Below are 57,671 nucleotides of genomic sequence, written 5' to 3'. Positions count from 1 at the left end.
TTTAAGAGAAAGATGGAACGGATTTCATATGCAGAAAGATAGTAATGGCAACTATATTATACAAAAGGCGATATTTTATGAAGATAAAGGACAAGCAAGTGCAACATTTACCGTGTTTATAAAGGAAGATGGGAGGCTATATGATGGGTTTGAAGAGACATTTACCGAAGCTGCTTTTTATTCTGAAGATATAATTGATGCATTAAATAAAGCTGGTTTTACTGAAGTTAGTATTACAAATATGGAGTTTAAAATGTTAGACGAACCAGATGGAGAATATAGAAATGTATATGTATGCAAATAGAATTATAGGTACTTTATTGTTACTGTTTTTGTACTATTGTTATTATTAAAGAGAGATTGAACTTTTTGCATTACAAATGGATATATTAGCAAGTGGCTTTAAATCAAATTAAATAAAAGGTATTGTAGAAAACAAAGAGAACTTTAAGATAAGATCAAAGTAAACCAAGGTAAACTATATATAAGAGTAATAAATAAACGAGAGAAAGCACATAGTACTGTGTTTTTTAGAAAGGATGAGATAGATGTTTTCTGAATCAATATCTGAGAGAATAAGAAAGATAGATAGAGAAGAATTGGAAGCAATTGCATTAATGGGTAGTTATGCACGAGGAGAAGCTCGTAAATATAGTGACATTGATATAGTATGTTTTTTAAAAGAAGGAAATGAAAGTAGATTACCTGATATAGAGATAGTTGATAGTAAATATCTTGTAATAAGTTATGTTACTAGAGAAGAAACAGATAAATGGTTTTGCGATCCTGAAAAAGCAACAGAATGCATTTCTGGACTAAGACAGTCAAAGGTAATATGGGACCCTAATGGATATCTTAGTTCATTGAAGAAAAGAGCAGAAGAATTTAAGTGGGATAGTTCACTTCAGGAAAAGGCAAATAATTATGCTAGTAGAGAACTTGTTTCGTGGGTTGAGGAAGTACATAAAGCTCTTCAAGGTTTACTGTCTAATGATATAGGCAGGATGTTGAATGGTTTGTACGGGTTGACTTATGGACTATTTAAAGTTGTTCGAGTTCAAAAAGGTATATTATTAACAAGTGACAATTCTTTTTTTAAACAAGTTATCGACTATTTTGGAGAAGAATCTGAATTTGCTATTTTAAGTAAAGAAGCTTTTGGAATTGATAATACATTAGGAGTTCGGAAACGAGCAATATCAGGATTAAAACTATTTGATCTTATAACAGATATGCTTGTTGATATTTTGAATGATGATGCTAAAGAGGCAATTTTACTTGTAAAGGATGAAATCAGGAGAGAACTAGACAATAATCTAGAAAAATTAAAGAATCAGTAAACAAGATTTTTGGTGTTGTTAGAAACAATAATTTATCAGATAAATTACAAGAAAAAATGCAGTAATACCAACGCTTAAAATAAGCAGATTAATTTTAGATATTTTTGTGGGATTAATCTTTAATTGTATCGAAAAAAAGATGAAAGGTAAATTTTAGGTTGATGATAAATATATAAAATGTGGAGTATGTAAAGAAATTTGCCCAGCAAAGAATATAAAAAAATTGATAGCAGAGTTGAAATTTTGTATAAATGCTACTTATATTATTAAACAGAATCATTATCGTATATAAGTTTGTATTATGTAATACTGAATAATAAGGGTTAAATTAATGGGGTTGGGAATTAAATGAATTTGAAATTTTAAGATGATAAATAAGAAGGAGGAAGAGTAATGTTTAATGTATTTCCAAAGGAAATTTTGAATTTACCTGAAGCAGATATTCCTATAAAAGGTGTTAAAGCGTATTTATTTCAAGGAGACAGTTATCAGATATTATTTATGAAGTTTAGTGAAGATGTTGAATTACCAGAGCATTCACATGGAAGCCAGTGGGGAATAGTTTTAGAAGGTAAAATTGAATTAGATATAAATGGAGAAAGAAAAACGTATGTAAAAGGAGATAGATATTATATTCCTAGTGGAGTAAAGCATTCAGGGAAAATATATGCAGGATATGCTGATATTACTTTTTTCGGCGAGAAGGATAGGTATAAGAAAAAGTAGAGTAAGATTGAGACTAAAGTATAATGAGTTAGTTACAAAGTTTAGCGAGGTTATCTATTTTATATCTAATTGGTATAGCTAAAGCATTTATAAAAAGTAGTTTAGAAAGAAGATGATGGAATGATAGAAAAGTTTGAGAAAATATAATGGAGAAATATTGGATGTTACAAAGGTAACAATGGGTTAATTATTTTGAAAATGGAAAATATAATTTATCTGAAATTGATAAGGAAATATTTGATATAGTTAATTCATTTAACGGGAAGATACAACAATCAGATAGGAAAAGAGAAATAGCTTGCATTTTAATTAATCACGATTTAGTAGACAAAAATCCTTTAGTATCAAATTTAAGGAATCGAATAGATGATTTAAGTAACTATGATAAAGATATATTAGAAAAGATAAGTATCGATATAAACTAACTCTGTCTAAGAGGATGGGAGATGATGTTTTAAATTTGATGATTATGAGAAATAGAATAGCAAAAGAAATAGGTTTTTCTTCTTATAGAAGTATAGATCCAGTGTATATACAAAATTATGTCATTGGAGCAGTATTAGCAGAAAAGTTAATGGAATATTTTTATGATAAATATTCAAATAAATATAAAGAATGGGGCAATTTGTTATATAAGAATATATATTTGGATGGAAGAAAGAGGAGTTTTAAAGAAAAGGTTAAGGTGTTAGACAATTTTATTTAATATTTTATTCGTATACTCTGGTATTATTAATGGATTGATTATGCATATTTACAATTTGATAGTGAATGTGCTGTGTAATATAATTTGCAATTCAAAAATTCAGTGTTTAAAGGGGGATTATATGGATAGCAGAAAAAGAGAGTTAATGAAAATTTTAAAAATCCCAAAAGAAAGAAGATATACTGAATATGAAGTACTAGAAGAAAAAAAGTATGAAACTTATATCATAAGAAAAGTTAAGTATGAAGTATATGGTGAATATATTGAAGCATATATTTTAATTCCAAACAAAGAAGGTGTATTTCCTGGTATATTGGCAATACATCAAGATGGTGAAAGAAGGCCTTATGAGTTTGGGAAAAGCGAAGTTGCTGGATTAGGGGGAGACAAAGAATTAGCATATGGTTTAGAGCTCTGTTTGAGAGGGTATGTTGTAATTTGTCCTGATAGATTTGGATTTGAAAGTAGAAGCTTAGCCAATTCAAAATATGCTGACATGTTTGAATATATAAAATTAGTAATCAAGATAGATTACAACGGAAAAGAAAGAGAAATAGATTTATCAGAAGATTTATATAAGGGATATAGAGCAAACTATTATTTAACACGAGGTAAGACTCAAATGGGAGTAGAATTGACTGAGCTTATGATAGCAATAGATATTTTAACAGGAATGCCTGAGATAGATAGTGAAAGGATTGGAGTTATAGGTCATTCAGCAGGGGGGTTACTTGCAGCTTATTTAATGTATGTTGATGAAAGAGTTAAAGTAGGATGCTCTTCTTCGGGAATAGCTTCTATAAAAAAGGATTTTTATCCAGATGAAGGTTTAAGAGCACCACAAGGATTTGGTAGTATTGCAGTCATTCCTGATATATTAGAATGGGGTGATATTGAAGATATACTGGAAGGATTAGCACCTAGACCTTTTATTGAATTATCATCTGATGTAGATAAAAAAGAGTATTTTAATAAAGCAATAAAAAAATATGAAGAAATGGGATGTAAGGAGTGTTTAGAATATGATTGGTATAATGCTGGAGTACATATTTTTAGAAAAGATAAAAGAGAAAAGTGCTACAAATTTATTGATAAATGGTTAAAGCAACAATAATCTGGGGGGGGAGTGAAGTTTGAAAGCATTAATACTATATTTTAGTGCTACAGGTAATACATATTTTATTGCGAATCTAATATATGAGAAATTTAAAGCGAATGGTTTTGATGTTGAGTTAGAATCTATAGAAGTTTTTTCTCCAAACGATGTAGAAAAATGTGATATTCTTATTTTTGGCTTTCCTGTTTATGCTTTTGATATGCCATTATTTTTGCAGAGTTATATAAATAATCTTTCATTTCCAAAGACTCGAGGTGTGATTTTATTTTCTACGATGGGGTTATATGGAGGTAATTCTTCGAGGAAAACATCTAAAAGATTTATAAAAAAAGGTTTTGTTCCATTAGGTTGTGAAGAATTTAAAATGCCAGGATCAGATGGGTTGGCTTTCATGAAGAAAGATTCAAAATTTGTTAAAAAAGTATTATCAAAAAATTATTCTGAATCTAGAAAAATTAAAGAATCAATAAACAAGATTTTTGATATTGTTAATAGTAATAATTTATCAGATGAATCACAAGAAAGAAATGCAGTAATACCGAGACTTAAAATAAGTGGATTAATTTTAGATGTTTTTATGAGATTATTTTTCAATCATGTTGAAAAAAAGATGAAAGGTAAATTTTGGGTTGATGATAAATGCACAAAATGTGGACTATGCAAAGAAATTTGTCCAGCAAAGAACATAAAAATAAGTGATGGCAGAGTTGAATTTTTGGATAAATGTTACTTATGTATGAGATGTGTCCATCAATGCTCAACTGAGGCTATTCAGATTGGAAAATCGACAGTAGATAAATTCAGATGGAAAGGTCCAGATATGCAATATAATCCGTATAAAATATTAAATAAGTAAAATTTTAAATACTTTTTTCTATTTCCTAAACAATTTAAATTTAAAGTAGGAGGAAAATAATGTTTGAATTTAGAGAAATAGATGAAAAATTAAGGAAAAGGGTATATGATTTTATTGCAGAAAATTGGGGTTCACCAATTATAGTTTCTAGAGGTAAAAAACATTTTATTGACAAACTACCAGGATATCTAGTAATGAGAGAAAATGATATTATTGGACTTATTACTTACAATATAGTTGATGGTGAATGTGAAATTATTTCTTTAGATAGCAAACAAGAAAATTTGGGTATAGGAACTAAATTAATCAACTTAGTAATAGATAAAGCAAAAAAGAGCAATTGCAGACGAGTATGGTTAATTACAACAAATGATAATATTAAAGCGATAAGATTTTATCAAAAAAGAGGTTTTAACATGAAAGCACTTCATTTAAATGCGGTAGTTAAGTCAAGAAAAATAAAACCTGAAATACCATTGTATGGCTTTGATAATATACCAATACTACATGAAATTGAATTTGAAAAGATATTATAGTTGTTATTTAAACATAAAAAAGGCAGAATCGCGAAAAAAATTCTGCCTTTTTGACTCATTATACATTGAATCTAAATACTACTACATCTCCATCTTGCATTACATAGTCCTTACCTTCTAATCTTATTAAACCTTTTTCTCTAGCTTGGCTATATCCGCCTGCACTTATCAAATCATTATAACTTATAACTTCTGCTCTGATAAAGCCTCTTTCCATGTCAGAGTGTATTTTTCCTGCTGCTTGTGGAGCTTTAGTTCCTCTTTTAATAGTCCAAGCTCTAACTTCTTTTTCTCCTGCTGTTAAGAAAGAAATCAAACCTAAAAGTTTGTAACTTGCTTTAATAAGTTTGTCTAAGCCTGATTCTTTTAATCCAAGTTCTTGTAAGAATTCTATCTTTTCTTCATCATCTAGTTCTGAAATCTCTGCTTCGATTTTTCCACATATAGTTACTACTTCAGAATTTTCCTTTTTTGCATATTCTTTAACTTTTTTAACATATTCATTTTCATTTTCTGACGTGATCTCATCTTCTGAAATATTAGCTGCATATAATATAGGTTTATATGATAGCAAATTTAATCCTTTAACAAGCTTTTCTTCTTCTTCATCGAAGTCAAGTACTCTTACGGATTTTCCTTCTTCTAGAACTTTACGAATTCTGATTAAAATATCAAGTTCTTTTTGATAGGATTTATCACCTTTTAGTAATTTTTCTGTTTTAGCTATTCTTTTATTAATTAATTCAAGATCGGAAAGAATAAGCTCTAAATTGATAATTTCAATATCGCGTATAGGGTCTATATTTCCTTCAACATGAGTGATATTTTCATCTTCAAAACATCTTACTACATGAACAATAGCAGCTACTTCTCTTATATGAGATAGAAATTTATTTCCTAAACCTTCGCCTTTACTTGCACCTTTAACAAGTCCTGCAATGTCATAAAATTCAATTGCAGTTGGAGTTACTTTTTTAGGATTTATCATTTCTGCTAATTTTTCAAGTCTTTCGTCAGGCACAGCAACTACACCAACATTTGGTTCTATTGTGCAGAAAGGATAATTAGCTGATTCTGCTCCAGCAGCTGTAATTGCATTAAAAAGAGTACTTTTTCCCACATTTGGTAAACCTACTATTCCTAATTTCATTAATATCTTCCTTTCAATTGATAGTAATAAAATATAACTAATTTTAACAGACTAAATTATACAATAACTTTATGAATACATCAACTAAAAGGGAGGAAAAAGTATGAATAGAGATATACAAATAAGTTCAATTATTTCTTTTGTAGATAATAATAGAGAGTCAATGGCAAGTAGAATGGTTTGTGCTAAAGTATTAGGTCAAAAAAATGGGCGAATTAATGATGAAATTGTAAAAGAACTTCATGCTAGACTTCCTAGAGCTAAACAAGAAGTAATTGATGATTGTTTTGAAATAATTAAGTAAGTGATGTTTACTAATTAACAATTCTTTAACATTAATTTAACTTCATATCAACATATGCAGAAATTTATTTAGCTATAATTAAGACGTAATAAAAAACACAGAAAAAAGAGAAAGGAGCACTGATATGTTAAGCAGAAAAACTAAGAAAGTTTTAGCTCTAACTTTAAGTTTAGTAATAGTTATTTTTACATTTGTAGGATGTGGTAGTAAAACACAAAATCAAGGAACAAACGATCAGGGGAAAGATGCTACAGGTAATTTATCTGGAAAGATAGAAATAGATGGTTCCAGTACAGTTTTTCCTATAACTGAAGCTATGGCTGAGGAATTTCAAAAGATGCATAAAGATATTAAAATAACAGTAGGAGTATCAGGAACAGGTGGAGGATTTAAAAGATTTACAAAGGGAGAAACAGATATAAGTGATGCATCAAGACCTATAAAAGATAAAGAAGTGAAATTGGCCGAAGAAAATGGCATTAAATATAAGCAAGTTAAGGTTGCATATGATGGAATTTCAATATTAGTTAATCCACAAAATGATTGGGTTGATAATTTAACAGTTGAAGAGTTAAAGAAAATCTGGGAACCAAACAGCACAGTGAAAACATGGAAAGACGTAAGACCTGAATGGCCAGATAAGGAAATAAAACTTTATGGTCCAGGAACTGACTCGGGTACTTTTGATTATTTTACAGAAGAAATCATTGGAGAAAGTGGAAGGATTAGAACAGATTTTACAGCTTCAGAGGATGACAATGTATTAGTTCAAGGTATAGCAGGAGATAAGTACGCATTAGGCTATTTTGGATATGCTTATTATGTTGAAAATAAAGATGTATTAAAGGTTGTACCTATAAATGGTGTAGAACCTACAGCAGAGACTATAGAAAATGGTAAATATACACCACTTTCAAGACCATTATTCATATATGTATCACAGAATTCATTTAATAACAAAGAACAGGTTAGAGAATTTGTTAAGTACTACTTAGAAAATGCAAGAGATATCGTTCCAGAAACAGGTTATGTTCCATTAAAAAAAGAAGTTTATGACAAACAATTAAAAGAATTATTATCAGGACAGTAAAATTAGATAGTATTTTTAAAGAGGGCACTATAATGCTCTCTTTTTTTTACACAATTATATTATTTAACAAACACTTAACATTGGGTTAACACAAAATAAACTAAAGTATTAGATTCTTAAATTATAATTATTATGTGATTAGCAAAAGACTGGAGGTTTATTTATGAGTAAAATTGCTAGTAATGATAAAAATAATCCATTAAAAAAGGTATACATGGTGGAAAAAGTTATATCAAAGATTTTATTTATTTTTGTTATGGTTTCTATTGCAACTACAATTGGTATAGTATGGATATTATCTTATGAAACAGTTCAGTTTTTTCGTGAAGTATCAATAGTTGAATTCCTAACGGGTACAGAATGGACAGCTTTATTTAGTCCACCTAAATATGGGGTTTTACCTTTAGTAGGTGGAACGCTGATGATATCTTTCTTTTCGAGTTTGATATCAATACCTATAGGTTTAGGAAGTGCCATTTATTTAAGTGAATATGCTTCAAAGAAAACTAGAAAAATACTTAAACCAGTACTTGAAATACTTGCTGGTATTCCAACAATAGTTTATGGTTATTTTGCATTAACTTTTATAACACCTTTGGTTAGAAATATTTTTCCAGATGCTAATATTTTTAATGCTTTAAGTGCAAGTATAGCAGTTGGTATAATGATAATTCCTATGGTTTCATCATTAAGTGAAGATGCGATGAATGCAGTACCTAGTTCATTACGTGAAGGTGCTTATGCTTTAGGATGTACTAGGTTTGAAGTGGCAACTAAGGTGGTTATTCCTGCAGCATTATCTAGCATAATTGCTTCATTTGTTTTAGCTATATCGAGAGCTATTGGAGAAACTATGATTGTAACATTAGCTGCTGGTTCGACTCCGAAATTAACTTTAAATCCATTAGAAAGTATACAGACAATGACAGCTTTTATAGTACAGGTAGCTTCTGGTGATATAGTTTATGGTAGTGTGATGTATAAAACAATATTTGCTGTTGGTATGTTGCTTTTTATAATAACTCTATTAATGAATGTAGTGTCTAAAATTATCATTAAGAAATACAGGGAGGAGTATTAATGACTAATCTTACGAAAAGAAAGCTACAGGATAAGATTTTCCATATGCTTGTATTGTTAGCAACTTTATTTGGTTTAGTTGTTTTAGTAGTTTTATTAAAAGAAATATTAAGCGATGGATTAAAATGGATAAACATAGATTTTTTTAGGAATTTCGCCTCTAGATTTCCAAAAAAATCAGGCATTAAGGCTCCATTATTTGGGAGTTTATGGCTTATTACGTTGACTGCTCTATTTGCTTTTCCGATAGGTGTAGGTTCGGCTTTATATCTAGAAGAATACTTACCAAAGAATTGGTTAACTAATTTAATTCAAATAAATATATCAAACCTAGCAGGGGTTCCTTCTATAGTTTTCGGCATACTTGGATTAGGTATATTTGTAAACACTTTAGGTTTTGGGAGAAGTATTTTATCAGGTGCATTAACATTAGCATTATTGATATTACCTGTAATTATAGTTTCAGCTCAAGAAGCAATAAAAAGTGTACCTAAAGAACTTAAACATGGAGCTTATGCTTTAGGATGTACTAAGTGGCAGATGATTACTGGTGTATTATTGCCTTATGCCATGCCTGGAATTTTAACAGGTACTATTTTAGCGATTGCAAGAGCATTAGGGGAGACTGCACCATTGCTTATGGTAGGAGCGGTAACTTTTATTGCTTATACTCCTGAAGGGATATTTGATTCATTTACTACATTACCAATGCAAATATATAGTTGGACTTCAAAGCCAAAAGCTGATTTTCATTATATAGCAGCAGCAGCTATTATAGTATTACTAGTATTGTTATTGGGTATAAATTCACTGGCTATATATTTGCGTAATAAGTATCAAAACAGGGTGTCAATGTAATTTAAGGAGGGTTATAATGAATAAAAAAATTCAAGTGAAAAATTTGAACTTTTATTATGGAAATTTTCATGCGTTAAAGAATATAAATTTAGATATAGAAGAAAATAAGGTAACAGCATTAATAGGACCTTCAGGGTGTGGCAAATCTACATTTTTAAGAACGATAAATAGAATGAACGATTTAATTGAAGGTACTAGACACGATGGTGAAATAATATATGAAGGAAAGGATGTATATGATCCTGATGTTGATGTTGTAGAATTAAGAAGAAAAATAGGTATGGTATTTCAAAAACCTAATCCCTTTCCTAAATCAATTTATGAAAACATAGTGTTTGGACCAAAAAGACATGGAATAAAAAGTAAATCAAAACTAGATGAAATAGTAGAGAAGAGTTTAAAAGGTGCGGCACTTTGGGATGAAGTAAAAGATAGATTGAATAGTTCGGCTTGGTCTTTATCAGGTGGTCAACAACAAAGACTGTGTATTGCAAGAGCTTTAGCTATGGAACCTGATGTACTTTTAATGGATGAACCTACTTCTGCATTAGACCCTATAGCTACCTTAAGAATAGAAGAGTTGATAGAGGACCTTAAAAAGGAGTATACTATAGTTATAGTAACACATTCTATGCAACAGGCTGGTAGAATATCCGATAATACTGCATTTTTCTTAATGGGCGAGCTTATTGAATATGGTAGTACTAAGAAGATATTTACAAAGCCTGAAGATAAAAGAACAGAAGACTATATTACTGGTAGATTTGGTTAAGGAGTGGGATTATGAGAAAACATTTTGATCAGCAATTAAAAGAATTACATGACTCTCTTTTAAAAATGGGGACTATGGTAGAAAAAGCAATAGATATAGCAATTCAATCTCTAATAGAACAAGATATTGAGAAAGCAAAGAAGGTTATAGAAATTGATGATAAAATCGATGCTTTAGAAGTACAGATAGAAGAAAAATGTTTAGATTTAATAGCCCTTCAACAGCCAATTGCAAGAGATTTAAGAAAAATAAGTACTATTTTAAAAATTATAACGGATTTAGAGAGAATTGGTGACCATGCAGTAAATATTGCTGAAGTTGTAATAAAAATAGGTAAAGAAAAGTTTATAAAACCGTTAATAGATATTCCTAAAATGGCTGATATAGTGAAGGAAATGGTAAAGAATAGTTTAAACAGCTATATTAAAGAAGATTTAAAACTAGCTAAAGAAGTAGCTCAAAAGGATGAAATCGTAGATAATATCTATAAAGATATTTATATTGAACTGTTAGAGCTTTTAACTAAAAATAAGAAAAACATGCCTCAGACAATAAATTTATTGTTAATAGGTAGATATCTTGAAAGAGTAGCAGATCATACTACTAATATTTGTGAAAGAATTATATATATGATTACTGGAGAAAGAGTATCATATTAGTATTATATAATCTGGTGTTTATATAACGATTTTATCAGTGCGGCAGAAAATCTTACCTCTTTGAGGGTTAGGTTTTCTGCCGTTTAAAGTTTCAAAAGAATTTACTTATTAGCATTTGAATTTTATGTATGAATTTAGGAATTAAAGATTTTTTTCTTTTTTGTTTAAAATTTTTGTATATGTAAATCCTATATTTAGGAGGTGATAAAATGATAAGAAAAAATAAATTAATAATTATGTTATTTATATTTACTATGATTATAACAGTATTTACCTATGGCTGTAGAGGAGCTGAGAAACCTAATTTACCAAGACCTAAGCAAGAAGAAAGAAATATAATAGATAACGAAATCGAAAGAAAAGATTTAGAAGATATTAAAGAAGAATCAGGTAAGTCTTTATCTACAAGAGCAGAGAAAATTGCAGATAGTATTGTAGACTTGCCAGGTGTAGATGATGCAACTGTAGTAATAACTGGCAATACTGCATTAGTAGGAGTCGATATTGAGGAAGATTTAGAAGGGAAAGTTGTTACGGATTTGAAAAAACAAATAGTAACAAGGGTGAAGCAAATTGATAAAAATATTAAAAATGTAACTGTAACTGCTGATCCTGATTTATTTGAAAGAATAGATGATATTGCTCAGGAAATAAATAAAGGTAGAGGTATGAGTGAGTTTGCAGATGAAGTGAAAGAGATTATACGGAGAATAACACCTAGTATGTAATAATCCGGTCAATTGACCGGATTTTAGATTGTTATAAAATTTCTAGGGACTAAAAAGGTTAATGCTTTTATAATTTCTATTTTATTTCATAGGCTAAAGAGTTAAATATAGTGTCAATATATTTTAGATCTATTTTCTTATCTGTTATTTTATATTTATTGTAATTATGAATGGTTTTATAAATTGTAAGGCTTGGCTTTTTCTTTTCTTTTACAATGGTTTCAAGAGAAATTGTTAAAAACTCACTATTTAATATTCTAATGGTTAAACTTTCGTAAGTTTTACTGTTTTCAAGCCGAATGGTATAAGAAGTATCACTGTAATTATTAGGAATTCGTTTATTATAATTTAAAAGTTTAAAATTATCAAAATAAGCAATTATTTTATTTATTTTTTTTATGTCATTATCTTTTCTTATTGAAACTATACGATAACCAGATTCTTTCATTATTAATAATTTATCAAATTGTTTATCCGCGCAATTTTTCAATATTAAATTACTTAATACATTAGAATGTTTGTTTGGAAATAAATAATTTTTGTTAATAATAACTAAGATTGCAACAATCAAAAAAATTTCTAGCCAGATTATTTTTTTGCTCCTAGCTGGTTCCACATAATCACCTTCTTTAAAATGCTACAATTTTATTATACAAAAAATATGCAGACCTGTAAATTATTATAACTTTGCAGACTTTCAATTTTTATCAAATTTCATTTAAAAAAATTATCCAACTACAAAATTGTTCTATTTGATAAGATGTATTTTTGTTGACTTTAATTGTATTGCATTGGACTTAAAAGGCTTAGTTCTAAATAATATGAGAATATACATAAAATAGTTATAAATATATTTTAAATAAAGTAGGTGTCGTTATGTCAGGTATTAATAGTTTAAATAAATTACTATTTTACATTATTATGTTTATTTTTTTTATTGTATTATTTTTTGTATATGATAATACTTTAGAAAATATCTTTTTGCTTCTTTCATTTATTGGTTTTATTAATATATTAGAACAGAGAAAAATTCTTAGGTCAAAAAAGAATATTTTTTTACTTATCTGTGTAGTTTTAATAACTTATATCTTATCTTTAACATTCTTATTTACTCAAAAATATGATATGAAAATTGTTAGTTTAAATACTTATAGACGAAATGAGGATAAAGCTGTGCTATTAGTTGTTGAAGGCGAAAGTCCTATATATATACCTTCAAAAGCTATAACTAATGTTTTGCTAAATGAAAGTTTTTTAAGTAAAATAAGTATGCCTTTTCAATTGTACAATATTAAGAACAGTTACCATATGATAGGGAAAAGTGAGTATAAAAGAAATGTGCAAAAACTAGTTGCAAAATTGAAAGAAGAGCTTCCAGAAGAATATTATGTAAATATTGCTTACTTAAAAGACACAGAATATGTGGAAGAAAAAATTATTGACTCAGTTACTAAAGGGTATTATAAGATAATAATAGTACCTATAATTCTTTCTGAAGGGAGCCAATTTACAGGATTAAAAAAGAGAATTGAAAAACTAAGATTATATAATTACAATGTGCAGATTAGATGGACTGAGCCTTTATGGAATAGTGAATATTTAGCTATTTCATATTTAAACAAAATTTCAAATAAAGTAGATGCAAAAAAAATAAAAGATACGGGAATAGTATTAATAGGCCAGGGAGAGTCTAATAAGAGTAATTCGATTAAATCTATAAAACAACAAATAATGTTTTCTAAAAAAGTAAAAACATATCTAGTTGAAGAATTAGGGCTTGATGAATCTAAAATTAAAATAGCATGGTTTGATAAATTAAAACCAGATTATGTTCAAGTAGTTAAAGAAGTGCTAGAGTATGGAGTCGGTGAAGTACTTTGTGTATATTTAAAGCCTACAGCTACTAATATAGAGAATAATATTATAGCTAATAAAATAAAACAGAAAATAGATTTTCCAGAAGGCATTAAAATTAAAGTTATAGATGGTTTTTGTAATGATGATAATATTATTAAAGAAATAAGAAATAGGATTAGGTTAGCAGATATGAAAGTTTGGAACTAATAATGGATGGGAGGTTTGAATATTGTCACTAAAAAATATAAGAAAGAAAATCGATGAAGGAGTAAACTTAAATTTAATCACTACAGATAAATTCAAATCAAACCTAATCAGTGTTTATATCGTTAGGCCATTGTTACGTAGTGAAGTAACTAAAAATGCACTATTACCAATGGTTTTAAAAAGAGGTACAAAAAACTATAATACTTTTGTAGATATACAGAAAAAATTAGAAGATTTATTTGGTGCGAATTTAAGCATAGATGTTGCTAAGAAAGGAGAAAGACAAGTAATTAGATTTACTTTAGAAGGACCAAACGATAAATACGTTACAATTAACAATTTAATTGGAGAAATGATTAAAGTTTTAAATGAAATTATTAACAATCCGTTATTGGTAAACGGATGTTTCTTGGACGAATATGTAAATCAAGAAAAAGAGAATCTGAAAAAGAAAATTGAAAGTAGAATCAACGATAAAAAAACTTACTCAGTGGATAGATGTATTGAGGAAATGTGTAAAAATGAGAGATATAGTTTGTATAAACATGGTTATGTAGAAGATTTAAAAGATATAGACAGCCAGACGTTATATAAACATTATTTAACAGTTCTAAAGTCAAGCCCTATAGAGGTATGTGTTGTAGGAGACATAGATACGGATACAGTTACTGAAACTTTTATAGAAAATTTTGAAATAAAAAGAGATAAAGTTATTGACATACAGAGAGAAAGTGTAATAAAAGAGATTCATACTAAAAATTTAGTTCGAGAAGAAATGGACATTAATCAAGGAAAACTAACATTAGGTTTTAGAACCAATATACCATATGAAGATAGGTTGTATGAACCATTATTAGTAATGAGTAATATACTTGGTGGGGGTCCAAACTCAAAACTATTTATGAATGTTAGAGAAAAAGAAAGTTTAGCTTATTATATTTATTCAAGAGTATTAAAATATAAATCATTGCTTATAATATCCTCAGGTATAGAATTTGCTAATTATCAAAAAACATTAGATATAATAAAAGAGCAAGTAGAGGATATGAAATTAGGTAAATTCTCAGAATCTGAAATTGAGCAGTCAAAGAAATCTTTAACAACGTCGATAAAATCTGTAAAAGACAATAATTTTTCTCTTTCTGATTATTATTTAAGTAATATACTTGCAAATGATAATAGAGATATTGATGAAATAATTGAAATAATACAAAATGTATCTAAAGATGAAATAGTAGAAGCTGCTAAAAAACTTAAGTTAGATACAATATATTTCTTAACTAAAAGGGAAAAGTAGGGAGGAATACTTTTGAAAACAGAAGTATTTACACATGATAAATTAAATGAGAAGCTTAACTTTACAAAATTAGATAATGGTTTAAGTGTTTATCATATACCCAAAAAAGGTTATGTAGAGAAATATGCAATGTTTTCAACTAAATATGGTTCAAATGATAATAAGTTTATTCCTGTGGGTGAGACTCAACCTATAGAAGTACCAGAGGGAATAGCACATTTCTTAGAACATAAACTTTTTGAAGAACCTACAGGAAATATATTTACAAAGTTTTCAGAGCTAGGTTCATATGTAAATGCATTTACTAATTTCAATCAAACATCATATTTATTTACTTGTACAGATAAGTTTTATGAAAACTTAGAGCTTTTAGTAAAATTTGTACAGAATCCATATTTTACAGATGAAAATGTTGAAAAAGAAAAAGGAATTATTGAGCAAGAAATAAGGATGTATGATGATTCGCCTAATTGGAAAGTATTTTTTAATTGTTTAAGAGGTATGTATCATTATCATCCGATTAAGATAGACATTGCAGGAACCGTTCAAAGTATAAAGAAAATCAATAAGGAGTTTCTATATAAATGTTATAGTACGTTTTATAGTTTAGAGAATATGGTACTTGTTATGGTAGGTGATTTTGATTTTCAAAAAGCTTTAAAAGTAATAGAAAATGCTTTGAAGAATAATAGTTCAACAGAAGATTTAAATATTAAGAGATTTTATCCAGAAGAGCCTAAAAATATTAAGGAAAGTATTTTGGAAGAAACTTTACAGGTTGCATCACCACTATTTAATATTGGATTCAAGGATTTGGATTTAGGATATGATGGTGATATGCTGCTTAAAAAAGACATAGAAACTAATATATTATTAGACTTATTGTTTGGTAGAAGCTCTGAGTTATATCAAAAACTATATGAAGCTGGGTTAATAAATAATACTTTTGGTAGTCAGTATATTGGCTATAAGGATTATGGCCATTCTATAATAGGAGGGGAGTCTATTAATCCTAAAGAAGTTCTTAATATGGTACTTAAATACTTAGAAAAAATCAAAAAAAGTGGTTTTAATAAAACGGAATTTATTAGAATTAAGAAAAAATTCATAGGATATCACATAATGGATTTTGATTCAATAGAATTTATAGCTAATTCTTTTACATCTTATTATTTTAGAAATACATCTTTGTTTAAATATATGAATACACTTGAAAATATAAGTTTAGAAGATGTGCAGAAAAGATTAGATAAACATTTTAGGGAAGATAATTTTGTTATTTCAATAGTAAATCCTCAGTAATTTATTGACTAATTAGATTTATAAAAATATAATAGAAATGTATGTTAGCTACTAGATTGCTAGTAGCTTCAATTCTATTTGAGGGGTGGTTGTATGAATCCGATTGCTTTTGAGATTTTTGGAATATCAGTAAGATGGTATGGAATTTTAATTTCATTAGGAATGTTATTAGGTACTGTAATAGCAGTTAAAGAATGTAGAAGGATTGGTTTTGATGAAGAAAAACTCATAGATTTGCTTATTTTTGCTATACCACTGGCTGTGATTGGTGCAAGAATATATTATGTAATCTTCAATTGGCAGTACTATAAAGGTGATATATTAAAAATGATAAATATTAGAGGTGGAGGTTTAGCTATTCATGGAGCTATAATTGTATCTGTTATAGTTGCTTTAGTTTATTGTAAAGTCAGAAAAATAAGTTTTTGGGAAATAGCAGATATAGTAGCACCAAGTATTATTTTAGGCCAAGCTATTGGTAGATGGGGTAATTTTATTAACCAAGAAGCCTATGGAACTCCTACTGATTTACCGTGGGGAATTATTGTTAATGGACAAAAAGTTCATCCTACTTTTTTATATGAATCAATATGGGATTTCGCGGTATTTTTGTTTTTACTATGGTACAGAAAAAATAAAGTAAAAGTTAAAGGTGAAGTTTTTCTATTATATTTAATGTTATACTCATTTGCTAGGTTCTTTATAGAGGGATTACGAATTGATAGTTTAATGTTAGGACATTTCAGAGTAGCACAATTAATAAGTGTTGTAATTATAGCAGTTTCATTTATTTTGTTTTATAAAAGAAGGAAAGATATTTTGCACAAAATGTAAAATAATTGGAATTTATTCTAAAAAATATAGAAAATACACGGGAATAGATGATAAAAGTAGATAATTGATGTCTAAATTAAAATTTCTTTGTAATTTTGGATAAATTTGTATTGACATTTAGGCGAAGAATGTAATAAAATGACATTACCTAATATTTTCTTATGGTAGGAGTTGATATTATGACTTTAAAAGATCAGATTGCTCACTTAAGGGACAAGCTCAATAAATCGATAAATGAAGAACAAAATTATGAAATTGTATATGAACTGAGCGTTAAACTAGATAAATTGATAGCACTTTTTTACTTGAGTAAAGGAAATAATCTAAAAAACAACTAGAAATATTAATACTCCTACCACTTTAAACCACGTTCGCTTGAATTTGATATTTAAATTTAAATAATAACAAGTAAATAATCTAAGAATAACAATACGGCTTTTAGCCGTATTTTTTATTGTCTAAAAAATAACAATGTAAGTTTATTTAAATAGGTCCTGTGTACTAGCATATTTTCAAAAAAATTTCAAATTGATAGCAGGAATTCAAAAAATATTATAGAAGATATAAATGTGGTTTAAAGTGGTAGGAAGTGGGGGTTTGTTCCTAACAATGGGGTGTAATGTATGTTTATTGGAGAATATCAACATTCAATTGACAAAAAAGGCAGATTAATAATACCAGCTAAGTTCAGAGAGAACTTAGGAGAATCTTTTATTTTAACAAAAGGGTTAGACAACTGTCTTTTTGTGTACCCAAAAAGTGAGTGGAAGGTGTTGGAAGAAAAATTAAAATCACTACCACTAACTAGAAAGGATGCAAGAGCTTTTGTAAGGTTTTTCTTTGCAGGAGCAACAGAGTGTGAATTAGACAAACAAGGTAGAATTTTAATACCTAGCAATTTAAGAGAGCATTGTAAACTTGTAAAGGATGCTATAATAATAGGCGTTTCAAATAGAGTAGAAATTTGGAGTAAAGAAGAATGGATTTCATATAACGAAGATGAAGATTTAAGTTATGAAAATATTGCTGAAAAAATGGCTGAATTAGGTATTTAGTAAATATTAATTTTTTTCAAAACTAATACTAATTTTAGAAATTATTTTCTATTTACAAAAGAAAAAGAATAGTAACGAGGTGATTAAGTTGGACTTCAAACATGTTTCAGTTTTATTAAATGAGGTTATAGATGGACTTAATATTTGTGAGGATGGAATTTATATTGATGGTACTATAGGAGGAGCTGGACATTCAAAAGAAATTGTAAAGAGATTAAAAAATGGACATTTAATTGGAATTGATCAAGATACAAATGCTTTACAAAAAGCAGAAGAAGAATTAAAACAATATATTGAAAAAGTTACTTTAGTACATGATAATTTCAGCAATATTAGTAATATACTTAGTAGATTGAATATTAATGCAATAGATGGTGTACTATTAGATTTAGGTGTATCTTCACATCAATTAGATGTAGCCGAAAGAGGATTTTCATATAAAAAAGATGCTTTTTTAGATATGAGAATGGACAGAACTAAAGATCTTAATGCATGGGATGTTGTAAATAAATATCCTGAAGATAAACTTGCAAAAATAATAAGAGAATATGGCGAAGAAAGATGGGCTAGTAGAATTGCAAAATTTATAGTTGAACATAGAAAAAATAATAATATAAATACTACTGGGCAGTTAGTAGAAATTATTAAGAAAGCTATTCCAAAAGGAGCAAGAAAAGATGGGCCTCATCCGGCTAAGAGGACTTTTCAGGCAATAAGAATTGAAGTAAATAATGAATTAGGTATTTTGGAACAGACTATTAAGGATATAGTTAAGTTTTTAAATAAAGGTGGAAGAATTTGCATAATAACATTTCATTCATTAGAAGATAGAATTGTTAAAGAAACTTTTAAAGAGTTAAGTTTAGATTGTATTTGTCCACCAGAATTACCCGTGTGTATGTGTGATAAAAAGAGAGAGTTAAAGGTAATAACTAAGAAACCTATTTTACCTTCTAGTGAAGAACTTTCAGAAAACCCTAGAGCTAGGAGCGCTAAACTAAGAATAGCAGAGAAAGTTTAGTGTTCTAAACTGGAAAAGGGGTGAATAAATTTGTTAGTAGCAAAAAAAGAAAATAGCTTTGTAAAAAATGAAAATAGAATAAAAATAAATGAGAGAGAAAAAAGAAAATCAAAAAAATTAGTTTTAATGAAAATCAAAATGATTATGTTTTCTTTTTTGATTTTAGCTGTGGCTCTTGTTGTTTTATTAAGATATGCTCATATTACAAAAATGAGATACGATATAACTATGCTTGATAAGGAAATAGAAAAGCTAAGTAGTCAAAGACAATATTTACTTATAGAATTAGAAAAAATAAAAGAATCTAAATGGATAGAAAAAGAAGCACAGCAAAGACTAGGTTTGAAATATCCTACAAATGACCAAACAGTATATGTGACTGTTGATGATTTATTTAACAATGAAATTGATGTAGCTGAAAATAAAGGGAATAATAACTATATATTCCTTAATGCTTTTAGAAATGTTGTCAATAAAATGTTTGGATATTTTGAGTAATATAAGGGGGAAAAATTGTGTCATCACCCACTATTTCTACAAAAAAAAGACTTATTGCAATATTGTTATTAGTATCGATTGCCGCATTATCACTAACGATAAGACTAGGGTACTTGCAGATAGTTAAGGGTGAAGAACTGAAGAAGTTAGCTCTAGAACAGTGGACTAGAGATATACCAGTTAAAGCCAAAAGAGGAGTAATATTTGATAGAAAAGGGAAGAAACTGGCTATAAGTGTAAGTGCTGATACAGTTTGGTGTAGACCTGCAGATGTAAAAAATCCTAAAGAAACTGCAAAAATATTAGCAGAAGTACTCAATTTAGATGAAGAGAATGTTTATAAAAAGATTACAAGCAGACAAAGTGTTGTTAAGATAAAGATGTGGATATCTAAAGATGAAGCGGATATTTTGAGAAGTAAAAAGTTAAGTGGGATAGAAATTGTAGACGATAACAAAAGGTATTATCCGTATGGTAACTTTGCAGCATATATTCTTGGGTTTACTGATATTGATAATGTTGGTTTGTATGGCATTGAAAAGACATATAATAAATATTTAACAGGAACACCAGGAAGATGGATAAAAACAGCGGATGCAGTAGGAAGACAATTGCCATATGCAAATGAAAAATTATATGAACCTGAAGACGGTCTAAGTGTTGTTCTTACAATAGATGAGACCATTCAGCATTTTGCCGAAAAAGCTGCTTTAGAAGCTTTAGTAAAAAATAAGGCTAAAAGAGTATCAATAATAGTTATGGAACCTAAAACAGGTGATATATTGGCTATGGCTTCTAAACCAGACTATGACCCGAATAATCCTAGACAACCTCTAGATGAAGATGTAAAAAAACAATGGGAAGGATTATCTCAAAAAGAGTTGATAAAAAAATGGTATGATATGTGGCGAAACTTTTCTATAAATGATGTTTATGAACCGGGTTCTACATTCAAGATAATAACTGCTGCTGCAGGGTTAGAGGAAAATGTTGTTACTCCTAAGAGTCAATTCTATTGTGATGGTTTTATAACTAGTGTTGAAGGAGCTAGACTAAAGTGTTGGCGTTGGTACAATCCACATGGTAGTGAAACTTTTGTTGAAGGAGTTCAAAATTCATGTAATGAAGTTTTTGTAGCTGTTGGTCAAAGACTTGGCAAAGAAAGAATGTATAAATATATAAAAGCTTTTGGTTTTGGTGAAAAGACTGGAATTGAGTTAACTGGAGAACAATCTGGAATTATTCCTAGAGGCCCTGAATATATGAGAGAAGTTAATTTGGCAACTATTTCGTATGGACAGGGAATCGCTGTTACGCCAATACAGTTAATCACTGCTATATCTGCAGTTGCAAATGGTGGGAATTTGATGCAACCTAGAATAGTTAAAGAATTAGTGGATAGTAAAGGCAATGTAGTTCATGAATTTAAACCAATAATAAAGAGAAAAGTACTATCAAAAGATACTTCTAAAACTTTATTAAGTATATTAGAAACAGTTGTTTCATCAGGTACTGGTAAAAAAGCTTATGTTCCTGGTTATAGAGTAGGAGGAAAGACAGGTACAGCTCAAAAAGTAATAAATGGTAGATATGCTGAGGGTAAATATATAGCGTCTTTTGTTGCTGTTGCACCTGTAAATGATCCTAAGATTACAGTATTAGTTGTTATTGATGAACCTAGTAATGGCGAATACTATGGTGGTAGAATTGCTGCACCGGTAGCTGGTCAAGTAGTTAAGGATACTTTAAATTACTTAGATGTAGAACCACAATTTACTGAAGATGAGCAGAAAGATAATAGTAAAAAAATAGTGACAGTACCCGAAGTAAGAAATTTAACTATAAAAGAAGCTGCAAATAAACTAAGGAAGTTTGGTCTTGACTATAATACAGAAACTTTAGATGTTCAGAAAGATGCATTAGTAATAGACCAATTCCCATTGCCAGGTACAAAGGTAAAAAAGGGGTCAATGATAGATTTATATGTATATTCTCGAAGAAAAGAAGATAGTAAAATTGTAATACCTAATCTTAAAGGTAAAACAATGGAGGAAGTTACGGAGCTTCTTAACAATCTAAATTTAAGATTTAAGTTTAAAGGAAATGGTGTTGCAAAAAGTCAGTATCCCGCAGCAGGTACTATGGTAGAGTTTAATTCTTTGGTAGAAGTTGAGTTTGATAAAGTGAATTAATATATAACATGAGGCAACTTCAAACAATGCTGGCTTTGTTTGAAAGTTGCCTTTTAAGTAGACTAATAATATTTAAATGTGATATTATCAATAAGTAATGAGTTGACAATATAGTAGTGAGGTGCTAAAAATGAAATTGACTGATTTAATCGAAGGATTAGAAATTGTGAGATACAGTGGCAATTTAAATATAGAAATTTCTAAAATAGTATATGATTCAAGAAAGGCTGTAAAGGATTGTGTATTTGTAGCTATAGAAGGTTACAAAACTGATGGTCATAATTACGTAAGTCAAGCAATTAGTAACGGTGCAAAAGTAGTAATATTACAAAAAGATATAAATATTTCTGAGAATGTTGTTAAAATATTAGTTAAAGATACAAGATGTTCTTTAGCTAGAATTTCATCCAATTTTTATAAAAATCCATCAACAAAATTAGAGTTAATAGGGATTACTGGTACTAATGGAAAAACAACAACAACTTACTTAATAAAATCCATCATGGAAAAATCAGGCAAGAATGTTGGGGTAATAGGAACGATAGGAAATATGATAAACGGCAAAGTTATTAAAGCAAAGAACACTACGCCTGAATCCTTGGACTTACAAGAATTTTTTAACTCAATGGTGGAAGAAAATGTAGAGAGTTGTGTAATGGAGGTTTCATCGCATTCTCTTGAATTAAAAAGAGTTGAGTACTGTGATTTTAATGTAGGTATTTTTACTAATTTAACACCTGAACACTTAGATTTTCATAAGGATTTACAAAGCTATATGGAAGCAAAGGTTAAACTTTTTTATAAGACTAGAGATTTTAATATTATAAATATAGATGATGAATATGGGAGAAGAATTAAAGATACCATACAAGAATTTGAAACACCAATTTTAACATATGGAATAGAAAGCAAGGCTGATATAACAGCTCATAATATAGAGTTTTATGCAAGTGGAGTTAAGTTTGATTTAATAACACCTAGTGGAAATATAGATATAAGGTTTAATATTCCTGGTAAATTTAGTGTTTATAATGCTTTAGCAGCTGCAGCTTGTGGCATTGCATATAACATAAAGTTGGAAGATATAAAAAAAGGACTCGAAGCAGTACGAGGCGTAGATGGAAGGTTTGAAGTAGTACCAACAAAAACAGATTATTCAGTTATAATAGATTATGCACATACTCCTGATGGGTTTAAAAAAGTATTAAGTACGATTGATCAATTTGCAAAAGGAAGAAAAATAATTGTATTTGGTTGTGGTGGAGATAGAGATAAAACAAAGAGACCTAAAATGGGAGAAATTGCTTCTCATTATTGTGATATATGTATTATTACAAATGATAATCCTAGAACTGAAAATCCAATAGAAATAATTAATGACATTATAAAGGGGATTAATAATGAAGAGTGCGAATATGTAGTTATTGAGGATAGGAGAGAAGCGATACGTTATGCTTTAGAAATAGCTAAAAAAGATGACGTTATTTTATTAGCTGGTAAAGGTCATGAAACATATCAGATTATTGGTAATAAAGTATTACCGTTTGATGAAAAGAAAATCGTACTGGAATTACTTGGTGAAGAAGAATAAAATAGATTGAACATATGCTTAAGAGAGGAGTAGACAAATGATGGATTATAAAGTAATAATTAAGATCATTATTATTTCATTTGTAATTACTTTAATTTTAGGGCCAATCTTAATACCTATTTTGAAAAGATTAAAGGTTGGACAAAATGTTAGGGGGGAAGGGCCAAAAACACACCTTAAAAAGCAAGGTACCCCTACAATGGGTGGAATTATAATGTTAATTGCTTTGCTTATTACTACTTTGTCATCAGGATTAATAAATAGAGATATGATTGTACTTTTAGTGGCTACTTTAGGGTTTGGGCTAATTGGTTTTATAGATGATTTTATAAAGGTAGTATTAAAAAGATCGCTTGGATTAAGGGCTTATCAAAAGCTAATTGGTCAGATACTATTTGCAGTAATTTTAGCTATTTATCAGTCAAACACTTCGATCTTAGGGACTAAGGTTTTAATACCTTTTTTAGATAAAACTTTAGACTTGGGAATGTTTTATATACCGTTTATTGCTTTTGTAGTTGTAGGCACAGTAAATAGCGTTAATCTAACAGATGGTTTAGACGGACTAGCTACAGGAGTTACATTAATAGTTTTAGCATTCTTTGGTATTGCTTCAGTGACTTTAGGGTTTAATAGTGTAGCTATTTTTTCTGCTGCTTTAGCAGGAGCATGTTTAGGCTTCTTAAGATATAATGCTCATCCAGCAAAAGTTTTTATGGGCGATACAGGTTCTTTAGCATTAGGAGGTGCTATTTCTACTATTGCAGTACTTATGAATTTACCACTTATATTACCTATAGTAGGTGGTATTTATTTCGTTGAAGCATTATCAGTTATCATACAGGTAGCTTCATTTAAATTAACAGGTAAAAGAGTATTTAAAATGAGTCCTTTACATCATCATTTTGAATTAAAGGGATGGAAAGAGACAAAAGTAGTAGTTGTGTTTTGGATTACAACAGTAATTTTATGTTTAATAGGAATTGCTGGTATAATGTAAAATTATTTTTTAAAGTAGGTGATATAATTGGAACTTAAATATAGAAATATTTTGATTTTGGGATTAGGTATTAGTGGTGTTTCAACAGCTAAAGCACTAAATAAGCTAAATGTTAATATCATAATTAGTGATAGAAAGAAAGAAGATGAATTAAAGCCATATATTGATGAGTTAAGAGGTATAAAAGTCAAATATGTTTTAGGTACTAATGATGTTGATTTGGATAATATTGATTTAATAATAAAAAGTCCTGGAATACCTTTAAATTTACCTATAATTAGTAAAGCTGTAGAAAAAGGTATTGAAGTTATTACCGATATTGAGTTAGCATACAGAATTTCATCTAATCAATTTATTGCTATTACGGGTACTAATGGTAAAACAACTACCACGACCTTAATAGGAGAAGTTTTTAAGAATGCTAACAAGGTATGTCATGTAACAGGGAATGTTGGAGTAGGAATATTATGGAAATTAATTAACTCGAACAAAAATGATATTTTTGTAGTGGAAGTTAGTAGTTTTCAATTAGAGAGTACAAAATACTTTAAACCTAAGGCTAGTGTTATTCTTAATATAACTCCTGACCATTTGAAATGGCATGGTTCCTTTGATAATTATATAAATGCTAAAAAGAAAATATTTGCTAATCAGGATAAAGATGATTATACAATACTTAACTATGATGATAAACTTTTAAGAAAATTATCAAGTGAAGTGTGCTCAAATATTATATTTTTTAGCCAATGCCATGAATTAGAAAATGGTGTATATGTAAAAGATAATAAAATAGTAGTGAATGATGGAAAGAAAATAATACCTGTTATTTCATGTAATGAAATAAAGATACCTGGTAAACATAACTTGGAGAATGCACTTGCTGCGGTTAGTGTCGGCTGGGTAATGGGGGTAGACTTAGAAGTAATTGCTGATACTTTAAGAAATTTTGAAGGGGTAGAGCACAGGCTTGAGTTTGTTGACGAAATTAATGGTGTTAGTTTTTATAATGATTCAAAAGCTACCAATCCAGATGCTGCAATAAAGGCTATTGAAGCTATAGAAAGCCCAATAATTCTTATAGCTGGTGGTCTAGATAAAGGGAATGAATTTGATGAATTTATAAGTAGCTTTAACAATAAAGTGAAAGAGTTAATATTACTTGGTGAGACAGCTATAAAAATAAAAGATGCTGCAATAAAATTGGGCTTTAGGAATATACATATAGTAGAAAATATGGAGAAGGCAGTTGAGAAAAGTTATGAATTAGCTAAAAGTGGTGATAATGTACTGCTTTCACCTGCTTGTGCTAGCTGGGATATGTATAAGAATTTTGAGGAAAGGGGTAAAGATTTTAAGAGAGCAGTCAATAGTTTGAGGGGGCTTAATAATGATAAAAAAGAGAGCCTGTGATTTTACTTTAATGATTGTAACTATCCTTTTAGTTTTTATTGGTATAATTATGGTTTTTAGTTCTAGTTATCCAGAAGCATATTATAAAATGAAAGATGGATACTTCTTTTTGAAAAAGCAGATGTTTTTTAGTGTACTTGGGCTATTTGCTATGATATTTTTTATGAATTTTGATTATTGGAGATTACAGAAACTATCTAAATTAATTTTCTTGATAAGTATAGTTTTAGGTCTATTAATTTTTACTCCACTTGGTACTGAATTTCATGGTGCAAGAAGATGGATAAATTTAGGATTTACAACTTTTCAGCCTTCAGAAGCTATAAAATTAGGTTCAATAATATATTTAGCTTCATATTTGGCTAGAAAAAAAGACAAGATAGAATCTTTTTTCAAAGGAGTAATGCCATCTCTTATTATTATAGGGATTGCTTGTGGATTGATAATAATTCAAAAAGATTTGAGTACTAGTGCAACTTTAGGATTAACACTTATGATTATGTTATTTATTGCTGGAATGAGATTTTTACATTTAACATTTTTCGTGTTACTTGGGCTAGGAGGAGTAGTAGGAGCTATTTTAAAGGAGGATTTTAGAAGAAAAAGGATTTTAGCATTTCTAGATCCTTTTAAATATAAAGATACAGTTGGTTGGCAATTAGTTCAATCATTGTATGCTTTAGGTTCAGGAGGAATATTTGGTTTGGGTTTGGGGAAAAGTAGACAAAAATTCTTTTACATACCTGAACCATATAATGACTTTATATTTGCAATAATTGGTGAGGAACTTGGTTTTGTTGGATGTGTAACTGTGATAATATTATTCTTAATTCTAATATGGAGAGGAATTAGAATAGCTGTAAACACAAGAGATTTATTTGGTTGTTTATTAGCTTCAGGCATAGTAGCTCTAATAACTGTTCAGTCAATGATACATATAGCAGTTGTTACTTCTTCTATACCTCCTACTGGGATACCTTTACCATTTGTTAGTTTTGGTGGTACATCACTTTTAATATTTATGTCAGCAATTGGTATACTACTTAATATTTCAAGATATACAGATTTAGATAGGAGTTGAAGATATGAAATTCTTAATTACTGGTGGAGGAACTGGAGGGCATATCTATCCTGCTTTAGCAATTGCAAACAAAATAAAGGAAGAAATTCAAAATGCTACTATTTTATATGTTGGAACTGAGAAAGGTTTAGAAGCAGAACTGGTACCTAGAGAAGGATTTGAATTCAAGGCGATACGTGTAAAAGGCTTCAAAAGGAAATTATCTTTAGATACTTTAGATTCAATAAAGACTTTACTAAAAGGACTTAATGACGCAAGAAAAATAATAAATGAGTTTCAACCTGATGTAGTTATAGGAACTGGTGGATATGTTTGTGGTCCTGTAGTATTTATTTCAGCTTTAAAGAAAATACCAACGTTAATTCACGAACAAAATGCATATCCAGGAGTAACTAATAGGATTCTTTCTAGATTTGTTGATAAAGTTGCTGGAAGTTTTGAAGAATCTGTAAAATATTTTTACGATCCGAACAAAGTGACTATAACTGGAAATCCAGTTAGAGATGACTTTTTGAAAGTTAATAAGAATAAAGTTAAGTCAACTGAAAAGATTAGTCCTCTTATTCTTTCTTTTGGAGGAAGTGGTGGACAGAAAAAATTAAATGAAGCAATGTTTGAAGTTATCCAGAAGAATATAGGGGGAAGAATGCAAATCATTCATGTAACAGGAAAGAGATTTTATGAAGACTTTATGAATAGTTTAAATAAAAAAGTAGGTTCTATTGAAAGCTTAAAAGAAAATATTAAAGTAGTACCATATTTATATGATATGCCTAATGTTTTAGCTTCCTCAGACCTTGTTATAACTAGTGCTGGTGCAATAACTATTGCAGAAATTACTGCTGTAGGGGTTCCAAGCATACTAATACCAAAGAGTTATACAGCAGAGAATCACCAAGAATTCAATGCAAGAGCTTTAGAAAAACAAGGTGCGAGTGTTATGATTTTAGAAAAAGACCTTAATGGCAAAATATTAAATGAAAAGATAAATGAATTACTAAATGATAAAAACAAATTAGAATCTATGGCTCAGCAAAGTAGGAAATTAGCTAAGATAGATGCTACTGATAGAATTTTTAGAATGATTATAGATTTAATTAAAGAAAAATAGTATTTTGTAACACCTCTTAAGAATATGCATAAGATATTTATATATTGTTTTTTTAAAAAAAGACTTTATACATAGGTACGGTGCATATTCTGGAGGTGTAATTATGAGTAAGTATATTATAGAAGGTGGAAAAAGACTCGTAGGAGAAATTACTATAGGTGGTGCTAAAAACTCTGCGTTACCTATTCTTGCTGCTTCTGTTATAACTAATAGTGTAAGCACTATTTTTAACATACCCAAAATTAGAGATGTAGATGTAATGGAACAAATATTAGAATCGATTGGATGTAAAGTTAATAGAGTAGATGATATCATGACAATAGACTCAAGGCCTTTTTCGGAAATTAGGATACCTGAAGATTTGGTTAGAGAAATGCGCTCTTCAATCATTTTGATGGGAGCTATGCTAGCAAGATGTGGTCAAGTCGAAATATCTTATCCAGGCGGGTGTGACATTGGGCCGAGACCTATTGATTTACATCTTAAAGCTCTTAAAGCACTTGGGGCAGATATTAAAGAAGCTCATGGTTATATATATTGTTGTGCTGAGCAATTAAAAGGGTGTGAAATTCAATTAGATTATCCTAGTGTAGGAGCAACTGAAAATATTATGTTAGCTGCAGTTAGAGCTAAAGGAACTACAATAATCAGAAATGCAGCTAAGGAGCCTGAAATAGTCGATCTTCAAAACTTTCTTAATTCCGCTGGTGCAAAAATATATGGAGCAGGTACAAGTGCAATAAGAATAGATGGTGTTGATAAATTACATGGAGTAGAGCATACAGTTATTCCTGATAGAATAGTTGCTGGAACTTTCATGGTAGCTTCTGCCATAACTGGCGGAGAAGTTGTCTTAAAAAATATAGAAGTTGAACACTTGAATTCAATAATAGCAAAGCTCAGAGAAGCTGGATGTATGATTTATAACAATTGTACGACTTTAAAGATAATAGGTCCAAAAAGACCTAATGCTGTTGAATCTATTAGAACTTTACCTTACCCTGGTTTTCCAACAGATATGCAAGCTCAAATGATAGCTCTTTTGTCATTAGCTAATGGAACAAGTGTGGTATGCGAAACTATATTTGAAAATAGATTTAAACACGTTGATGAATTAGTTAGAATGGGGGCCAAGATAAAAACTGAAGGAAGAGTAGCGATAATAAAAGGAGTTAAAGAATTAACTGGTGCAAAAGTGACGGCCAAAGACTTAAGAGGTGGAGCTGCTTTAGTATTAGCAGGTTTAGCAGCTAAAGGAACTACTATAGTTGAAAATATATATCATATAGATAGAGGTTATCAGGATTTTGAGAAAAATTTAGCATCTTTGGGAGCAGATATACAGAAAATATTTTAGCAGCTTATTGCTGCTTTTTAATTGATGGATAAGCTACAGGAGTGATTTAAAGTGACTAATAATATTGAAAGGAAAATACGAAAAAAAAAGATAGGACTTATTACAATATTATTGTTTTTTTTAATATCGATTTTTATTATTTTATCAACTAAAACGAGTTTCTTTGACATTTCAGAAATAGCAATTCAAGGAAATGATGTTTTAGATGATGAAAAAGTTATTTTAGCTTCTGGGCTAAATTATGGGGAAAATATTTTTAAAATACGAACTCAAGAAGCAAAAGAAAATTTATTATCTCATCCATATGTAAAATCTGTAAATATAAAAAGACTTTTTCCTAATAAGCTTGTAATTACAATAAAAGAAAGAAATGAATTTTTACTTATACCTTATTTAGATTCATATATATATATAGATGATGAAGGATATGTCTTGAATTTATTAGCTTATAAAAAAGAGAATCTGTTAGAAATTGAAGGTATTAATATTAAAGATATTTCAATTGGCAAAAAAATTTCATTAGAAAATAATATTAGTTTAGAAAAAATAATAGATTTAATTAAAGATTGCAAAAAAATTGGTCTATATAAAGAAATGAAAAAAGTTAAAATAGATAATAAGTCTAATATAGTAATCTATTTAAAATCTGGTATTAAAGTTGCATTTGGATACCTAAATAATGTAAAATATAAATTAAGCTTTACTATTAAAATACTTGATGATTTGAAAAATAGAGGTATAGATAAAGGTACAATTTATTTTAATAAGGGAGATAGTCCTATTTTCATACCAGAAGGTGACTAGGAGGATAAAATATAATGAGAGAGTTAAAGAGTAAAATAGCATTTGCTTTGGTATGCTTAATACTTGGAATAATTATAGCAATACAATTTAAAACAGTTAATGAAACTGTAGGCAACGGTATTTTGCCGACTAAAAGTGCACAGCAATTGGCTTTAGAATTAAAAAAGCTAAAAGATGAAAAGGAAAAATTGTTAGAGGAATTAAATAGCTTAGAATCTAAAGTAAAACAGTATGAAAAAAATGCTGCTGAAGAAAATGTCTATATTAAAAATTTGATGAAAGAATTGCAGAAATATAGGATGTTTGGTGGATATGAGCCAGTAAAAGGACCAGGTATAATAGTAGTAGTAAATGATCCACCTATTGAAGTACAATTTGGAGACGATACAAGCATTATAGTTAATAATTATGACTTTTTGTTAGAGATAATTAGTAATCTAAATGCTGCAGGTGCAGAAGCAATTTCTGTTAATGAACAGAGATATACAGGATTTACTGAAATAGTGCCTGCTGGGAATCATCTTGAGATTAATGGTGTTTCGTATGGTCCTCCTTTTATAATTAAGGCAATTGGTGAACCAAAGATTTTAGAATCAGCTCTTAGACTTAAAGGAGGAGTGGTTTGGTATATGGAAAATTTATTTAATCTAGATGTACAAATCAAAGAAGAAAAAAATATAGAAATACCTAGATATACAAGACTAAATGAATTTAAATATGCAAAGCCAATAGATAATGCTACTGATTAAAAAAATAAGGTGAGAAGGATGGATAAAAAATATATTGGCAATATAACTATATTGATAGTTACTATTATTACTGGAATACTTTTTTCATTTCAATTTAAACAGAATATTGATGATTATACACTAGTATCTTTAAACTCGATTAAGATGACAAAAAAGGAAATTAATAATTACAAAAGAGAAATTAGTAATCTAAAGAGATTAATAGAAGAGAAAAAAAGCGAGATAAATAAATATCATAAAGCTATCGTAGATAAAGATTCTTTTGCTGAACTGCTTGAGCAAGAGATTAAAGATATAAGATTTGAAATAGGTTTAGAAGATGTTCAAGGACCAGGTATTATAATTAAAATGGAGGATAACGATAAAGAGGTTTCTTATGGAGAAAATGTAAATTATGATTTAGTACATGACTTAGATGTTCTAAAATTGATTAATGATTTAAGTGCAGCTGGTGCTGAAGCAATAAGTATTAATGGACAGAGAATTTTATCAAGGTCTGAAATAAAATGTGGAGGACCTATTATAACAGTAAATAAAGAAAGGCTAGCTTCTCCATTTGTAATAAAAGCAATAGGAGACCCTAAGGTATTATATGCAGCTATAAATGCACCTAATACAAATGGATATATACTAAAAGAAGTTAGAAATATAAAAATACAGACTAAAATAAGTGATAATATTTTTATCCCAAGATATTGGGGTAACATTACTTTTAATCAGGCTAAGCCTATAGAAGAGGGTGAATAAAATGATTTTAGCACTTTTAGGTATTTTAATAGGTGTATTGATAGGATTTTATATACCTGTGACTTATTCGACGAGTTATTCATTATATATTTCAGTTGCAATACTAGCATGTTTGGATTCAGTTTTTGGGGGAATTAGAGCAAATTTAGAACAAAAATTTGATACACGTATTTTTGTTACAGGATTCTTTGGAAATGCAATATTAGCAGCATTTTTAGCTTATATTGGAGATAGATTAGGAGTGCCCCTTTACTATGCAGCTATTTTTGCATTTGGAAGTAGATTATTCCAGAATTTTGCTATTATTAGAAGGATACTTATTAATAGGTAAAAAAGGGGTTGAGCTTTTAAAGGGGGCGTAAACATATGGGGAATGTTGTTACTTCGATAGATTTAGGCAGTTCAAAAATTTGTGTAATTATATCAGAAATAGATAGTAATGGACAATTACAAATTGTGGGGATAGGTAAAAGTAGATGTAAAGGTATAAAAAAAGGTGTTGTAGTAGATATAGAAGAAACTACTAAGGCTATACTTGAAGCTGTTACCCAAGCTGAAAATATGGCAGATCTTGAAGTTTATGAAGCTTATATAAATATCCCAGGTGGATATACAAAGCTCTTTAGAAATAAAGGAATTATAGCTGTATCAAGCGATGATAAAGAGATTTCTTTTGAAGACGTAAAAAGAGTTTTAAATTCAGCGACGATTGTATCAATACCTCAAGATAAGAGAATTATTGATATAATACCTAGACAGTATATAGTTGATGGATATGATGAAATTAGTGATCCTGTAGGAATGGTTGGGATAAGACTAGAGGTTGAGGCAGATATAATTGTAGGGTCAACAACTACTGTGCTTAATTTGGTCAAAAGTGTTAATAAAGCAGGTATAGAAGTATTAGGCATTGTAATGGAACCTATAGCGACTTCTGAAGCTGTTTTAACGAAAGATGAAAAGGATTTAGGAGTTTTGCTGTTAGATATTGGTGCAGGAACAAGTGATTTTTCTGTTTTTAAAAATGGAACTTTGATATATTCAAATATTTTGCCTATTGCAGGCAATCATATTACTAATGATATATCAGTTGGACTTAGATTACCTTTTAATAGAAGTGAAGAAATTAAAAAGAAATTTGGAGTTGCTTATACGAAGTTAGCTGATGATAATAATGTTTTTGAAATAAACCCTTTAGGGTTTAGTAATAATTTAGAAATTAATGAAATGCAACTATCCGAAATAATTGAAGCTAGAATAAAGGAGATATTTGAGCTAATTAATATAGATTTAATAAAAAATAGAGTTAAAGATAAGATATTAACTGGTATGGTAATAACAGGTGGAGGTGTTAGTTATTTCAAGGGTGTTACTGAATTAGGAATAGAAGTTTTTGGATTACCTGTACGAATTGGACAACCTTTTCAGATGGGAGCTCAAGAACCTATTTTTTCTTCAGCAGTTGGTCTTGTAAATTATGGTTTTAAAAGGAAATTAAATTATTATATAGAATATAATAATGTAGAAATAAAGAAAAGTAGAGGTAAGAAAAGAAACAAAAATACAAAAAGCGTAATGTCGTTTTTAAAAACAATATGGGATGAGTATTTCTAAAAAACAATAGCGAAGGGGGAATTCGATGTTTGAATTTGATGTAGAATTAGATCAGTTTGCTTGTATAAAAGTTATTGGTGTAGGTGGTGGCGGCAATAACGCAGTTAATAGAATGATTGAGTCACAAGTTAAAGGTGTTGAGTTTATTGCTATAAATACTGATAAACAGGCTTTACATACTTCAAAAGCTGAAATTAAAATACAAATTGGTGAGAAATTAACTAAAGGTTTAGGAGCAGGAGCGAACCCAGAGATTGGTAAGAAAGCTGCTGAAGAAAGTAGAAATGAGATTCTTGAAGCAATCAAAGGAGCAGATATGGTTTTTATAACAGCTGGAATGGGTGGAGGTACAGGAACAGGTGCTGCACCTATAGTTGCTGAAATAGCAAAAGAATTAGGAATATTAACAGTTGGTGTTGTAACAAAACCTTTTATGTTTGAAGGTAGAAGAAGAATGCTTCATGCAGAAAAAGGTGTTGAAGAATTAAAATCTAGAGTAGATACTTTGGTGACAATACCTAATGACAGATTATTACAAGTAGTTGAAAAGAAAACTTCAATAATGGATGCTTTTAGAATTGCTGATGATGTTTTGAGACAAGGTATACAAGGCATATCAGATTTGATTGCTGTACCAGGTCTTGTGAATCTTGATTTTGCCGATGTTAAAACTATTATGTTAGAACAAGGATTAGCTCATATGGGAATTGGAAGGGCTAGTGGAGAAAATAGAGCCATTGAAGCTGCAAAACAAGCTATCCAAAGTCCTTTACTTGAAACTTCTATTGAAGGAGCTAAAGGAGTATTACTTAACATAACTGGAGGAAATAATTTAGGATTATTTGAAGTAAATGAAGCTGCTGATTTAATTAAACAGGCAGTTGATCCAGATGCAAACATTATTTTTGGTGCAGTTGTTGATGAAAGTTTAAAAGATGATATTAAGATTACTGTTATAGCAACAGGTTTTGACCATAATAAAAAAGAGAGTGGAGTAAAAAACATAAATAAAAAATTGGAAGATAAAAATAATGTTAAAGCAAATAGCGAAGTTAAACAATTCGATACAGATGATTTAGATATTCCTACCTTCTTGAGAAGGAGGAGTAAATAAACCCTTTTCTTAACAGAAAAGGGTTTTTTTCGACTTCAGTAAATGACAAATTTTTGAAAGATAATATTATATAATAGACATAAAAATGAGGACAACTGAATATTTGTAAATTAGAGGACCAATTAATTTGAGGGGGCAGTATTTTGTACGTATATGCTGAGTACCTAATCCTAGAAAATTTTATTATTAACTTTATTATATTGTATGTAACTAAAAAATTTACAAGAACTGAAACATCGAGACTAAGACTAATTTTAGCTGCTTTGATAGGTGCTGTTTATACTTTAGTTGTATTTTATCCTAAGCTAAATTTCATGGTTAATTTTACTATGAAATTAATTGTTTCGATTTTTATTGTAATTGTAGCTTTTAATCCTATTACTTTTAAAAAATTTCTCAAATTAATTGCTACATTTTATATAGTATCTTTTGTTTTTGCAGGTTCTGCGTTAGCTCTTTTTTACTTAATAGATGTAGACTCTTATATTGGGAATGGTATTTTTTATATAAAAGATTTTCCTATTAAAATACTTGCGTTTGCAATAATGACATCATGGATTTTGATTAAATATACATGGAGTTATATATATGGGAAAATAAGTAAAGATAAGATATTAATTCCCATTGCTATTTCATTGAAGGATAGGGAAGTACATATTATAGCGCTTGTTGATACTGGAAATTCATTAAAAGACCCTTTGACAGATGCTCCAGTTATTATTGTGCAGTTTTCAGCAATTAAAAATATATTACCAGAAAAAACAAAAAATCTTTTCGAAATGTATGATACTAAAGATTTACGGCTTATATTACCATTTTTACGAGAAATAGGACAGGATTTAAAATTTAGAGTAATTCCGTTTAAAACAATTGGTCAAGAAAATGGAGTTTTATTTGGATTTAAACCTGATAAAGTAATTATAAAGAATCAAGATAAAGCTATAACAAATATTGTTATTGGAATATACAATGATAAGTTATCTAATGATGATAAATATGAAGCTTTATTACATCCAGAGTTATTAAATTGATTTGGGGGTGGAGAAATTGGGATTTATTGTTAAAATGAAATTGTTGATAAGAATATACTATATAAAATTATTGGAAAAATTTAATTTATTAGATAAAAAAGCAATTTTCTATATTGGAGGAAGTGAAGTATTGCCACCTCCATTGACCCCTGAGGAAGAGAAATATTTAGTTTCTAAATTAAAAGAAGATGAAACAGTAAGAACTGTATTAATAGAAAGAAATTTAAGATTAGTTGTTTATATAGCAAGAAAATTTGAAAATACAGGAGTTGGAGTTGAAGATTTGATTTCAATTGGTACAATAGGTTTAATTAAAGCTGTTAGTACTTTTAATCCCGATAAGAAGATTAAATTGGCAACATATGCATCAAAATGCATTGAAAATGAGATACTTATGTATTTAAGAAGGAATAGCAAAACAAGGACTGAAATATCTTTTGATGAACCATTAAATATAGATTGGGATGGTAATGAACTATTGTTATCTGATATTTTGGGTACAGAGAATGATATGATATTCAAGCTGTTAGAAGAGGAAGTAGATAAAGAATTATTAAATGAAGCTATTAAAAAACTTTCGAAAAGAGAGAAGAAAATAGTTGAGTTAAGGTTTGGATTAAATAATGGAGAAGAGAAGACTCAGAAAGAAGTTGCTGATATTCTTGGTATTTCACAATCATATATATCAAGGTTAGAAAAAAGAATTATAAAGAGGTTAAAGAAAGAAATTAATAGAATGGTGTAACTTGTTATGACTGGTATAAAAAACCAGTCGTTTTATATTTTTTGAATAATAATTAAGGCTAAAGTCAATAATTTATTACAGGGGGCAAAACATCGAGGAAGGCAGGGAAAAGTATGCATGTAAACAAAGTAGAAATTTGTGGAGTTAATACATCAGAGCTTCCCGTACTTACAAATGAAGAGATGAGAAAGCTATTTGACAGAATCCATGCAGGTGATTTAAAAGCTAGAGAAGAATTTATTAAAGGTAATCTAAGATTAGTCTTAAGCGTTATTCAGAGGTTTAATAAAAGAGGAGAACATGTAGATGATTTATTTCAAGTAGGATGTATAGGATTGATTAAAGCTATAGATAATTTTGATTTAAGTCAAAATGTTAAATTCTCTACTTATGCCGTACCTATGATAATAGGTGAAATAAGGAGGTACTTAAGAGACAACAACTCAATAAGAGTTAGTAGGTCTTTAAGAGATATAGCTTATAAAGCACTTCAGGTAAGAGATCAATTAATGAATAAGAATTCTAAAGAACCAACTATTACAGAAATTGCAAAAGAATTAAAATTACCAAAAGAAGAAGTAGTTTTTGCTTTAGATGCTATACAGGACCCAATATCCTTATTTGAGCCAATATATCATGACAGTGGTGACGCTATTTATGTAATGGACCAAGTTAGTGATGAAAAAAGTGAAGATGAAACTTGGCTTGAGGGTATTGCTTTAAGAGAAGCATTAAGAAAATTAAATGATAGAGAAAAATTAATATTGAATTTAAGATTTTTTGAAGGAAAAACTCAAATGGAGGTAGCAGAAGAAATTGGGATATCACAAGCTCAAGTTTCACGGCTTGAAAAGACAGCTTTAAGACATATGAGAAAGCTAATACAAATGAAATAATATTAATAGCCTCCCTTCTTTAATTAAATTAAAAGTAATATTTTATTACTTCAACTTATAAATATATGGTAGAACAATATTATTTTATATTTGTCTATTAAGAAAATTTTATGTCCTAAATTAATGGATTAAAAGAATATAAAGAAGGTGAGGCTATGGTAAAAACATCTGATTTAAAGGAAAAGGAAGTTATTAATATAAGGGATGGTTCAAGATTAGGTCTTATATACGATATAGAAATTGATTTAAATAGAGGAGTAGTAGAGGCTGTATATATTCCTGGAAGTAGTAGATTACTTAGTTTTTTTGGTAGAAATGATGAGTATGTTATTAGATGGGAAGATATAATAAAGATTGGTAAGGATGTTATATTAGTTGATTATGATACAAATAGCAATAGAAGTAGAAAGAATATTGATTTAGAAGAATAAACAAACAGTATTGCTGGATAGACACATATTAAAAAATGTAATATAATTTAATCAATGAAATGTTAAGGGGGTATATATAAATATGAAGTGTCCCTATTGCAGCTACTTTGAGACTAAAGTAGTAGATACAAGGCCAACTGATGAAGGACAAGCTATAAGAAGAAGAAGAGAGTGTGTTAAATGTAATAATAGATTTACAACGTATGAGAAAGTAGAAGAAATTCCTTTGATTGTAGTTAAAAAAGACGGAACAAGACAAGAGTATAGTAGAGATAAGATATTAAACGGTATTATAAGGGCTTGTGAAAAAAGACCAGTATCTTTAAAAACTATGGAAAATATTGTTGATGAGATAGAAAAAAATCTCTATAATACATTAAAAAGAGAAATAAGTACTGAATATATTGGAGAGATGGTAATGAATAAGCTTAGAGACATTGATGAAGTAGCTTATGTAAGATTTGCATCGGTATATAGACAATTCAGAGATATAAATACCTTTATGGATGAATTGAAAAAGTTATTAGATGAGAAGAAATAAGATTTTTTGTAAAGGTGAGACTTATGGAATATAATAAGGGTTTTACTTTAGTAAGTAGAAATGATGTTCATTATTATATTATTGAAAATTTTGAAAAAACAGGATTAGTTAAACATTTGTTTACAACAAGAAAAGGTGGAGTAAGTCCTGAGCCATATTATAGTCTTAATTTAGGGATTAAAACTGGTGATGAAGTAGATAATATAAAAAAGAACTTTTTAAAAGTTTTTGAAATAATCGATACTTGTAAAAAAAATGTAGTATTTTCAAATCAGGTTCATGGAACTAATATTCAAATAGTGGATGATGAAATATTTACTAATAAAATCAATAAAAAAGGATTCACTTATGGAGTTGATGGACTTATTACAAATATTAAGAATATTACATTAGTAACTTTTTATGCCGATTGTGTACCAATTTTTTTTCTAGATAAAGGGAAACAAGTTGTTGGATTAGCTCATGCAGGATGGAGAGGGACTGTAAAAGGAATTGCTTGCAAAATGATTGATGTACTAATTGAAAAGTTTAATTCTCAACTTGAAGATATATTAGTAGGTATTGGACCTTCAATTGGACAATGCTGTTTTGAAGTAGGGGAAGAAGTTTTTAGAGAGTTTGAAAAAGTTTATCCAGATATCATAGATAATATAACACAAAAAAATTCAGATAAATATTATATAGATTTATGGGAAACTAATAGATTGATATTAGAGAAAAAGGGGATTTTGCCTAGCAATATAACAATTAGCGGTTTATGTACAAGTTGTAATACTGAATTGTTTTTTTCATACCGCAAGGAAAATGGTAGAACAGGAAGAATGGCAGCACTAATCAAACTTATTTAATATAGCTGAGGTGAATATCATGGATAATTTAAGAAAAATACTAGTAGTTGATGATGAAGAACATATAATAGAGCTTATTAGATTCAACTTAGAAACTAATGGCTATAATGTTATATCTGCTAATGATGGTAAAGAGGCTTTGAAGAAAGTTAAAGAGGAAAAGCCTGATTTGGTTATACTAGATTTAATGCTTCCTTCTATTGACGGGATAGAGATATGTAAAATTTTACGTAAAGATAAAGAAACTGAAAAATTACCCATTATTATGTTAACTGCTAAAAGTGAAGAAATAGATATGATATTAGGGCTTGAAATAGGAGCAGATGATTATATTACTAAGCCTTTTAGTATAAGAGAGCTTCTAGCAAGGATAAAGGCTGTTTTAAGACGTACACAACAAAGGCAAGAAAAAAAGGAAAATATTATAAAAATTGGAGATATTACGATTGATGTAGAGAAGCATGAAGTAACAAAAAAGGGTGAAAAAATTGATTTGACATTAAAAGAGTTTGAACTTCTGAGAATTTTATCTGAAAAACGAGGAAATGTTTTAACTAGGAATTATTTATTAGATGAAATATGGGGATATGGTTATTTTGGAGATACTAGAACTGTAGATGTCCACATTAGACATTTAAGAAGAAAAATAGAAGATGATGATAAAAATCCTCAATACATACAGACAATAAGAGGTATCGGTTATAAAATGAAATAGAGGAGATGTAAATGCAAAAGAGAATTTTTATTACCTTTTTGACGCTTATTTTAATAGGAATATTAACTACTGGTATGCTTTCTATAAGTTTAATGCGAGTTAATTATATTAGAAATATCGAAGATAAACTTATATCTAACTCTAAATTAATAGAAGCTTTTATTAAAGAACAGGAAAATATAAATAATATAAATTTTAATGGATTAGCTGATACATTTTCAAAAAAAATACAAGCTAGAATTACATTTATTGATAAAAATGGTTGGGTAGTTGGAGATTCTGATGCAGATATTAATAAATTGGATAATCATAGCAATAGACCAGAAGTTATTGAAGCAAGACAAGGTAAGATAGGCATTAGTAAAAGGTATAGTAAATCTTTAGAATATGAAATGATATATGTAGCTATACCTGTAGACATAAAAACATATAGACTAGATGTTATAAGACTTTCTGTGCCTCTTAAAGATATTAGTGAATATTATAGTTTAATGTATAAATATATTTTTTTATCAATAATTGCTGGATTACTAGTTGCAATATTTGTAGGGTATAGATATGTAAGAAGTGTTACAAAACCTATTAAAGAACTTACAATTGCAACAAGAAAAATATCAAGTGGTAATTTTGGAGAATTGGTAAAAGTGAGGACTGAAGATGAAATTGGGCTTTTAGCGGATAATTTTAATAAAATGAGTTTAAAATTAAAGGATACAATAAATGAACTTTTAGATAAAAATACTAAGTTAAAAGCTATTTTATCTAGTATGATAAATGGAGTCATAGCTCTAGATAATAATAAAAGAATAATATTAGTAAATCCGATAGCTGAAAAAATGTTAGGTATAAAAGAAGAAGATGTACGTAATAAGTATGTGTTAGAAGTTTTGAAAGATTTAAATTTAGAAGAAAATATATATGAGGTATTAAATACTAGTGTACAATCTAAGTTTGAAGTAGAGGCTAAAGAACCTAATAGTAAGATATTTAATGTTTATATAAATCCAATTAAATTAACTAATGATCCTAATAGGACTATTGGTGTATTGGTAATAATACAAGATATAACAGATATAAGAAGATTGGAAAGAATGAGAAAGGATTTTGTAGCAAATGTCTCACATGAATTAAAGACACCACTAACATCCATAAGAGGTTTTATTGAAACACTTAAGAGTGGTGCAGTAGAAGATAAAGAGATTAGAAATAAATTCTTAGATATAATAGACATTGAAACATTAAGGCTTACAAATCTCATAGAAGATTTGTTGTTGCTATCACAAATAGAAAATAGTAATGAAATAACTAAAAAAGATATAATAGATGTTAACAAATCAATTGAAGAAGTAATACAGATACTAGGTGGATTGGCAGATAAAAAAGGGGTAAATTTGATTGAAAAGGCAAATAAGAATTTACCGTATTTAAGAGGAAATAGAGGCTGGTTTAAACAAATGCTTATTAATTTAATAGATAATGGTATTAAATATACTCCTGAAGGAGGAACTGTTACTATTACAGCATATAGTACTAAAAATAGACTTGTAATCAAAATATCTGATACAGGAATTGGTATAGCTAAGCAGCATCTTTCAAGACTTTTTGAGAGATTTTATAGAGTAGATAAAGCTAGGTCTAGAAAGGTTGGAGGAACTGGACTTGGATTAGCAATTGTTAAGCATATTGTTTTAGCTTTTAAAGGTGAGATTAGTGTAAAAAGTAAAGTAAATGTAGGTACTGAATTTATAGTATCTTTTCCGTTGGATAAATTATAATTTAAACAATATATCATATTGAATATTAGTGATTAATTTTTGAATCCCTTAAAGTAGATTGTGATATAGTTATTTGTACTTTAAGGGATTTTTTTAACCATTTAAAGATAAGAATAGTAAAAAAAAATAAGGGAAACCTAAATTATAGATTTGTATTTAAAGTTTTAAATTATAATAATAGATAATAACATTAAATAAAATTTATATATATTTAAAAGGTGATAGTATGTTTAATTATAGTCATATAATAATTCCTTCAATAATGTTAGGAATTTTATCAAGAATATCTATGCTTAGAGTCGATTATAGGCAATATCCAAGTTATCCTCAAGGAGTGTTTTCGCATCTTACTTTAGGTATTATAGCAGCTGGATTAGGCTCTGTTGCATTACCTGCACTATGGGAGAAAGAATACGCTGCTGTTACATTTTTAGCTTTAGCAGCTCAGCAATTTAGGGATGTAAGAAATTTAGAACGTCAAAGTTTAGATAATATAGAACCTACAGAATTAGTAGCAAGAGGTACTGCGTATATTGAAGATATTGCAAAAGCTTTTGAAGCTAGGAATTATATGACTATGCTGACATCTCTTATAGTAAGCATAGTAATATTTTTACTTTTTAATGTTGGTGTATCAAGGACACAATCAATTATTATTGGAGTAATAATTGGTCTGATTTCTATATATTATTTCAATAAAGCAATAGCCAGGCAAACAATCGGAGATATTGCAGATGTAGTTCCTGCAGAAATCAAATTTAAAGGTCCATTATTAACAATTAATGATGTTGTAATAATGAATATAGGGTTAAAAGAATCAAGAAAAATATACGAAGAAAAAGGTATAGCTGTGGAAATTATACCACATGATGAAAATGGAATTGCTACGTTAGCTAATTTAGGGCAAAGGCAGGCTATTCAACATAATGCGGCAGCCCTATTAGGTATACGAAAAGATGTAGATGAACCTGATTTTACGCCAATAGCTAGAAGAAATCCTGAAACAGGAAATATTGTTATGGCTATTGTACCTATGGAACCAGATATAGAATGCTTAGTAGAAGCTGTCAAAAGAACAGTTGTATTAGAAAGTGCAAAGAGAAAACCTCTAGATACTAAAGTTGCAAGGAAAGCAGCTGATTAAGGAGGATAAATATGGACGTAGGTTTTAAAGAAACGATTTTAGCAGTTGTAACAACTAGAAAAGATACAGTTATAGGTGATAATGTACCTGTTTTTTATGTAAAAGATGAGGCTGAAAGAGAGAAAATTGCTCTTTTATTATCCAAAATAACTTTAGGAATGGTACATGATTTAGAAAATGGAGCTTATGTAATTGTAAGGCATTAAGCATTATGACATTTTATAGAGTATTTATATGTGTTATAATTAAAGATGTTGCTAAAAATTTCTTGATTATATATAATTAATTGGTGATATGACATAGGCAAGAATGGTATGGGTATGATATAATATTAATACCTAGTACTAATAATAGGTGATTATAGAGGGGATATTATGGAAATTAAGAATACAAACGGACATACAAATATTATTGAATCAATTGAAAGTGGTAGTATTGCAGAAGAGTTAGGAATTGAAAGTGGAGACGTGTTAATAAATGTAAACGGATATCCAATAACTGATATTTTAGATTACAAATATCAGATTTCTGATGATTATGTAGAAATAACAATACAAAAGAAAAATGGAGAAATATGGGAATTTGAAATTGAAAAAGATACTAATGAGGATATTGGTATAATATTTACAAATCCTTTAATTGATAGAGCTAAGAGTTGTAGAAACAAGTGTATATTTTGTTTCATAGATCAATTACCTAAAGGGATGAGGGATACTCTGTATTTTAAGGATGACGATTCAAGATTATCTTTTTTACAGGGTAATTTTATTACGCTTACAAATTTATCTGATGATGAGATCGATAGGATTATATTCTATAAATTAAGCCCAATAAATATATCTGTTCATACTACAGATTCTGAATTAAGAGTAAAAATGTTAAACAATAAGAATGCTGGGAAAATATATAGTATATTACAAAGATTTAGTCAAGCAAATATAGAAATGAATTGTCAGATTGTTTTATGTCCAGGAATTAATGATGGTATATATTTAGAAAAAACATTGGATGATTTGGCAGCATTATATCCTAATGTTAAAAGCGTAGCAGTTGTACCTGTTGGTATAACTAAATATAGAGAAGGCTTATTCAAGCTAAAAACATATAATAAACATACTGCTAAAGAATTACTGAAAATTATCAACAAAAAGCAAAATGAATATTTAAATAGATTAGGTTCAAGATTTGTTTTTGCAGCTGATGAATTTTATGTTCTTGCAAATAAGGAAATACCTTTATTTGATGAGTATGAAGGTTTTCCTCAGCTAGAAAATGGTGTGGGCTTAATGAGACTATTTTATGATGAGGTATGTAAAGCAGTTACTCAAATGGATAAAAAAATTCAATTAAATAAAAGCTTTACTATAGCAACCGGTAAATTAGCTTATCCTTTTATAATGGATATTGCAAATTTGGCTATGAGTAAGTTTAGTGGTCTTAAATTACAAGTTGAATTTATAAGGAACAATTTCTTTGGAGATACAATAACTGTATCAGGGCTTATAACCGGAGGAGATTTAATTGGACAACTTACTGGAAAGGATTTAGGAGATGGACTAATAATTCCAAAATCTATGTTGAAACGTGATGAAAATATTTTCTTAGATGATATTACTGTACAAGAAGTCGAAGAGATATTAAATGCAGAAGTGATTGTTTTAGATGTTGATGGATATGAATTTATAGATTTCTTCAAAAAATATGCGAGGTGATGTATATGGCAAGACCAGTTGTAGCTATTGTAGGTAGACCAAACGTAGGAAAATCAACTCTTTTTAATAGAATAGCAGGTAGAAGAATAGCAATTGTAGAAGATAAACCTGGAGTTACTAGAGACAGAATTTATGCTGAGGCTGAATGGTTAAATAAGTATTTTACATTGATTGATACAGGAGGTATTGAGCCTGATACTGAAGATATTATTTTATTGCAAATGAGAAGACAGGCACAAATAGCAATTGATACTGCTGATGTTATCTTGTTTGTTGTAGATGGTATAGAGGGATTAACATCTACTGATAGGGAAGTAGCTAATATGTTAAGAAAATCTAAGAAAAAGGTATTATTAGTTTGTAATAAAATTGATACACCTATGACACCAGACACGATTTATGAATTTTATGAATTAGGATTAGGTGATCCTATAGCAATATCAGCTTCACAGGGATTAGGGATTGGGGATTTGTTAGATGAAGTAATTGAGCATTTTCCTGAAGATAAAGATACAGAGTATGAAGAAGGTGTAATTAAAGTTGCAGTAATAGGAAAACCGAATGCAGGAAAATCATCTTTAATAAATAAAATATTAGGTGAAGAGAGAGTTATAGTAAGTGAAATACCTGGTACAACTAGAGATGCAATAGACACACCGTTTCAAGTAGGAGAAGATAAGTTTGTTTTTATAGACACAGCTGGAATTAGAAGAAGAAAGAAAATTAATGAGAATGTAGAAAAATATAGTGTGATAAGATCATTAACAGCAATTGAAAGAGCAGATGTTTGTTTATTAGTAATAGACTCATTAGAATCTGTTACTGAACAAGATGCTAAAATTGCAGGATATGCTCATGAAAATGGAAAAGCTACTATTATTATTATGAATAAATGGGATCTTGTTGAAAAAGACGATAAAACTTATTTAAGATATGAAAAGGAAATTAGAGAGCGATTATCATTTATGTCTTATGCACCAATAATATTTATTTCTGCAAAAACAGGACAGAGAGTTAATAGGATACTTGACTTAATAAAGAAAGTATCTAATAATCATTCTATGAGAATTAGTACTGGTGTATTAAATGATATTATTGGTGAAGCAGTACTTATGAACCAGCCACCATCAGATAAGGGGAGAAGATTAAAAATATACTACGGTACTCAAGTAGGAATAAAACCACCTAAATTTGTTATTTTTATTAACGATAGAGAATTAATGCATTTTTCTTATCAAAGATATTTAGAAAATCAAATAAGACAAACATTTGGCTTCGAAGGAACGCCTATTCAATTAGAATTTAAAGAAAAGGGGGATTAGATGTATAAAATTTTATTAGTATTATTATTAAGTTATTTAATAGGAAATATAAATACAGCATATTTAATAGGAAAAATATTCGAAAACAAAGACATTAGAAATTATGGAAGTGGGAATGCTGGAGCTACAAATGCTTTAAGAGTTTTCGGTGTAAAGATAGCAGCTATAACATTTTTATTTGATTTATTAAAAGCGGTAATATCAGTAATCTTAGGTAAAATGATTTTAGGAGAAACAGGTATGCTTCTTTCTGGCGTTAGTGTAGTTATAGGTCATAATTGGCCAGTATTATTGAATTTCAAAGGTGGGAAAGGCATAGCATCAACTATTGGTGTAATGTTAGTTGTTAACTACAAGATAGCACTTATATGTATAGCTATAGGTTTGATTATTGTAATTAGATCGAAATATGTTTCATTAGGTTCAGTAATAACAATGGCTTTATTACCTGTTATAGGATTGTTTTTTAATAGACCTTTTAATTTAGATTTCTTAATTTTCACATTAATACTATCTGTTATGGCTATTTATAGACATAAAGAAAATATATCGCGATTATTAAAAGGGCAAGAGAGAAAGATAGGTCAAAGGGTTTAAATGAGGAGGAGTAGTAATGGAAGCAACTATTGGTGTTTTAGGTGGAGGAAGCTGGGGAACAGCTTTAGCCTTATTACTTGCTAACAAAGGGTATCAAGTTGACTTATGGGTAAGAGATATAAAGCAGTGTAATTATATGAAAGAAGCTAGAGAAAACAAAAAGTATTTACCTAATGTTAAGCTGCCAAATAATATTAACATTACTAATGATATAGAAAAGGCTGTTTATGGAAAAAAGATAATTTTATTGGCTGTACCATCACATGCTGTTAGAGAAACAATAAAGAAGTTTAAAAGTCAATTGAAAGAACAGCCCATTTTAGTTAATGTAGCAAAAGGGATAGAAACAGATACTTTACTTAGAGTTTCAGAAATTGTACAACAAGAGTTGCCTACTATTGAGTACACTATCATTTCAGGCCCTTCACATGCTGAAGAGGTTTCTAGAGATATACCGACAGCGGTAGTAGCTGCATCTACAAATAAAAGAGTTGCTGAATATATTCAAGAAGTATTTATGACTCCTAGGTTTAGGGTATATACAAATCCTGATGTGATAGGTGTTGAGCTTGGTGGAGCCTTGAAAAATGTAATAGCTTTAGGAGCTGGTATATCAGATGGATTAGGCTATGGAGATAATACTAAAGCAGCACTTATGAATAGAGGAATTATAGAAATTTCACGTTTAGGGGAAAAAATGGGAGCAAATAAAAAGACATTTGCTGGCCTTTCAGGGATAGGTGATTTGATTGTTACGTGTACAAGTCTTCATAGTAGAAATAGACGAGCAGGTATTAAAATTGGCCAAGGAGCAAGTTTAGAAGAAGCTATTAAATCTATAGGGATGGTTGTAGAGGGAGTAAGGACAACTAAGGCAGCTTATGAACTATCTAGAAAATATAATATTAGAATGCCAATAACAGAAGAAATTTATGGAGTGCTTTATGAAGGAAAAGATGTTAGATATTCTGTCTTTAATTTAATGATGAGAGATAAAAAACATGAAATGGAAGAGATTGTACAGGAAATGAGATTAGATTGGTAGGGACATCAAGAGGATGTCCTTTTTTTGTTAGCATGTCATATTATTTTAATCTTTTCATATATATATAATGTTAAGAACTAAGTCCAACTTTATATTTTTTATAAAAGGAAAACTATACTAAAAATGGAGATTCTTCAATATATTATATAAAGGGGGGAAAATGGATGAAGAATTTCGATATATACAAAGATATTGCTGAAAGAACAGATGGAGATATATATATTGGGGTTGTAGGACCTGTTAGAACAGGTAAATCAACGTTTATTAAAAGGTTTATGGAATTACTAGTTATACCAAATATAGATAATACATATAGAAAAGAGAGAGCTAATGATGAATTACCTCAAAGTGGTGCTGGTAGAACTATAATGACAACTGAACCTAAATTTGTTCCTAGTGAAGCTGTTGAATTAACTTTGAAAGATAATGTTAAATTTAGGGTCAGAATGGTAGATTGTGTAGGATATATAGTAAAAGGAGCTTTAGGACACGAAGAAAATAATATGCCTAGAATGGTTACTACACCATGGTTTGAAAAAGAGATACCATTTGAAGAAGCTGCTGAAATAGGGACTAGAAAAGTTATAACTGATCATTCTACTATTGGATTAGTTATAACAACTGATGGTTCTATAACAGATATTGAAAGATCTAATTATATTAAGGCTGAAGAAAGAGTTATTAGCGAATTAAAAGAACTCGATAAACCTTTTGTAATATTACTCAATTCAAGACATCCAGATTTAGATAGCACAATAGCGCTCAGAGAAAGTTTAGAGGAAAAATATCAGACACCAGTAATTGCAGTAGACTGTTTAAACATGTCTATTGGAGATGTGAATAATATTCTCGAGAAAGTATTGCTAGAATTCCCAATAAGAGAAATTAATATTAAATTACCTGGTTGGGTTGAAGGATTATCGAGTAAACATTGGATACGTGAAAATATATTAAATTCAATTAAGGAAACTGTAACAGAATTATACCGAATTAGCGATATCACAAATACGTTAGATAAGTTTATAGATTGTGAAGCTATTAAAAATGCAACTATATCTGAAATTAATTTAGGTGAAGGAATAGCTAATATTGAAATGGATGTTGAAAATGATTTATTGTATGATGTAATAAGCGAAATAACAGGTTATAAAATAGTTGGAGAACATCAGTTATTAGGTTTAATTTCTAAGCTGGCTAAATCTAAGAAAGAATATGATAAAATAGAAAGTGCGTTAAAAGATGTAAGAGAGAAAGGATACGGATTAGTACCTCCTAGCCTAGAAGAATTAGAATTATATGAACCTGAAATTTTCAGGCAAGGTAATAGATTTGGAGTTAAACTACGTGCAAATGCACCGAGTTTACATTTAATTAGAGCAGATATAACAACTGAAGTATCACCAATCATTGGAACAGAGAAGCAGAGTGAAGAACTACTAAAATATTTATTAGATGAGTTTGAAAATGATCCTTCAAAAATTTGGGAATCAAATATGTTTGGTAAGTCACTACATGACTTGGTAAAAGAGCAACTTCAAAGTAAGCTCAATATGATGCCTGATGATGCAAGAGCTAAAATTCAGAAAACTCTTCAGCGCATTGTAAATGAAGGCAGTGGAGGACTAATCTGTATCATAATATAATAAGATTATGATATAGACATATGGATTGCAAAATAAACGGGAAGGTAAAACCTTCCCGTTTATTTTGCACGAAAATGGTCGGGATGACTGGATTCGAACCAGCGACCTCAAGTCCCCCAGACTTGTGCGCTAACCAAGCTGCGCTACATCCCGAAAGTAATACATATTATACACATTTTTTTAGAATTTGTAAAGTTGATGTAGGAATTATGATATACTTGATTTACAAACAGAAATAGGTCTTTAGTTGTATTTGCATATGAATAACGCTTATTGTTAAAATAATGAAGGAAAATCTTAAAAAATGAAGAAATATAATATAAAGTTTTAGTGTGGTGATATCATGACTAAAGATAAAAGAAAACAAAAAAGAATAAGAAGAAAAAGATTTAGATTTGGCTTGGTAATAGTTGTAATAGTTTATTTATTATTAAGAATGTTACCGACGTTTAGTGTAACAAATTCAGCTACGGTATTAGTTGAAGAAGGTAGTATTGATGTATTTGAAAAGGCTAAAGGGATTATATTTAAAGATGAAGTTGTGTATAGGGCGACAACTAATGGTAAAATTATTTTCACCCAAAATGAAGGTGAGAAGGTTGGATTAGGTACTTTAATAGGACAAGTAGTATCATCTGATAATGCTAATAAAATAGCTGAAGAATTGAATGTTATAAATGAAAGAATTAAAGAGTTAAATAATAAGCTTAAAACGCATGAGATATTTTCAAATGATATAGAAAAAAATCAGATTTTTATAGATGAAAAAATAGATATTTTGAGAAAAAATATTTTAGAAGGTGATTTTACAAAAATAAACCAAGTAACAAGAGAGCTAAAATCGGATTTAGATAAACGTTCGAATTTATTTGGTAACAATTCGTTAATAGCTAATGACTTGGACAAACTATATGAAATGCGTAAAAACTTACAGGATAGATTAAAAAATGCAAAAGCAAATTATTATTCAAAAAATTGTGGTATAGTAAGTTATACTATTGATGGGTTGGAAGAAATATACAACTTAAAGAGTTTATCGAATTTTACTCCTGATAAGTTTAGGATTATAGAAAGGAATATTCATAAAGTCAATAATGATTGGGAAGTTACTTTAGGTGAACCAATCTTTAAAATAACAGACAATTATAAATGGTACCTTGTAGTAAAACTAATGTCTGAGAGTAGTATAGATAGATTAAATGAAGGAAAAGATGTATATATAAAGTTTATAGAAAAAAATGAAAAAATAAAGGGAAAGGTCTATAAAGTAAATAAAGGTAGTAATGAGCATATAGTAATATTTGAATTTGATAGTTATCTATATAAGTTTTATAATGAAAGATATGCTGATGTTGAGATAATTACTGATACTTATTATGGATTAAAAATACCTAAAAGTGCAGTAATAAAAAAGGATGGAATAGATGGAGTATATATTAAAGATATAAGTAATATCGTGAAATTTAAACCTGTGAAAATAATAGGACAGAATGATAAATATATAATTGTAGATGAAGGAAGTAAAATTAAAGCTGGTGATAGAGGAAAAATTGAAATAAATATTAATGGGAATTATGAAAAAAGATATACAATTTCTGTTTTTGATGAAGTATTTGTTAATGGTAAGAAAGTTAAAGAAGGACAGATTATAGATTAGAAGGAGGCGATTAAAATAATTAATATAAAAGCAAATTTAGAAGAAGTATATAAAAATATTGAAGAAGCGGCTTCGAAAACTGGTAGAAGTTTAGAGGATATAACACTAATTGCTGTTACTAAGACTGTAGATGTTGATGTGATGAATGAAGCAATAAAGTTGGGAATCAATAATGTTGGAGAAAGTAGAGTTCAGGAAATTATAAGGAAATATGATTTGATTAAAGATAGTCCTGTATGGCATATGATAGGACATTTACAAACCAATAAAGTTAAATATATTATTGATAAAATAGACTTGATACATTCATTAGATAGGTTATCTTTAGCAAATGAACTACAGAAAAGAGCAGAGCAATATAATATTTTTGTTAATGCATTGATTCAGGTAAATATAGCAGAAGAAGAAACAAAGTATGGACTTTATGGTGATGCAGTTATTCCTTTTGTTGAAGAAATTATAAAATATACTAAAATAAAGATAAAAGGTCTTATGACGATTGCTCCTTATGCAGAAAATCCAGAAAAAGTTAGATATGTTTTTAGACAGTTAAAAGAACTTTCTGAGGAGCTTAAAAAACGAGGATATCCAAATGTAGAGATGAAGTATTTATCAATGGGAATGACTAATGATTATAAAATTGCAATTGAAGAAGGTTCTAACATGGTTAGAATAGGTACAGGAATTTTTGGAGAAAGAAATTATTAGGGGGTATTATTATAATGTCAAATAAAAACAGTAATATTATTAATAAATTTAAATATATAATTGGCTTAGATGATTTTGAAGAAGATGTAGTAGATGAGCCAATAGATCCATTTATTGAAGAAGATTTACCTGTAAAAAAACGTGTTAACAATAGAATTGTAAGCATACATACAAATTCATCTATGAAATTAATGATACACGAACCAAAGAAATATGAAGATGCACCTAAGATTATCGAGGATATAAAAAATAGAAAAACAGTAGTTATTAATCTAGAAAATATGGATACCGAGAATAAGAGACAAATTTTTGACTTTTTAAATGGAGCTATTTATGCTTTAGAAGGTATTATTCAGAAAGTTGCAAAGGATATCTTTATTTTAGCTCCTAATAATGTAGAGATAAATGGAAATATAAAAGAACAATTGAAAAATAAAGGGCTATTTCCTTGGCAAAGATAGTTAAAAGAGGTGTTGAATATGTGGGTTTTAGAAAGATCTATAGACATATTTATAAACTTAATAGAAACATTGATTTTAGTAAGGATTTTTATGTCTTTTATAATTAGAGATTTAAGTAATCCTCTGTTTAATTTTATTTATCAAATTACAGAGCCTATTTTAGCTCCTTTCAGGAATTTAATAAATAAATTAGGTATTAACACAGGTATGATAGATTTTTCTCCATTGTTAGCATTTTTATTCTTAGACTTACTATCTTATATTTTAAGAGCTATTTTATAACTAGATAGGTGATGTCATGTTTTTGAACAAAGCAAAATATTTAGAACATATTAAAGACCCAGAACAAATAATAATTATGAGGAAAATTTTAGATAAGATTGAAAAGGTATTGAAAAATCATGAAATTGTATATACTGACTTTTTAGATCCCTATCAAAGAAGGTTAAGCAATTCAATACTTAATAGATTTTCTGATTTAAATTATTTTGAAGAGGGTGGTCTTAAAGAGGCAGAAAGGAAATCTATTATAATATATCCTTTTTATTTAAATAAGAAGGATATTGAAAATCCTATTGGTTCAATTAAGATAATTGGTAACTTTAAGAAAAAACTAAATCATAGAGACTATTTAGGTTCTATATTGGGATTAGGGATTAAAAGAGAAAAAATTGGTGATATATATTTACATGATGATTTTACGCAAATAGTATTACATAAGGAAATTTTGGATTTTATTAAACTAAATTTGAGTAAAGTTGGTAACCAAAGTGTACAAGTTGAAGAAATAAACTTAAGTGAAGTAAAGCAAGGAAAAATAGAATATATAGAAAAATACGTTACTGTAAGCTCGTTAAGAGTGGATAATGTTATTAGTGCAGTATACGATATTTCAAGATCAAAGTGTTTAATCTATTTTAATCAAAACAGAGTCAAAGTTAATTGGGAACCAATAAAACAGCCATTTCGTTTAGTTGATGAGGCTGATATAATTTCTGTAAAAGGTAAGGGCAGGTTTTTAATTTATAAGAATTCGGGAAAAACGAAAAAAGGAAGGTATAAATTAATTATAAAAATATATGCATAGTGGAGGTTAGATTATGTTAACACCTTTAGATATTCAAAACAAAGAGTTTAGTAGAAGTATAAGAGGATATAAGGAAACAGAAGTTGATAGTTTTTTAGATGAAATTACTGTCGATTATGAAAAACTTTATAAAGAGAATATTGAGCTCAAAGATAAAATTTCTGTATTGAATGAGAGGATTGAACATTATAAGAATATAGAAAAGACACTACAGAATACATTAGTTGTAGCTCAAAATACTGCTGAAGAAGTTAGTCATAATGCTCGAAAAGAAGCAGAGCTTATTATAAAAGAAGCAGAAGAAAATGCAAGGAAGATTATTGAAGATGCACACAATGAAGTTGTTAAAATACAGAAAAAATATGAAGAAATTAGAAAAGAATTACTAGTTTTTAAAACTAGGTTTAAGACTTTGTTAAATTCACAATTAGAAACTGTAGATATGTTTTTTAATGAAATAGATGCGAAATAATCAAAAATAATTGTTAATATTGACGAATTTTAGTTAATAATATATAATATCTTTAAAATTTGATATAGATAAAGACTATGAAAGGGAGAGTAGTTATTGTGGGATTTCAAGAGAGCTAGCGGTTGGTGGAAGCTAGTAATCCTGCTTTAATGAAAATCACCCTGGAGTTGACCTTCGAATTGAGTAGGGGGTTCCGGTAATCCGTTATTTGAATGAGAGACCATTTATGGTAATTTGGGTGGTAACGCGGAGTAACTTCGTCCCATTGGGATGAAGTTTTTTGTTTTGTATAAACGACGACGCATCTTAGTTAAAATAATACGAAAATATATAGGAGGTGTTAGGATGGATTATAGTAAAACATTGAATTTACCAAAAACAGAATTTCCAATGAGAGCTAATCTACCAAAAAGAGAGCCTAATATTTTAGAAAAGTGGTATGAAGAAGATATCTACAATAAAAGCCTTGAAAAGAATAAGGGAAATAAAAGCTTTATTTTACATGATGGTCCACCTTATGCAAATGGAGATATACATCTTGGCCATACCTTAAATAAGATTCTTAAGGATATAATAATTAGATATAAAACGTTAAGAGGTTTTTATGCACCATATATTCCAGGGTGGGATACTCATGGTTTGCCAATTGAATTAAGAGCAATAAAAGAGCTAGGTTTAAGTGTGAAAGAAGTTTCACCAGTTGAATTTAGAAATAAGTGTAGAGATTATGCATTAAGTCAAGTGGAAAAACAAAAAGAGCAATTTAAGCGTTTAGGTGTAACAGGTGATTGGGATAACCCATACTTAACTTTGAAACCTGAATACGAAGCCCACCAGATAGAAATATTTGGAGAAATGGCTAATAAGGGATATATATATAAGGGATTAAAACCAGTTTATTGGTGTCCAAGTTGTGAAACTGCTCTAGCAGAAGCTGAAATAGAATATAAAGATAAAGTATCACCATCTATTTATGTAAAATTTGAGCTTGTAGATGACAAGGGTTTATTCAAAGACTACGTAGATAATTTAGAAAATGTTTATTTTGTAATTTGGACAACAACACCATGGACATTACCTGCTAACTTAGCTATTTCTGTTGGGCCAGAGTTTGAGTATTCACTGATAAAAGTTAACAATGAGGTTTATGTTATAGCTAAAGAATTGGTTGAAAAGGTGACAAAAGAAATAGGCATTGAGGAATATGAAATATTAGCTGATTTCAGTGGTAAAATGTTAGAATATATGAAAACTAAGCATCCTTTTATTGAAAGAGAGTCAGTTGTTATATTAGGTGATCATGTAACATTAGATGCAGGTACTGGATGTGTTCATACAGCACCAGGACATGGTCAAGAAGACTTCTTGATTGGACAAAAATATAATTTAGGAGTATTGAATCCTGTAGATAATAAAGGACATTTTACTGATAAAGCAGGAAAATATGAAGGTTTATATTATGCAAAAGCAAACAAAGTAATACTTAATGATTTAGAAGAAAGTGGTCATTTAATTGCTAGAAATGATATTACACACTCTTATCCACATTGTTGGAGATGTAAAGGCCCAGTTATTTTTAGAGCGACTGAACAATGGTTTGCTTCAGTTGATGCATTTAAAAATGAAGCAATTGAGGCTGCAAAGAAAGTTGAATGGATACCTGGCTGGGGTGAAGAGAGAATCATTAATATGATTAAGGATAGAAATGATTGGTGTATCTCAAGACAGAGAATCTGGGGGGTACCAATACCTATCTTTTACTGTGAAGAATGTGGTAAGGAATTAATAAATGAAGAGACTATAGCAAAGGTTTCTTCAATATTTAGAGAAAAAGGTTCTAATGCTTGGTATGAGCTAGAAGCAAATGAATTACTTCCAGAGAATATAGAGTGTGAATGTGGATGCACTAAATTCAAAAAGGAAATGGATATAATGGATGTATGGTTTGATTCTGGTTCTAGCCATAAATCTGTTATTGAAGAATATGAAGAATTAACATATCCAGCAGATTTATATTTAGAAGGAAATGATCAGTATAGAGGTTGGTTCCAATCATCACTTTTAACAGCTATAGCCACTAAAGGAACTTCACCATATAAAAGTGTAATAACTCATGGTATGATAGTAGATGGTGAAGGCAAAAAAATGTCTAAGTCATTAGGAAATGGTGTTGACCCACTAGAAGTAATAAATAAATATGGAGCAGATATATTAAGACTATGGGTGTCATCTTCAGATTATAAGTCAGATATAAGAATGTCAAATGAGATACTCAAGCAGATGTCTGAGGTTTATAGAAAGATTAGAAATACAGCAAGATATATTTTAGGGAATTTATATGACTTTGAACCAGAAAAAGATGCAGTTAGCTATGATGAACTTTTAGAAATGGATAAATGGGCTTTGATAAAGCTTAATAGATTGATTGAAAAAGTGACAAAGGCTTATGATAGCTATGATTTCCATGTGATTTATCATGCTATTCATAATTTCTGTGTTGTAGACATGAGTAGCTTCTATTTAGATGTATTAAAAGATAGATTATATACACTAAAAAGTGATTCAAAATCAAGAAGAGCTGCTCAAACTACAATTGATATAATTCTTAAAGCATTAGTTAAGATGATAGCACCAATAATACCTTTTACAGCTGAAGAGATATGGCAGTTTGTTAAAGGTGAAGATGCTGTTAGTATACATTTAACAGATTGGCCTGAGCCAAAAGCAGAATATTATAATGAAACTATAGAAAGTAAATGGAACAAGATTATTACTTATAGAGAAGATATAACAAAGGCTTTAGAAATAGCAAGAAGCCAAAAAATAATAGGACATTCACTAAATGCTTTGGTTAAGATTTATGCTAGTGGTGAAGATTATGAATTCTTAAAGAGTATAGACGGAAAATTATCAGAGATTTTGATTGTTTCAAAGGTAGAAGTAAATGAAGATATGGAAGTTGATGGAGATTATACTGCAGGAGAAAATAATGAAATTAAAATAGTTGTTGAACAGGCACCAGGGCAAAAATGTGAGAGATGTTGGACATTTAGTGAGACAGTTGGTGAAAGCCCAGAACATCCAACGATTTGTGCAAAATGTGTGGCTAATTTAGAATAGTAAATGGAGGGTTTGTATGTAATTAACATACAAGCCCTTTTTAAACACATAAGGCATAATGAATAAAAGATTTTGTTTTTAAAAGGCTTTACATACTTGACACCAAAGTTAGAAATTATATAATAATAGAGAAAGTTATAAGTATATTCAAGCTAGGAGGAAGAAATATGAAAATTGGTATTATAGGAGCTATGGATGAAGAGATAGAGATTCTTAAAGACAAAATGGAAATAGATAAAGTTACAGAAAAGACTAAAATGGAATTTTATGAAGGGAAACTAAATAATAAAGATGTAGTTTTAGTAAGATGTGGTATAGGAAAGGTAAATGCTGCAATTTGTACACAAATATTAATTACATATTTTAATGTAGATTGTATTATAAATACAGGAGTTGCTGGTGCAATATATGATGGTTTAAATATTGGCGATATAGTTATATCTACAGATGTAGTACAGCATGATGTTGATGCTACAGGTTTCGGATATGAGTTAGGAGAAATCCCAAGATTAGATGAATATAAATTCAAAGCTGATAGAAGGTTAATAGACATAGCTAAAAAAGTAGCGAGTGAGGAACTTGTTGGACATAAGCTATATGAAGGAAGAATACTAAGTGGAGATGTTTTTGTAGCAAGTCCAGATAAAAAAGAGAAACTATGGAAAATCTTCAAAGGTTATTGTGTTGAAATGGAGAGTGCAGCAATAGGGCAGACTTGTTACTTAAATGATATTCCTTTTGTTATATTTAGAGCTATTTCAGATAAAGCTGATGGTTCGGCACATGTTAATTTTAGCGAATTTGTTATCGAATCAGCTAAGAACTCTGCAGAAATTGTACAAAGAATTATAAGCCTCATATAACTACTATGGAGGAGTAATCATGGAATTACAATATATTGGCAAAAAACATGAGGATAAAAAAATTATAGATTTAGGTGATGGTATTAAAATCGGTG

General features: G+C 29.1%; 61 protein-coding genes, 1 tRNA gene and 1 other annotated feature (2 of these 63 cut by a window edge). Of the genes, 59 read left to right on the top strand and 3 right to left on the bottom strand.

The genetic code is table 11. The features are described from left to right. The 7 genes from TR13x_RS03150 to TR13x_RS03120 all read left to right on the top strand — a co-directional run. A protein-coding gene (locus TR13x_RS03150) for a class I SAM-dependent methyltransferase (protein WP_054870419.1) crosses the window boundary here: on the top strand, positions 1-304 show its 3' portion. The gene continues 434 nt to the left of window position 1, outside the view; 304 of the gene's 738 nt are visible here — the last part of the coding sequence; the start codon falls outside the window, past its left edge; the stop codon is at positions 302-304. A 244-nt stretch (positions 305-548) separates the two neighbouring features. After that, positions 549-1,340 carry a nucleotidyltransferase domain-containing protein gene (locus tag TR13x_RS03145; RefSeq protein ID WP_054870418.1) on the top strand — a complete coding sequence of 264 codons (792 nt, stop codon included), beginning with the start codon at positions 549-551 and terminating at the stop codon, positions 1,338-1,340. A 393-nt stretch (positions 1,341-1,733) separates the two neighbouring features. Then, the gene (locus TR13x_RS03140) at positions 1,734-2,066 is read left to right on the top strand and encodes a cupin domain-containing protein (protein ID WP_054870417.1); all 333 of its coding nucleotides are present in this window, start codon (positions 1,734-1,736) and stop codon (positions 2,064-2,066) included. A gap of 439 nt (positions 2,067-2,505) precedes the next feature. After that, positions 2,506-2,772: a hypothetical protein gene (locus TR13x_RS03135; protein ID WP_054870416.1), complete on the top strand. Its 267-nt coding sequence runs from the start codon at positions 2,506-2,508 to the stop codon at positions 2,770-2,772. Positions 2,773-2,893: 121 nt separating this feature from the next. Continuing rightward, positions 2,894-3,886, top strand: a complete 993-nt coding sequence (locus TR13x_RS03130) for a S9 family peptidase (RefSeq protein WP_054870415.1) — start codon at positions 2,894-2,896, stop codon at positions 3,884-3,886. Positions 3,887-3,905: 19 nt separating this feature from the next. Continuing rightward, entirely contained in the window at positions 3,906-4,745 is an 840-nt protein-coding gene (locus TR13x_RS03125) for an EFR1 family ferrodoxin (protein WP_054870414.1), read from the top strand. Between the two features lie 59 nt (positions 4,746-4,804). Continuing rightward, on the top strand, positions 4,805-5,281 hold the full coding sequence (locus TR13x_RS03120; RefSeq protein ID WP_054870413.1) for a GNAT family N-acetyltransferase: 477 nt from the start codon (positions 4,805-4,807) through the stop codon (positions 5,279-5,281). A 58-nt stretch (positions 5,282-5,339) separates the two neighbouring features. On the opposite strand, the gene ychF is transcribed toward TR13x_RS03120, so the two are convergent. After that, a complete protein-coding gene (gene ychF, locus TR13x_RS03115) occupies positions 5,340-6,431 on the bottom strand; it encodes a redox-regulated ATPase YchF (protein WP_054870412.1) in 1,092 nt (363 codons plus the stop codon). A 103-nt stretch (positions 6,432-6,534) separates the two neighbouring features. On the opposite strand from ychF, the gene TR13x_RS03110 reads away from it, so the two are divergent. The 7 genes from TR13x_RS03110 to TR13x_RS03080 all read left to right on the top strand — a co-directional run bounded on the left by TR13x_RS03110 (position 6,535) and on the right by TR13x_RS03080 (position 11,922). Beyond that, positions 6,535-6,735, top strand: a complete 201-nt coding sequence (locus tag TR13x_RS03110; protein WP_054870411.1) for a hypothetical protein — start codon at positions 6,535-6,537, stop codon at positions 6,733-6,735. A 124-nt stretch (positions 6,736-6,859) separates the two neighbouring features. After that, on the top strand, positions 6,860-7,825 hold the full coding sequence (locus tag TR13x_RS03105; protein ID WP_054870410.1) for a PstS family phosphate ABC transporter substrate-binding protein: 966 nt from the start codon (positions 6,860-6,862) through the stop codon (positions 7,823-7,825). A 163-nt stretch (positions 7,826-7,988) separates the two neighbouring features. Then, a complete protein-coding gene (gene pstC, locus TR13x_RS03100; protein ID WP_054870409.1) occupies positions 7,989-8,906 on the top strand; it encodes a phosphate ABC transporter permease subunit PstC in 918 nt (305 codons plus the stop codon). Continuing rightward, positions 8,906-9,763 (top strand): phosphate ABC transporter permease PstA, encoded by an 858-nt coding sequence (pstA, locus tag TR13x_RS03095; protein WP_054870408.1) that lies wholly within the window; start codon positions 8,906-8,908, stop codon positions 9,761-9,763. Before pstC ends, pstA begins: the two co-directional genes overlap by 1 nt. Positions 9,764-9,779: 16 nt before the next feature. Further along, the gene (gene pstB, locus TR13x_RS03090; protein ID WP_054870407.1) at positions 9,780-10,535 is read left to right on the top strand and encodes a phosphate ABC transporter ATP-binding protein PstB; all 756 of its coding nucleotides are present in this window, start codon (positions 9,780-9,782) and stop codon (positions 10,533-10,535) included. Between the two features lie 11 nt (positions 10,536-10,546). Further along, on the top strand, positions 10,547-11,194 hold the full coding sequence (gene phoU / locus TR13x_RS03085; protein ID WP_200905808.1) for a phosphate signaling complex protein PhoU: 648 nt from the start codon (positions 10,547-10,549) through the stop codon (positions 11,192-11,194). A 209-nt stretch (positions 11,195-11,403) separates the two neighbouring features. Beyond that, on the top strand, positions 11,404-11,922 hold the full coding sequence (locus tag TR13x_RS03080) for a YhcN/YlaJ family sporulation lipoprotein (RefSeq protein ID WP_054870405.1): 519 nt from the start codon (positions 11,404-11,406) through the stop codon (positions 11,920-11,922). Positions 11,923-11,998: 76 nt separating this feature from the next. Here TR13x_RS03080 and TR13x_RS03075 read toward each other — a convergent pair whose 3' ends face one another. Then, positions 11,999-12,538: a hypothetical protein gene (locus TR13x_RS03075; RefSeq protein ID WP_054870404.1), complete on the bottom strand. Its 540-nt coding sequence runs from the start codon at positions 12,536-12,538 to the stop codon at positions 11,999-12,001. A gap of 260 nt (positions 12,539-12,798) precedes the next feature. Here TR13x_RS03075 and TR13x_RS03070 point away from each other — a divergent pair, with 260 nt between their 5' ends. The 36 genes from TR13x_RS03070 to spoIVA all read left to right on the top strand — a co-directional run bounded on the left by TR13x_RS03070 (position 12,799) and on the right by spoIVA (position 49,208). After that, entirely contained in the window at positions 12,799-13,986 is a 1,188-nt protein-coding gene (locus TR13x_RS03070; protein ID WP_054870403.1) for a CbiX/SirB N-terminal domain-containing protein, read from the top strand. A gap of 22 nt (positions 13,987-14,008) precedes the next feature. Next, positions 14,009-15,283: an EF-P 5-aminopentanol modification-associated protein YfmF gene (yfmF, locus tag TR13x_RS03065; protein WP_054870402.1), complete on the top strand. Its 1,275-nt coding sequence runs from the start codon at positions 14,009-14,011 to the stop codon at positions 15,281-15,283. Between the two features lie 12 nt (positions 15,284-15,295). Then, a complete protein-coding gene (gene yfmH, locus TR13x_RS03060) occupies positions 15,296-16,585 on the top strand; it encodes an EF-P 5-aminopentanol modification-associated protein YfmH (RefSeq protein ID WP_054870401.1) in 1,290 nt (429 codons plus the stop codon). 93 nt (positions 16,586-16,678) lie between these two features. Further along, on the top strand, positions 16,679-17,419 hold the full coding sequence (lgt, locus tag TR13x_RS03055) for a prolipoprotein diacylglyceryl transferase (RefSeq protein WP_054870400.1): 741 nt from the start codon (positions 16,679-16,681) through the stop codon (positions 17,417-17,419). A 179-nt stretch (positions 17,420-17,598) separates the two neighbouring features. Continuing rightward, positions 17,599-17,757 (top strand): aspartyl-phosphate phosphatase Spo0E family protein, encoded by a 159-nt coding sequence (locus TR13x_RS10885; protein ID WP_082394758.1) that lies wholly within the window; start codon positions 17,599-17,601, stop codon positions 17,755-17,757. A gap of 285 nt (positions 17,758-18,042) precedes the next feature. Further along, positions 18,043-18,474 (top strand): division/cell wall cluster transcriptional repressor MraZ, encoded by a 432-nt coding sequence (mraZ, locus tag TR13x_RS03050; RefSeq protein WP_054870399.1) that lies wholly within the window; start codon positions 18,043-18,045, stop codon positions 18,472-18,474. 88 nt (positions 18,475-18,562) lie between these two features. After that, positions 18,563-19,495, top strand: coding sequence for a 16S rRNA (cytosine(1402)-N(4))-methyltransferase RsmH (gene rsmH / locus TR13x_RS03045; RefSeq protein ID WP_054870398.1), 933 nt, complete (start codon positions 18,563-18,565; stop codon positions 19,493-19,495). Positions 19,496-19,525: 30 nt separating this feature from the next. Next, the gene (locus TR13x_RS03040) at positions 19,526-19,993 is read left to right on the top strand and encodes a cell division protein FtsL (protein WP_054870397.1); all 468 of its coding nucleotides are present in this window, start codon (positions 19,526-19,528) and stop codon (positions 19,991-19,993) included. A 17-nt stretch (positions 19,994-20,010) separates the two neighbouring features. Next, positions 20,011-22,185 (top strand): stage V sporulation protein D, encoded by a 2,175-nt coding sequence (locus TR13x_RS03035; RefSeq protein WP_054870396.1) that lies wholly within the window; start codon positions 20,011-20,013, stop codon positions 22,183-22,185. Between the two features lie 130 nt (positions 22,186-22,315). Next, on the top strand, positions 22,316-23,776 hold the full coding sequence (locus TR13x_RS03030; RefSeq protein ID WP_054870395.1) for a UDP-N-acetylmuramoyl-L-alanyl-D-glutamate--2,6-diaminopimelate ligase: 1,461 nt from the start codon (positions 22,316-22,318) through the stop codon (positions 23,774-23,776). Positions 23,777-23,813: 37 nt separating this feature from the next. Next, positions 23,814-24,776: a phospho-N-acetylmuramoyl-pentapeptide-transferase gene (gene mraY, locus TR13x_RS03025; RefSeq protein ID WP_054870394.1), complete on the top strand. Its 963-nt coding sequence runs from the start codon at positions 23,814-23,816 to the stop codon at positions 24,774-24,776. Between the two features lie 27 nt (positions 24,777-24,803). Beyond that, the gene (gene murD / locus TR13x_RS03020; RefSeq protein WP_054870393.1) at positions 24,804-26,186 is read left to right on the top strand and encodes a UDP-N-acetylmuramoyl-L-alanine--D-glutamate ligase; all 1,383 of its coding nucleotides are present in this window, start codon (positions 24,804-24,806) and stop codon (positions 26,184-26,186) included. Continuing rightward, positions 26,164-27,267: a stage V sporulation protein E gene (gene spoVE / locus TR13x_RS03015; RefSeq protein WP_054870392.1), complete on the top strand. Its 1,104-nt coding sequence runs from the start codon at positions 26,164-26,166 to the stop codon at positions 27,265-27,267. Before murD ends, spoVE begins: the two co-directional genes overlap by 23 nt. 4 nt (positions 27,268-27,271) lie before the next feature. After that, a complete protein-coding gene (gene murG, locus TR13x_RS03010) occupies positions 27,272-28,378 on the top strand; it encodes an undecaprenyldiphospho-muramoylpentapeptide beta-N-acetylglucosaminyltransferase (RefSeq protein ID WP_054870391.1) in 1,107 nt (368 codons plus the stop codon). Positions 28,379-28,481: 103 nt separating this feature from the next. Then, positions 28,482-29,735 carry a UDP-N-acetylglucosamine 1-carboxyvinyltransferase gene (murA, locus tag TR13x_RS03005; RefSeq protein WP_054870390.1) on the top strand — a complete coding sequence of 418 codons (1,254 nt, stop codon included), beginning with the start codon at positions 28,482-28,484 and terminating at the stop codon, positions 29,733-29,735. 51 nt (positions 29,736-29,786) lie between these two features. Continuing rightward, the gene (locus tag TR13x_RS03000) at positions 29,787-30,539 is read left to right on the top strand and encodes a cell division protein FtsQ/DivIB (protein ID WP_054870389.1); all 753 of its coding nucleotides are present in this window, start codon (positions 29,787-29,789) and stop codon (positions 30,537-30,539) included. 14 nt (positions 30,540-30,553) lie between these two features. Then, positions 30,554-31,288, top strand: a complete 735-nt coding sequence (locus TR13x_RS02995; protein WP_054870388.1) for a DUF881 domain-containing protein — start codon at positions 30,554-30,556, stop codon at positions 31,286-31,288. 18 nt (positions 31,289-31,306) lie between these two features. Continuing rightward, the gene (locus TR13x_RS02990; protein WP_054870387.1) at positions 31,307-32,035 is read left to right on the top strand and encodes a DUF881 domain-containing protein; all 729 of its coding nucleotides are present in this window, start codon (positions 31,307-31,309) and stop codon (positions 32,033-32,035) included. 1 nt (position 32,036) lies between these two features. Further along, positions 32,037-32,366, top strand: a complete 330-nt coding sequence (locus TR13x_RS02985) for a small basic family protein (RefSeq protein WP_054870386.1) — start codon at positions 32,037-32,039, stop codon at positions 32,364-32,366. Between the two features lie 35 nt (positions 32,367-32,401). After that, positions 32,402-33,649 (top strand): cell division protein FtsA, encoded by a 1,248-nt coding sequence (ftsA, locus tag TR13x_RS02980; RefSeq protein WP_054870385.1) that lies wholly within the window; start codon positions 32,402-32,404, stop codon positions 33,647-33,649. Between the two features lie 25 nt (positions 33,650-33,674). Beyond that, positions 33,675-34,763 (top strand): cell division protein FtsZ, encoded by a 1,089-nt coding sequence (ftsZ, locus tag TR13x_RS02975; RefSeq protein WP_054870384.1) that lies wholly within the window; start codon positions 33,675-33,677, stop codon positions 34,761-34,763. A gap of 143 nt (positions 34,764-34,906) precedes the next feature. Further along, complete coding sequence (spoIIGA, locus tag TR13x_RS02970) at positions 34,907-35,794, top strand: sigma-E processing peptidase SpoIIGA (protein ID WP_054870383.1); 888 nt, start codon at positions 34,907-34,909, stop codon at positions 35,792-35,794. Between the two features lie 16 nt (positions 35,795-35,810). Then, positions 35,811-36,539, top strand: coding sequence for an RNA polymerase sporulation sigma factor SigE (gene sigE / locus TR13x_RS02965; RefSeq protein WP_200905807.1), 729 nt, complete (start codon positions 35,811-35,813; stop codon positions 36,537-36,539). 113 nt (positions 36,540-36,652) lie between these two features. Continuing rightward, positions 36,653-37,435: an RNA polymerase sporulation sigma factor SigG gene (gene sigG, locus TR13x_RS02960; RefSeq protein WP_054870382.1), complete on the top strand. Its 783-nt coding sequence runs from the start codon at positions 36,653-36,655 to the stop codon at positions 37,433-37,435. 155 nt (positions 37,436-37,590) lie between these two features. Further along, positions 37,591-37,866: a YlmC/YmxH family sporulation protein gene (locus TR13x_RS02955; protein WP_054870381.1), complete on the top strand. Its 276-nt coding sequence runs from the start codon at positions 37,591-37,593 to the stop codon at positions 37,864-37,866. A gap of 82 nt (positions 37,867-37,948) precedes the next feature. After that, complete coding sequence (gene nrdR, locus TR13x_RS02950) at positions 37,949-38,407, top strand: transcriptional regulator NrdR (protein WP_054870380.1); 459 nt, start codon at positions 37,949-37,951, stop codon at positions 38,405-38,407. Between the two features lie 23 nt (positions 38,408-38,430). Next, positions 38,431-39,255, top strand: a complete 825-nt coding sequence (pgeF, locus tag TR13x_RS02945; protein ID WP_054870379.1) for a peptidoglycan editing factor PgeF — start codon at positions 38,431-38,433, stop codon at positions 39,253-39,255. 19 nt (positions 39,256-39,274) lie between these two features. Then, positions 39,275-39,970, top strand: a complete 696-nt coding sequence (locus tag TR13x_RS02940; RefSeq protein ID WP_054870378.1) for a response regulator transcription factor — start codon at positions 39,275-39,277, stop codon at positions 39,968-39,970. 11 nt (positions 39,971-39,981) lie between these two features. Further along, a complete protein-coding gene (gene pnpS / locus TR13x_RS02935) occupies positions 39,982-41,745 on the top strand; it encodes a two-component system histidine kinase PnpS (RefSeq protein WP_054870377.1) in 1,764 nt (587 codons plus the stop codon). 226 nt (positions 41,746-41,971) lie between these two features. Next, the gene (locus TR13x_RS02930) at positions 41,972-42,889 is read left to right on the top strand and encodes a YIEGIA family protein (RefSeq protein WP_054870376.1); all 918 of its coding nucleotides are present in this window, start codon (positions 41,972-41,974) and stop codon (positions 42,887-42,889) included. An 11-nt stretch (positions 42,890-42,900) separates the two neighbouring features. Next, complete coding sequence (locus TR13x_RS02925; RefSeq protein WP_054870375.1) at positions 42,901-43,095, top strand: capping complex subunit for YIEGIA; 195 nt, start codon at positions 42,901-42,903, stop codon at positions 43,093-43,095. Positions 43,096-43,263: 168 nt separating this feature from the next. Continuing rightward, a complete protein-coding gene (locus tag TR13x_RS02920) occupies positions 43,264-44,601 on the top strand; it encodes a DUF512 domain-containing protein (RefSeq protein ID WP_054870374.1) in 1,338 nt (445 codons plus the stop codon). Between the two features lie 5 nt (positions 44,602-44,606). Further along, positions 44,607-45,923, top strand: coding sequence for a ribosome biogenesis GTPase Der (der, locus tag TR13x_RS02915; RefSeq protein WP_082394757.1), 1,317 nt, complete (start codon positions 44,607-44,609; stop codon positions 45,921-45,923). Next, on the top strand, positions 45,924-46,520 hold the full coding sequence (plsY, locus tag TR13x_RS02910; RefSeq protein WP_054870372.1) for a glycerol-3-phosphate 1-O-acyltransferase PlsY: 597 nt from the start codon (positions 45,924-45,926) through the stop codon (positions 46,518-46,520). A 16-nt stretch (positions 46,521-46,536) separates the two neighbouring features. After that, the gene (locus tag TR13x_RS02905) at positions 46,537-47,565 is read left to right on the top strand and encodes an NAD(P)H-dependent glycerol-3-phosphate dehydrogenase (protein ID WP_054870371.1); all 1,029 of its coding nucleotides are present in this window, start codon (positions 46,537-46,539) and stop codon (positions 47,563-47,565) included. A 164-nt stretch (positions 47,566-47,729) separates the two neighbouring features. Beyond that, positions 47,730-49,208 (top strand): stage IV sporulation protein A, encoded by a 1,479-nt coding sequence (spoIVA, locus tag TR13x_RS02900; RefSeq protein ID WP_054870370.1) that lies wholly within the window; start codon positions 47,730-47,732, stop codon positions 49,206-49,208. A gap of 75 nt (positions 49,209-49,283) precedes the next feature. On the opposite strand, the gene TR13x_RS02895 is transcribed toward spoIVA, so the two are convergent. Then, positions 49,284-49,361: transfer RNA gene (locus TR13x_RS02895), tRNA-Pro, on the bottom strand. A 190-nt stretch (positions 49,362-49,551) separates the two neighbouring features. On the opposite strand from TR13x_RS02895, the gene TR13x_RS11220 reads away from it, so the two are divergent. From TR13x_RS11220 to TR13x_RS02850, 9 genes are all read left to right on the top strand, one after another. Beyond that, positions 49,552-50,865: an HlyD family efflux transporter periplasmic adaptor subunit gene (locus TR13x_RS11220; RefSeq protein WP_054870369.1), complete on the top strand. Its 1,314-nt coding sequence runs from the start codon at positions 49,552-49,554 to the stop codon at positions 50,863-50,865. A gap of 9 nt (positions 50,866-50,874) precedes the next feature. Further along, positions 50,875-51,573 (top strand): YggS family pyridoxal phosphate-dependent enzyme, encoded by a 699-nt coding sequence (locus TR13x_RS11215; RefSeq protein WP_369813262.1) that lies wholly within the window; start codon positions 50,875-50,877, stop codon positions 51,571-51,573. A 14-nt stretch (positions 51,574-51,587) separates the two neighbouring features. Continuing rightward, positions 51,588-52,034 carry a cell division protein SepF gene (locus tag TR13x_RS02880; protein ID WP_054870367.1) on the top strand — a complete coding sequence of 149 codons (447 nt, stop codon included), beginning with the start codon at positions 51,588-51,590 and terminating at the stop codon, positions 52,032-52,034. 18 nt (positions 52,035-52,052) lie between these two features. Then, positions 52,053-52,316, top strand: a complete 264-nt coding sequence (locus TR13x_RS02875) for a YggT family protein (RefSeq protein ID WP_054870366.1) — start codon at positions 52,053-52,055, stop codon at positions 52,314-52,316. 16 nt (positions 52,317-52,332) lie between these two features. Next, positions 52,333-53,121, top strand: coding sequence for an RNA-binding protein (locus tag TR13x_RS02870; RefSeq protein WP_054870365.1), 789 nt, complete (start codon positions 52,333-52,335; stop codon positions 53,119-53,121). A gap of 13 nt (positions 53,122-53,134) precedes the next feature. Beyond that, a complete protein-coding gene (locus TR13x_RS02865) occupies positions 53,135-53,593 on the top strand; it encodes a DivIVA domain-containing protein (RefSeq protein WP_054870364.1) in 459 nt (152 codons plus the stop codon). Between the two features lie 68 nt (positions 53,594-53,661). After that, positions 53,662-53,861, top strand: a binding site (T-box leader). A 77-nt stretch (positions 53,862-53,938) separates the two neighbouring features. Next, complete coding sequence (gene ileS / locus TR13x_RS02860; protein WP_054870363.1) at positions 53,939-56,713, top strand: isoleucine--tRNA ligase; 2,775 nt, start codon at positions 53,939-53,941, stop codon at positions 56,711-56,713. A 167-nt stretch (positions 56,714-56,880) separates the two neighbouring features. Beyond that, positions 56,881-57,576 (top strand): 5'-methylthioadenosine/adenosylhomocysteine nucleosidase, encoded by a 696-nt coding sequence (locus tag TR13x_RS02855; RefSeq protein WP_054870362.1) that lies wholly within the window; start codon positions 56,881-56,883, stop codon positions 57,574-57,576. A gap of 19 nt (positions 57,577-57,595) precedes the next feature. Beyond that, positions 57,596-57,671, top strand: the start of a protein-coding gene (locus tag TR13x_RS02850; protein ID WP_054870361.1) for a bifunctional 3-deoxy-7-phosphoheptulonate synthase/chorismate mutase. 737 nt of this gene lie beyond the right edge of the window; the window shows 76 of its 813 coding nt (coding positions 1-76); its start codon is at positions 57,596-57,598; the stop codon falls past the right edge of the window.

Origin of the sequence: Caloranaerobacter sp. TR13 (assembly GCF_001316435.1) — a bacterium.
Taxonomy (GTDB): domain Bacteria; phylum Bacillota; class Clostridia; order Tissierellales; family Thermohalobacteraceae; genus Caloranaerobacter.
The sequence above is the reverse complement of the archived record's forward strand: the minus strand, read 5'-3'. Positions and strand labels throughout refer to the sequence as shown.

Excerpts from the sequence above, each read along its gene's own strand:
- TR13x_RS03145 (WP_054870418.1), top strand. The coding sequence starts at position 549 with ATGTTTTCTGAATCAATATCTGAGAGAATAAGAAAGATAGATAGAGAA.
- TR13x_RS03140 (WP_054870417.1), top strand. The coding sequence starts at position 1,734 with ATGTTTAATGTATTTCCAAAGGAAATTTTGAATTTACCTGAAGCAGAT.
- TR13x_RS03135 (WP_054870416.1), top strand. The coding sequence starts at position 2,506 with ATGGGAGATGATGTTTTAAATTTGATGATTATGAGAAATAGAATAGCA.
- TR13x_RS03130 (WP_054870415.1), top strand. The coding sequence starts at position 2,894 with ATGGATAGCAGAAAAAGAGAGTTAATGAAAATTTTAAAAATCCCAAAA.
- TR13x_RS03120 (WP_054870413.1), top strand. The coding sequence starts at position 4,805 with ATGTTTGAATTTAGAGAAATAGATGAAAAATTAAGGAAAAGGGTATAT.
- ychF (WP_054870412.1), bottom strand. The coding sequence starts at position 6,431 with ATGAAATTAGGAATAGTAGGTTTACCAAATGTGGGAAAAAGTACTCTT.
- TR13x_RS03110 (WP_054870411.1), top strand. The coding sequence starts at position 6,535 with ATGAATAGAGATATACAAATAAGTTCAATTATTTCTTTTGTAGATAAT.
- TR13x_RS03105 (WP_054870410.1), top strand. The coding sequence starts at position 6,860 with ATGTTAAGCAGAAAAACTAAGAAAGTTTTAGCTCTAACTTTAAGTTTA.
- pstC (WP_054870409.1), top strand. The coding sequence starts at position 7,989 with ATGAGTAAAATTGCTAGTAATGATAAAAATAATCCATTAAAAAAGGTA.
- pstA (WP_054870408.1), top strand. The coding sequence starts at position 8,906 with ATGACTAATCTTACGAAAAGAAAGCTACAGGATAAGATTTTCCATATG.
- pstB (WP_054870407.1), top strand. The coding sequence starts at position 9,780 with ATGAATAAAAAAATTCAAGTGAAAAATTTGAACTTTTATTATGGAAAT.
- phoU (WP_200905808.1), top strand. The coding sequence starts at position 10,547 with ATGAGAAAACATTTTGATCAGCAATTAAAAGAATTACATGACTCTCTT.
- TR13x_RS03080 (WP_054870405.1), top strand. The coding sequence starts at position 11,404 with ATGATAAGAAAAAATAAATTAATAATTATGTTATTTATATTTACTATG.
- TR13x_RS03070 (WP_054870403.1), top strand. The coding sequence starts at position 12,799 with ATGTCAGGTATTAATAGTTTAAATAAATTACTATTTTACATTATTATG.
- lgt (WP_054870400.1), top strand. The coding sequence starts at position 16,679 with ATGAATCCGATTGCTTTTGAGATTTTTGGAATATCAGTAAGATGGTAT.
- TR13x_RS10885 (WP_082394758.1), top strand. The coding sequence starts at position 17,599 with ATGACTTTAAAAGATCAGATTGCTCACTTAAGGGACAAGCTCAATAAA.
- mraZ (WP_054870399.1), top strand. The coding sequence starts at position 18,043 with ATGTTTATTGGAGAATATCAACATTCAATTGACAAAAAAGGCAGATTA.
- TR13x_RS03030 (WP_054870395.1), top strand. The coding sequence starts at position 22,316 with ATGAAATTGACTGATTTAATCGAAGGATTAGAAATTGTGAGATACAGT.
- mraY (WP_054870394.1), top strand. The coding sequence starts at position 23,814 with ATGATGGATTATAAAGTAATAATTAAGATCATTATTATTTCATTTGTA.
- spoVE (WP_054870392.1), top strand. The coding sequence starts at position 26,164 with ATGATAAAAAAGAGAGCCTGTGATTTTACTTTAATGATTGTAACTATC.
- murG (WP_054870391.1), top strand. The coding sequence starts at position 27,272 with ATGAAATTCTTAATTACTGGTGGAGGAACTGGAGGGCATATCTATCCT.
- murA (WP_054870390.1), top strand. The coding sequence starts at position 28,482 with ATGAGTAAGTATATTATAGAAGGTGGAAAAAGACTCGTAGGAGAAATT.
- TR13x_RS02995 (WP_054870388.1), top strand. The coding sequence starts at position 30,554 with ATGAGAGAGTTAAAGAGTAAAATAGCATTTGCTTTGGTATGCTTAATA.
- TR13x_RS02990 (WP_054870387.1), top strand. The coding sequence starts at position 31,307 with ATGGATAAAAAATATATTGGCAATATAACTATATTGATAGTTACTATT.
- TR13x_RS02985 (WP_054870386.1), top strand. The coding sequence starts at position 32,037 with ATGATTTTAGCACTTTTAGGTATTTTAATAGGTGTATTGATAGGATTT.
- ftsA (WP_054870385.1), top strand. The coding sequence starts at position 32,402 with ATGGGGAATGTTGTTACTTCGATAGATTTAGGCAGTTCAAAAATTTGT.
- ftsZ (WP_054870384.1), top strand. The coding sequence starts at position 33,675 with ATGTTTGAATTTGATGTAGAATTAGATCAGTTTGCTTGTATAAAAGTT.
- sigG (WP_054870382.1), top strand. The coding sequence starts at position 36,653 with ATGCATGTAAACAAAGTAGAAATTTGTGGAGTTAATACATCAGAGCTT.
- TR13x_RS02955 (WP_054870381.1), top strand. The coding sequence starts at position 37,591 with ATGGTAAAAACATCTGATTTAAAGGAAAAGGAAGTTATTAATATAAGG.
- nrdR (WP_054870380.1), top strand. The coding sequence starts at position 37,949 with ATGAAGTGTCCCTATTGCAGCTACTTTGAGACTAAAGTAGTAGATACA.
- pgeF (WP_054870379.1), top strand. The coding sequence starts at position 38,431 with ATGGAATATAATAAGGGTTTTACTTTAGTAAGTAGAAATGATGTTCAT.
- TR13x_RS02940 (WP_054870378.1), top strand. The coding sequence starts at position 39,275 with ATGGATAATTTAAGAAAAATACTAGTAGTTGATGATGAAGAACATATA.
- pnpS (WP_054870377.1), top strand. The coding sequence starts at position 39,982 with ATGCAAAAGAGAATTTTTATTACCTTTTTGACGCTTATTTTAATAGGA.
- TR13x_RS02930 (WP_054870376.1), top strand. The coding sequence starts at position 41,972 with ATGTTTAATTATAGTCATATAATAATTCCTTCAATAATGTTAGGAATT.
- TR13x_RS02925 (WP_054870375.1), top strand. The coding sequence starts at position 42,901 with ATGGACGTAGGTTTTAAAGAAACGATTTTAGCAGTTGTAACAACTAGA.
- TR13x_RS02920 (WP_054870374.1), top strand. The coding sequence starts at position 43,264 with ATGGAAATTAAGAATACAAACGGACATACAAATATTATTGAATCAATT.
- der (WP_082394757.1), top strand. The coding sequence starts at position 44,607 with ATGGCAAGACCAGTTGTAGCTATTGTAGGTAGACCAAACGTAGGAAAA.
- plsY (WP_054870372.1), top strand. The coding sequence starts at position 45,924 with ATGTATAAAATTTTATTAGTATTATTATTAAGTTATTTAATAGGAAAT.
- TR13x_RS02905 (WP_054870371.1), top strand. The coding sequence starts at position 46,537 with ATGGAAGCAACTATTGGTGTTTTAGGTGGAGGAAGCTGGGGAACAGCT.
- spoIVA (WP_054870370.1), top strand. The coding sequence starts at position 47,730 with ATGAAGAATTTCGATATATACAAAGATATTGCTGAAAGAACAGATGGA.
- TR13x_RS11220 (WP_054870369.1), top strand. The coding sequence starts at position 49,552 with ATGACTAAAGATAAAAGAAAACAAAAAAGAATAAGAAGAAAAAGATTT.
- TR13x_RS02880 (WP_054870367.1), top strand. The coding sequence starts at position 51,588 with ATGTCAAATAAAAACAGTAATATTATTAATAAATTTAAATATATAATT.
- TR13x_RS02875 (WP_054870366.1), top strand. The coding sequence starts at position 52,053 with ATGTGGGTTTTAGAAAGATCTATAGACATATTTATAAACTTAATAGAA.
- TR13x_RS02870 (WP_054870365.1), top strand. The coding sequence starts at position 52,333 with ATGTTTTTGAACAAAGCAAAATATTTAGAACATATTAAAGACCCAGAA.
- TR13x_RS02865 (WP_054870364.1), top strand. The coding sequence starts at position 53,135 with ATGTTAACACCTTTAGATATTCAAAACAAAGAGTTTAGTAGAAGTATA.
- ileS (WP_054870363.1), top strand. The coding sequence starts at position 53,939 with ATGGATTATAGTAAAACATTGAATTTACCAAAAACAGAATTTCCAATG.
- TR13x_RS02855 (WP_054870362.1), top strand. The coding sequence starts at position 56,881 with ATGAAAATTGGTATTATAGGAGCTATGGATGAAGAGATAGAGATTCTT.